Annotated in this window: 47 protein-coding genes, 1 tRNA gene, 1 other RNA gene and 1 riboswitch; of the genes, 13 read left to right on the top strand and 36 right to left on the bottom strand. The window is 46.5% G+C overall.

All coding sequences use genetic code 11. The features are described 5' to 3' along the window. Positions 1–324: hypothetical protein (locus CS562_RS33245; RefSeq protein WP_218966755.1), on the top strand; the 324-nt coding region annotated here is incomplete at its 5' end. Here CS562_RS33245 and CS562_RS31400 read toward each other — a convergent pair. The 14 genes from CS562_RS31400 to rpoE all read right to left on the bottom strand — a co-directional run bounded on the left by CS562_RS31400 (position 225) and on the right by rpoE (position 13,716). Next, positions 225–494 (bottom strand): pro-sigmaK processing inhibitor BofA family protein, encoded by a 270-nt coding sequence (locus tag CS562_RS31400; RefSeq protein WP_063567659.1) that lies wholly within the window; start codon positions 492–494, stop codon positions 225–227. The two genes, CS562_RS33245 and CS562_RS31400, sit on opposite strands and share 100 nt — an antisense overlap. 38 nt (positions 495–532) lie before the next feature. Next, positions 533–808 (bottom strand): DUF2508 family protein, encoded by a 276-nt coding sequence (locus tag CS562_RS31395; protein ID WP_076292182.1) that lies wholly within the window; start codon positions 806–808, stop codon positions 533–535. Between the two features lie 296 nt (positions 809–1,104). Beyond that, on the bottom strand, positions 1,105–1,704 hold the full coding sequence (gene recR, locus CS562_RS31390; protein WP_062329683.1) for a recombination mediator RecR: 600 nt from the start codon (positions 1,702–1,704) through the stop codon (positions 1,105–1,107). Positions 1,705–1,738: 34 nt separating this feature from the next. Further along, positions 1,739–2,050, bottom strand: a complete 312-nt coding sequence (locus tag CS562_RS31385) for a YbaB/EbfC family nucleoid-associated protein (RefSeq protein ID WP_024628773.1) — start codon at positions 2,048–2,050, stop codon at positions 1,739–1,741. A gap of 48 nt (positions 2,051–2,098) precedes the next feature. Beyond that, positions 2,099–3,859 (bottom strand): DNA polymerase III subunit gamma/tau, encoded by a 1,761-nt coding sequence (gene dnaX / locus CS562_RS31380; protein ID WP_099859285.1) that lies wholly within the window; start codon positions 3,857–3,859, stop codon positions 2,099–2,101. A 173-nt stretch (positions 3,860–4,032) separates the two neighbouring features. Further along, an RNA gene (gene ffs / locus CS562_RS31375) (signal recognition particle sRNA large type) lies at positions 4,033–4,300 on the bottom strand. A gap of 149 nt (positions 4,301–4,449) precedes the next feature. Continuing rightward, the gene (gene rpmE / locus CS562_RS31370) at positions 4,450–4,647 is read right to left on the bottom strand and encodes a 50S ribosomal protein L31 (protein WP_024628775.1); all 198 of its coding nucleotides are present in this window, start codon (positions 4,645–4,647) and stop codon (positions 4,450–4,452) included. 103 nt (positions 4,648–4,750) lie between these two features. Further along, the gene (locus CS562_RS31365) at positions 4,751–6,025 is read right to left on the bottom strand and encodes a radical SAM family protein (protein ID WP_076292184.1); all 1,275 of its coding nucleotides are present in this window, start codon (positions 6,023–6,025) and stop codon (positions 4,751–4,753) included. Between the two features lie 99 nt (positions 6,026–6,124). Further along, the gene (gene rho, locus CS562_RS31360; RefSeq protein WP_076292185.1) at positions 6,125–7,450 is read right to left on the bottom strand and encodes a transcription termination factor Rho; all 1,326 of its coding nucleotides are present in this window, start codon (positions 7,448–7,450) and stop codon (positions 6,125–6,127) included. A gap of 469 nt (positions 7,451–7,919) precedes the next feature. Continuing rightward, positions 7,920–9,173: a UDP-N-acetylglucosamine 1-carboxyvinyltransferase gene (locus CS562_RS31355; protein WP_063567653.1), complete on the bottom strand. Its 1,254-nt coding sequence runs from the start codon at positions 9,171–9,173 to the stop codon at positions 7,920–7,922. 149 nt (positions 9,174–9,322) lie between these two features. Continuing rightward, entirely contained in the window at positions 9,323–10,177 is an 855-nt protein-coding gene (gene fba, locus CS562_RS31350; protein ID WP_024628780.1) for a class II fructose-1,6-bisphosphate aldolase, read from the bottom strand. Between the two features lie 260 nt (positions 10,178–10,437). Next, positions 10,438–10,824, bottom strand: a complete 387-nt coding sequence (locus CS562_RS31345; protein WP_024628781.1) for a response regulator — start codon at positions 10,822–10,824, stop codon at positions 10,438–10,440. A gap of 219 nt (positions 10,825–11,043) precedes the next feature. Next, entirely contained in the window at positions 11,044–12,648 is a 1,605-nt protein-coding gene (locus CS562_RS31340) for a CTP synthase (protein WP_076292186.1), read from the bottom strand. 492 nt (positions 12,649–13,140) lie between these two features. Next, positions 13,141–13,716 (bottom strand): DNA-directed RNA polymerase subunit delta, encoded by a 576-nt coding sequence (gene rpoE, locus CS562_RS31335; protein WP_076292187.1) that lies wholly within the window; start codon positions 13,714–13,716, stop codon positions 13,141–13,143. A 463-nt stretch (positions 13,717–14,179) separates the two neighbouring features. Here rpoE and CS562_RS31325 point away from each other — a divergent pair, with 463 nt between their 5' ends. Beyond that, the gene (locus CS562_RS31325; protein ID WP_076292189.1) at positions 14,180–15,334 is read left to right on the top strand and encodes a S8 family peptidase; all 1,155 of its coding nucleotides are present in this window, start codon (positions 14,180–14,182) and stop codon (positions 15,332–15,334) included. A 246-nt stretch (positions 15,335–15,580) separates the two neighbouring features. On the opposite strand, the gene argS is transcribed toward CS562_RS31325, so the two are convergent. The 7 genes from argS to speE all read right to left on the bottom strand — a co-directional run bounded on the left by argS (position 15,581) and on the right by speE (position 23,680). After that, positions 15,581–17,260, bottom strand: a complete 1,680-nt coding sequence (gene argS, locus CS562_RS31320) for an arginine--tRNA ligase (protein ID WP_099859284.1) — start codon at positions 17,258–17,260, stop codon at positions 15,581–15,583. Continuing rightward, positions 17,257–17,682 carry a YwiB family protein gene (locus CS562_RS31315; protein ID WP_063567645.1) on the bottom strand — a complete coding sequence of 142 codons (426 nt, stop codon included), beginning with the start codon at positions 17,680–17,682 and terminating at the stop codon, positions 17,257–17,259. The genes argS and CS562_RS31315 overlap by 4 nt, the downstream gene beginning before the upstream one ends. A 265-nt stretch (positions 17,683–17,947) precedes the next feature. Then, positions 17,948–18,241 (bottom strand): DUF6171 family protein, encoded by a 294-nt coding sequence (locus CS562_RS31310; protein WP_099859283.1) that lies wholly within the window; start codon positions 18,239–18,241, stop codon positions 17,948–17,950. 4 nt (positions 18,242–18,245) lie between these two features. Next, entirely contained in the window at positions 18,246–19,727 is a 1,482-nt protein-coding gene (locus CS562_RS31305; RefSeq protein ID WP_099859282.1) for an alpha-N-arabinofuranosidase, read from the bottom strand. A 216-nt stretch (positions 19,728–19,943) separates the two neighbouring features. Beyond that, positions 19,944–21,131: a WD40/YVTN/BNR-like repeat-containing protein gene (locus CS562_RS31300; RefSeq protein ID WP_099859281.1), complete on the bottom strand. Its 1,188-nt coding sequence runs from the start codon at positions 21,129–21,131 to the stop codon at positions 19,944–19,946. A gap of 837 nt (positions 21,132–21,968) precedes the next feature. Beyond that, complete coding sequence (speB, locus tag CS562_RS31290) at positions 21,969–22,838, bottom strand: agmatinase (protein ID WP_024628791.1); 870 nt, start codon at positions 22,836–22,838, stop codon at positions 21,969–21,971. 14 nt (positions 22,839–22,852) lie between these two features. Further along, positions 22,853–23,680, bottom strand: a complete 828-nt coding sequence (gene speE, locus CS562_RS31285; protein WP_064641349.1) for a polyamine aminopropyltransferase — start codon at positions 23,678–23,680, stop codon at positions 22,853–22,855. 298 nt (positions 23,681–23,978) lie between these two features. Between speE and CS562_RS31280 the strand changes: the two genes are divergently transcribed. After that, positions 23,979–26,057 carry a transglycosylase domain-containing protein gene (locus tag CS562_RS31280; protein ID WP_099859279.1) on the top strand — a complete coding sequence of 693 codons (2,079 nt, stop codon included), beginning with the start codon at positions 23,979–23,981 and terminating at the stop codon, positions 26,055–26,057. Between the two features lie 144 nt (positions 26,058–26,201). Here CS562_RS31280 and CS562_RS31275 read toward each other — a convergent pair whose 3' ends face one another. Further along, on the bottom strand, positions 26,202–26,705 hold the full coding sequence (locus tag CS562_RS31275; RefSeq protein WP_076292196.1) for a YwhD family protein: 504 nt from the start codon (positions 26,703–26,705) through the stop codon (positions 26,202–26,204). 101 nt (positions 26,706–26,806) lie between these two features. Between CS562_RS31275 and CS562_RS31270 the strand changes: the two genes are divergently transcribed. The 5 genes from CS562_RS31270 to CS562_RS31250 all read left to right on the top strand — a co-directional run bounded on the left by CS562_RS31270 (position 26,807) and on the right by CS562_RS31250 (position 31,916). After that, positions 26,807–28,798: a M1 family metallopeptidase gene (locus CS562_RS31270; RefSeq protein ID WP_099859278.1), complete on the top strand. Its 1,992-nt coding sequence runs from the start codon at positions 26,807–26,809 to the stop codon at positions 28,796–28,798. Positions 28,799–28,808: 10 nt separating this feature from the next. Then, positions 28,809–29,651: a hypothetical protein gene (locus tag CS562_RS31265; RefSeq protein WP_076292198.1), complete on the top strand. Its 843-nt coding sequence runs from the start codon at positions 28,809–28,811 to the stop codon at positions 29,649–29,651. Positions 29,652–29,903: 252 nt separating this feature from the next. Beyond that, a riboswitch (cyclic di-AMP (ydaO/yuaA leader) is annotated at positions 29,904–30,041 on the top strand. 3 nt (positions 30,042–30,044) lie between these two features. Further along, complete coding sequence (locus CS562_RS31260; RefSeq protein WP_076292199.1) at positions 30,045–30,515, top strand: C40 family peptidase; 471 nt, start codon at positions 30,045–30,047, stop codon at positions 30,513–30,515. A 396-nt stretch (positions 30,516–30,911) separates the two neighbouring features. Beyond that, positions 30,912–31,406, top strand: a complete 495-nt coding sequence (locus tag CS562_RS31255) for a GNAT family N-acetyltransferase (protein WP_099859277.1) — start codon at positions 30,912–30,914, stop codon at positions 31,404–31,406. A gap of 150 nt (positions 31,407–31,556) precedes the next feature. After that, on the top strand, positions 31,557–31,916 hold the full coding sequence (locus CS562_RS31250) for a c-type cytochrome (RefSeq protein ID WP_063567633.1): 360 nt from the start codon (positions 31,557–31,559) through the stop codon (positions 31,914–31,916). A gap of 330 nt (positions 31,917–32,246) precedes the next feature. On the opposite strand, the gene rbsK is transcribed toward CS562_RS31250, so the two are convergent. The 3 genes from rbsK to CS562_RS31235 all read right to left on the bottom strand — a co-directional run bounded on the left by rbsK (position 32,247) and on the right by CS562_RS31235 (position 34,122). Next, positions 32,247–33,233: a ribokinase gene (gene rbsK / locus CS562_RS31245; RefSeq protein ID WP_099859276.1), complete on the bottom strand. Its 987-nt coding sequence runs from the start codon at positions 33,231–33,233 to the stop codon at positions 32,247–32,249. 45 nt (positions 33,234–33,278) lie between these two features. Continuing rightward, a complete protein-coding gene (locus tag CS562_RS31240) occupies positions 33,279–33,575 on the bottom strand; it encodes a 4a-hydroxytetrahydrobiopterin dehydratase (RefSeq protein WP_064641360.1) in 297 nt (98 codons plus the stop codon). Positions 33,576–33,828: 253 nt separating this feature from the next. After that, positions 33,829–34,122, bottom strand: a complete 294-nt coding sequence (locus CS562_RS31235) for a hypothetical protein (protein ID WP_063567630.1) — start codon at positions 34,120–34,122, stop codon at positions 33,829–33,831. Positions 34,123–34,356: 234 nt separating this feature from the next. Between CS562_RS31235 and motA the strand changes: the two genes are divergently transcribed. Both motA and motB read left to right on the top strand, forming a co-directional pair. Further along, positions 34,357–35,157 carry a flagellar motor stator protein MotA gene (motA, locus tag CS562_RS31230; RefSeq protein ID WP_024628803.1) on the top strand — a complete coding sequence of 267 codons (801 nt, stop codon included), beginning with the start codon at positions 34,357–34,359 and terminating at the stop codon, positions 35,155–35,157. After that, a complete protein-coding gene (motB, locus tag CS562_RS31225) occupies positions 35,144–35,959 on the top strand; it encodes a flagellar motor protein MotB (protein ID WP_099859275.1) in 816 nt (271 codons plus the stop codon). Before motA ends, motB begins: the two co-directional genes overlap by 14 nt. Before the next feature lie 131 nt (positions 35,960–36,090). On the opposite strand, the gene rluF is transcribed toward motB, so the two are convergent. After that, positions 36,091–36,792 (bottom strand): 23S rRNA pseudouridine(2604) synthase RluF, encoded by a 702-nt coding sequence (gene rluF / locus CS562_RS31220; RefSeq protein WP_099859274.1) that lies wholly within the window; start codon positions 36,790–36,792, stop codon positions 36,091–36,093. An 18-nt stretch (positions 36,793–36,810) separates the two neighbouring features. Then, a complete protein-coding gene (locus CS562_RS31215; protein ID WP_076292204.1) occupies positions 36,811–39,150 on the bottom strand; it encodes a PAS domain S-box protein in 2,340 nt (779 codons plus the stop codon). A 335-nt stretch (positions 39,151–39,485) separates the two neighbouring features. Here CS562_RS31215 and tadA point away from each other — a divergent pair, with 335 nt between their 5' ends. Both tadA and CS562_RS31205 read left to right on the top strand, forming a co-directional pair. Then, entirely contained in the window at positions 39,486–39,986 is a 501-nt protein-coding gene (tadA, locus tag CS562_RS31210) for a tRNA adenosine(34) deaminase TadA (RefSeq protein WP_076292205.1), read from the top strand. A 34-nt stretch (positions 39,987–40,020) separates the two neighbouring features. Further along, on the top strand, positions 40,021–40,590 hold the full coding sequence (locus CS562_RS31205) for a GNAT family N-acetyltransferase (RefSeq protein WP_076292206.1): 570 nt from the start codon (positions 40,021–40,023) through the stop codon (positions 40,588–40,590). Positions 40,591–40,674: 84 nt separating this feature from the next. Here the strand turns inward: CS562_RS31205 and CS562_RS31200 are convergent, their stop codons facing one another. From CS562_RS31200 to CS562_RS31185, 5 genes are all read right to left on the bottom strand, one after another. Next, positions 40,675–41,769: a hypothetical protein gene (locus CS562_RS31200; RefSeq protein ID WP_099859273.1), complete on the bottom strand. Its 1,095-nt coding sequence runs from the start codon at positions 41,767–41,769 to the stop codon at positions 40,675–40,677. A gap of 266 nt (positions 41,770–42,035) precedes the next feature. After that, complete coding sequence (locus tag CS562_RS31195; protein ID WP_063567623.1) at positions 42,036–42,188, bottom strand: small acid-soluble spore protein P; 153 nt, start codon at positions 42,186–42,188, stop codon at positions 42,036–42,038. A gap of 23 nt (positions 42,189–42,211) precedes the next feature. Continuing rightward, a complete protein-coding gene (locus CS562_RS33155) occupies positions 42,212–42,388 on the bottom strand; it encodes a hypothetical protein (RefSeq protein WP_180287252.1) in 177 nt (58 codons plus the stop codon). A gap of 25 nt (positions 42,389–42,413) precedes the next feature. After that, complete coding sequence (locus CS562_RS31190; RefSeq protein WP_064641367.1) at positions 42,414–42,755, bottom strand: hypothetical protein; 342 nt, start codon at positions 42,753–42,755, stop codon at positions 42,414–42,416. Positions 42,756–42,948: 193 nt separating this feature from the next. Continuing rightward, positions 42,949–43,037, bottom strand: a tRNA-Ser gene (locus tag CS562_RS31185). Between the two features lie 211 nt (positions 43,038–43,248). On the opposite strand from CS562_RS31185, the gene CS562_RS31180 reads away from it, so the two are divergent. Beyond that, positions 43,249–43,659 carry an S-layer homology domain-containing protein gene (locus tag CS562_RS31180; protein WP_099859272.1) on the top strand — a complete coding sequence of 137 codons (411 nt, stop codon included), beginning with the start codon at positions 43,249–43,251 and terminating at the stop codon, positions 43,657–43,659. 151 nt (positions 43,660–43,810) lie between these two features. Here the strand turns inward: CS562_RS31180 and serS are convergent, their stop codons facing one another. The 4 genes from serS to guaB form a co-directional block, all read right to left on the bottom strand. After that, positions 43,811–45,094 carry a serine--tRNA ligase gene (serS, locus tag CS562_RS31175; protein WP_076292209.1) on the bottom strand — a complete coding sequence of 428 codons (1,284 nt, stop codon included), beginning with the start codon at positions 45,092–45,094 and terminating at the stop codon, positions 43,811–43,813. Between the two features lie 264 nt (positions 45,095–45,358). Next, positions 45,359–45,949: a pyridoxal 5'-phosphate synthase glutaminase subunit PdxT gene (pdxT, locus tag CS562_RS31170; RefSeq protein ID WP_099859271.1), complete on the bottom strand. Its 591-nt coding sequence runs from the start codon at positions 45,947–45,949 to the stop codon at positions 45,359–45,361. A gap of 427 nt (positions 45,950–46,376) precedes the next feature. Further along, positions 46,377–47,765, bottom strand: coding sequence for a D-alanyl-D-alanine carboxypeptidase family protein (locus CS562_RS31165; protein WP_099859270.1), 1,389 nt, complete (start codon positions 47,763–47,765; stop codon positions 46,377–46,379). Positions 47,766–48,196: 431 nt separating this feature from the next. Further along, positions 48,197–49,654 (bottom strand): IMP dehydrogenase, encoded by a 1,458-nt coding sequence (guaB, locus tag CS562_RS31160; RefSeq protein ID WP_024628817.1) that lies wholly within the window; start codon positions 49,652–49,654, stop codon positions 48,197–48,199. Between the last annotated feature and the right edge of the window lie 323 nt (positions 49,655–49,977).

The following is a 49,977-nucleotide window of genomic DNA, read 5'->3' as shown; positions in this document are numbered from 1 at the left end:
GTTCAGTTTTCAAAGATCAAACTTGATAATTTTCTTGCTTTTTCGTCACCATTTTCTCTCAGCGGCGACTTTTATAATATACCATACTTCGTTTGTTTCAGTCAAGCTTTTTTTGAAATTCTTTTTTCGAGTTCTTATCGAACTCAATCATTTCGTCAAAAGCATTTAACCAAGCAAGCAAAGCAACGAGATATAATGTACCATATAAACATTGAAGGAGTCAACTACCCAAACAAAGAAATTTTCAAACCCAATAATAAACCAACACCCGGCAATCCCAGAATGCTTACAGTACCTATTGTGGCAGGGTTCAGCGGAATGTAAGTTCCGGTGATCCAACCTGAATAATTAACAACATATATCCCCACTGCAGCCAGTACGAGATGAATCCCGAATGATGTAAAAAAGGATAGCCCAATTCTTTTTCTAAATAAGATGATTATCAGTCCTAGTAACGACACAACAAGCACACTGCCTAATATAAGACTCTTCATACTCTCAACACCTCCATAATTGAATGTCACACCTCCACCTACATACTCACTCCCCGATCACCTATAACTGCCTTATTAATCCCTACACGTTTAGCGCGCTTCAAATGAATCTGATATTTACGCTCCGCGGCCTCCAGTACATAGATCGCATAATCGATCTCATCCTGCCCCTGTGCCTCTTCAAACTGTCTAACAGCCCGTTCCCACTCTGCCTTGGCTTTCTGTATATCTGAATAAATCTGGTCCTCTTCCATCTCCTTGAGCATTCTTTCACGTCTCTCCACCGATCTTCCTACATTTCGCCATGTAAACATAAGCCATCCCCTTCCTGATCAGCACAGCATATTCTCATACATATCAGGGAAAGGACAAACTTAGAACTGAGCTAAATAATTTATTGAATCGTTATTTTAATCACAACGGCATTCTATGAATTTATAACCATAGATCAGTAGAAACGAGAGACTTCACATTTAAGCAACGTTAGAAAGGGAATTAAAACAAAAAAAGAGAGCCTAGTAGGCTCTCTAAGTAATCCAAACTCATCTATTCTTTTCTTTTAGGAAAACAATCATTATAAACGCATGTTCTTATTAAGAAACACGCATTGCTATCTCATCTCCCTGCGCCCTTCCAGCGCCTTGGAAAGAGTCACTTCATCCGCATACTCTAGGTCGCCCCCAACAGGCAATCCATGGGCAATCCGAGTCACCGAGATCTCAAACGGACGGACCAGGCGGGAAATATACATTGCCGTGGCCTCACCTTCGATATTCGGATTTGTAGCCAGAATCAGTTCTTTAACGCGCTCATCGCTCAAACGGGTCAAAAGCTCCTTCAGACGGATATCATCCGGACCTATTCCCTCCATAGGAGAGATTGCACCCTGCAGCACATGATAGTATCCATCAAATTCCTTGGTACGCTCCATAGCCACCAAATCTTTGGAATCCTGAACTACACAGATTACCGAGACATCCCTGGATTTATCCTGACAGATCCGACACGGGTCAGTATCCGTAATATTACAACACACCGAACAGTAATGAAGATTCCGCTTCACACTGACAAGTGCTTTGGCAAAATCAATAACGTCATCTTCCTTCATGTTAAGCACATGAAAAGCTAGTCGCGCTGCAGTCTTGGGGCCAACACCCGGCAAACGGGTGAAGGCGTCAATCAGCTTCGCTATCGGTTCGGGATAATACAATCGATTGCGTCTCCTTTGATAGGATCAATTTTAATTAAAATAATCCCGGAATTTTCATGCCGCCTGTGAATTTACCCATATCCTGGTTCGCAATTTCATCAGCTTTGGTCATTGCGTCATTGACTGCTGTCATAACCAGATCCTGCAGCATTTCTACATCTTCTGGATCAACCGCTTCTGGCTTGATAGTGATAGCCAGCAATTTCTTATGTCCATTAACTTCAGCAGTTACAACACCGCCACCGGAAGTACCTTGGACTGTTTTGTCCGCCAGTTCCTCCTGTGCCTTCAGCATTTGCTCCTGCATTTTCTTCACTTGTTTCATCATTTGGTTCATGTTGTTCATGATTATTCATCTCCTTTGGTATAGTTATCGCGCCAAGCGCATGTATATCTATTCTTTGATCACTACAAGGTCCTCACCAAAGAGCTGGATGGCTTCATCAATCCAAGGCTGCTTGTTGCCTGAACCGCCGTCTTCATGCTCAGGTTCAAGCTTAAAGTCCTCCTTTGGCGTTTCAGTAACTCCTTCCATCGCTCCAGTCCAATCTTTGAGCATCATCGTCACAAGACGTGCTGAACGTCCAAGCTGTTCAGACAGCACCCGTTCAATTACTTCGCGATTAGCCTGCTTCTCCGTAGTTTCACGGTGAATATTGTTCTTAAACGCCACCAGAACATTGTCTTCCAGCAGCGATACGGGTTCACCATCCATAAACCAGGCGTGAACAGTTACTTTCTCTTCTTTGACGCGCTGCAGGATCTGCCCCCACTTCTTGCTAACCTCCGCAAACTCAGGAGATCCCTTACGTGCAACGTACTGATCAAGCTGTGCAGGTAGCTTCGCTGGCGAATTGCCTCTCGACACCGGAGCTCGTGTTGCCGGGCGTGAAGGAGCACTTGATGCAGCCTCCCCACCAGACAAACCACCCTTAAGCGCGCGATCCAGCTTTTTCTCCAGTTCAGCAAGCTGTTGCTTCAGTCGATTGATCTCCCCACCATCCGCTGGTGTGGTTACAGCAGGAGCCGCACCGACTGAACCCGCCATCTGACCCGATGACGCCCCTTGAGCAGGAATGCTGCACAGTTTAAGAAGAGCTACTTCAAAAAGCGTCTGAGGCTGAACTGCATATTTCATCTCACTCTGGTACCGGTTAAGGGTATCAATCATCTGGAACAGCTGTTCCTTGGTGAATGATTCTGCCATATCACGGAACGACTCTGGATTAAGCACCCGATCCGTCAGTTTATCTGCATCCGGCACCATCTTAATCATAAGCAAATCACGGAAATAATAAAGCAAATTTTCCATGCACTTGTCCGCACTCTTACCTTCATGCATGAACCCTTCGATCATTTGCAAAATATGACCTACATCCCCTTTGAGCAGAGAAGCAGCCAACTTTGCAAACTGTTCGGAAGGAATGCCTCCGGTCATATCCATAACCTGCTGATAGGTTACCCTTCCATCTGTAAAGGAAGAGATCTGATCCAAGACACTAAGTGCGTCCCTCATCCCTCCGTCAGACAGGCGAGCGATATACTGGAGCGCATCCTGATCAGCTTCCATGCCTTCCTGTTCACAAATCAGCGTAAGTCGTGCTGTCTGTTCTTCCAGGGACACCCGGCGAAAATCAAATCGCTGACAGCGAGAAATAATCGTTGCCGGAAGACGATGGGGTTCTGTTGTCGCTAAAATAAACATCACATGTGGCGGAGGCTCTTCCAATGTTTTGAGCAGCGCATTAAATGCCTCTGTCGTCAGCATGTGCACTTCGTCAATAATATACACTTTCTGCCGGACTTCAGTCGGGGCGTATTTCACCTTTTCCCGAAGATCGCGGATTTCTTCAACGCCACGGTTGGATGCGGCATCAATTTCCTGCACATCCATCACAGCACCAGTTGTAATCCTGCGGCAAGCTTCACATTCGTTACAAGGCTCAGGCGCAGGCCCACGCTCGCAGTTTACAGCTTTGGCCAAAATCTTGGCGGCACTCGTCTTCCCTGTTCCTCTGGGCCCGCTAAACAAGTAGGCATGGGAAGTCCGCTGTTCACGAATCGCGTTCTGCAAGGTCTGAATAATATGCTGTTGTCCCACCATATCTTGAAACGACTGGGGACGCCAAGCCCGGTATAACGCGATATGCTCCATGATGCGTTACCTTCCTTCCACTTCGCATTCGAGTCCTTTGTCGTTCCCCCATTATACTATATTCCGGGGTGAATCCAAACTTTATCTGACTCATCATACGTGGTTTTTTTAGACATATCAAAAAGACCTCTGCATACATACAACTGCAAAGGTCTCTACATTTAAATGGTAAGCCGTGCACCTGCTATCGATATTTGCGATCCAAGCGGCACCCCTTAACAACAGCTCGGGCTAGGCGACCCTCCGGCACAAGAGTGATCTCACTTATGGCTGCTTCCTTCCGGACCTGACCAGGTTCATGAGTACTCATTGCGGAGGACCCAACCGTCAACACCACGTTAAGGGACCAAACCTCACATCGACAAAACCTCTAGCAGGAATTCAACCTCGCTGTAGCGGATTGCGAGTTACAGGGCACCGCTACCTCCCCATCTAGCACGGTAAGAAATAGTATAACTTAAGGTTGTCTAAATTGCAACCAGAGCGAAAAGAGCAACAATATAATCATATAAAAACATATAAAAACCCCTGCCGGAACGGCAGAGGTGATTTGGATGTAATAGTCAGACAATCCCCAAGGAATTGCTGAATTAGATTCCGTATTTTTTCTTGAAACGATCAACACGGCCGCCAGCATCGATAAACTTCTGTTTACCTGTGAAGAACGGGTGGCACGCGGAGCAAATCTCTACACGAAGTCCGTCTTTAACCGAACCAGTTTCAAAAGTATTCCCGCAAGCGCAAGATACTTGACCAATCGTGTATTTAGGATGAATTGCTGCTTTCATTACCTTTCACCTCTTTCCGCCCTGAGCCTCAAGCGGACCCAGAGTAAATGGCACAACATCGAAGATTATAACACGGCCTAATGCCGGTTGCAATCCATTATTGTCATGAGGTGATCAGACGTTTGGGACGTGCCATTCCAGCTGGGGGAACGTGCGTATAGGAGCCTATAACGACATCTGGCAGCTCTTCCTCAAAGATCTCAATCATTTGCTTCATGCCCAAAATATCACCTTGTGCTGGAGGAATCAATTCCAGATAGCTCTCCGGGTCTATATTAAGGTTACGCATTTGAATAAGACGCAAATCGGTTCTCCGAGCAAACTCAATCATCGCTTCAATCTCTTCCTCACGATCCGTTACTCCTGGGAAGATCAAATAGTTAATTGATGTATACACACCCTGGGAAGCAGCGTATTTCATCGATTTTTCTACATTGGCCAGTGTATATCCGCGAGGTTTGTAGTATGCATTATAGTGGTCATCCAGTGCGCTGATTGTACTTACACGCATTAGATCAAGCCCTGCATCAACAATACCTCTCATGTGATCATTCAAACCGGCATTGGTATTAATATTGATATATCCCATGTCGGTAATAGAACGCACTTCACGGATAGCTTCAATAATCAATTTGGCCTGTGTGGAAGGCTCCCCTTCACAACCTTGGCCAAAGCTGATGATCGATTCCGGCGTTTTCAAGTGCTCCAGCATTACTTCAACGATTTCGTCCACACGTGGACGGAAATTCATCCGGGTCTGCGGGGAAACGAAGCCACTATCATCCGGTTGCTCGGAAATACATCCGAAACAGCCTGCGTTGCAGGAATAGGATACTGGAACCCCGCCTTCCCAACGATTCAGGAAGGTGTTGGATGAAGTCAGACATTCATATCCGAGCGCACAATTGGACAAATGGGTATAGAGACGATTTTCGGGATATTGCTTCGTTAAACGTTTAACACCCGCACGTACGTCATCCCGATCACAGTTCAGCGGATTCCATTGATCTGGATGATCCGACATCCGGGCAGTGACGTAAAACTGACCATCTTTCCACACAACAGCCGAGTAACCGAACAAAGGCAGTTTGTACTCCTTATCGGTTTTTACATACCCCGGCAGACACAACCGAGTGAATCCTTGCGGAAGCAAAGCCCCAACGGCCTGTGTATCACTAGGCATTGGCAGCATTTCGCCAGTATCCGGGTCCATACCAATCGGACGTGTACTCGGCAGTCCAACCAGCGTTGCACCTTCCGGTAAAGGAATCAGCTCATCCTCCATAATTTCAACGATCATATCTCCACTGCGGGCAAGCCCGTACAGGGATGGGTGATCAAATACATTACCTTTTTCATCTGCGTATACTAAATACATGATGTTCTCCTCACATCTAATGGGTTAAAGCCAAACGACGAGTATATTGTTAATCCAGCAGCAACGCTGCAAAATTCGAGTTAAATCAAAGACGTAAATCTAGGTGGTTGTACCGGACGCCGCAGTCTGTCTTGGCGAGCGCCGAGTCGTAGTCGATCCGGAGTTGCTGGTCGGACTGCTGCCAGCTGTATCAAACGCCGCTAGGAACTCAGCATTCGTTTTGCTATTACGCAGCTTCTTCAAGAAACCTTCGACAAAGTCGTGGGAATCGTTCATGTTTTTACGAATCGCCCAGATTGTATCAAGTTCTTCCTTGCTCAGCAACACTTCTTCGCGACGTGTACCGGAACGACGAATGTCGATAGCTGGGAAAATACGACGCTCTGCCAGCTTACGATCCAGATGAAGCTCCATATTGCCCGTACCTTTAAACTCTTCATAAATGATATCATCCATACGTGATCCCGTATCAATCAATGCTGTAGCCAGGATCGTCAGGCTTCCACCCTCTTCTACATTCCGTGCAGAACCGAAGAAACGTTTCGGACGATGGAATGCTGCCGGGTCAATACCACCACTAAGTGTCCGTCCGGACGGTGGGATGACCAGGTTGTATGCACGAGCAAGACGTGTAATGCTATCCAGCAAAATAACAACATCTTTTTTCGCCTCAACCAGACGGAGCGCACGTTCCAGCACCAATTCCGCAACTTTGATATGGTTTTCTGGCAGCTCATCGAACGTAGAAGCCACAACTTCCCCTTTAACCGAACGCGACATATCCGTAACTTCTTCCGGACGTTCATCAATCAACAGGACAAATAGTTCAATTTCTGGGTTGTTGGTTGAGATGCTGTTGGCGATTTCTTTGAGGAGAAGTGTTTTACCCGCTTTGGGAGGTGCTACGATCAATCCGCGCTGTCCCAGTCCTACCGGGGCGAGCACATCCATAATGCGTGTGGACAAATGGTTGGGGGATGTTTCGAGAACCAGTTTCTTCTGCGGGTACAATGGGGTTAATGCCGGGAAGTGAAGTCTTTCCGCAGCTGCCGATGGATTCTCACCATTTACAGCGTTGACTTGCAGCAAACCGAAGTATCGCTCGTTTTCTTTAGGTGTTCTACACTTACCTGATACGAGGTCACCTGTTCTTAGGTCAAACTTGCGAATCTGTGAGGCTGAGATGTAGATGTCTTCCGTACTTGGCAGGTAATTGATCGGACGAAGGAATCCGTAACCTTCAGGTAGAATTTCGAGCACACCCTGCATGAACATCAATCCACTCTGTTCAGCTTGTGCACGTAATATAGCGAAGATCAATTCTTTCTTTTTTAAAGTGCCGTAGTAGGGAATTTGATATTTTTTGGCCAGTTTGTAAAGGTCCGTTAGTTTCATTTCTTCCAAATCGGAAATTTGTAGATCCATATAATAACCACCTATTCAATTAATAAGTCCGTGAAATGGATAGTTTCGCTTGATGTTCCGGCTATAAGAGCAGCATCGTTCTGCATTTCTCTTCTGTCCATTGTACGGAATGTAACCGTTATAATGCAAATACTTGTCTTTGAGTGTAAGTTTCCGGGCGGGATAGCCAACTTTCGGCAAGATCCGCTAGTGAGTGAACACGAATACGTGAGGCGTTCGATCCGGGCAGACCGGCTATGGAGCGCAGTTCAAACAAAACCGGGGTTTGGGGAAAAGGAAATGATGTTCTTAAAGCCATATGAAGTCTGACTCAAAAAAAGACCCTCCGGTAAAGGAAACAGGAACATTTCGTCTTATCCCGGAGAGACTGAGAACTCTATTAAAACAGGTTTACCCAATTACTGAAAGGATATGCAGTTCTGTAAAAATAATCACTTGAATACCGTAAAACTCGTCATACAATACAGAATTAATCGGTTTCTCGCCACACATCTGCACCTAGCAAACGCAGATTGGTTACTAGATGATCGTACCCACGATCAATAAACTCCACGCCTGTCACTTCGGTCACACCTTCACTGACGGTGAGACCTGCGATCACCAGCGCTGCTCCAGCGCGAAGATCGGATGCTTTTACCTTGGCCGCATTCAATGCACTGCCTTCAATAATAGCTGAACGCCCTTCCACACGGATTTTCGCGCCCATGCGTACCAACTCAGGAACGTGCTTGAATCGATTGCTATATACAAAGTCGCTCAGGACACTCACACCCGTTGCCTGTGTCAACACACTGGTCATCGGGGACTGCAAATCCGTCGGAAAACCGGGATATACGAGTGCCTTAACGTCTACATGATTGTAGCTTGGCTTGCCAATGACACGAATACTTTCATCCAGTTCTTCAATGCCAACGCCCATCTCCAGTAACTTTGCCGTCAAAGCCTCCAGATGTTTGGGAATGACATTGTCAATCAGAACGTCGCCACGCGTCGCAGCCGCAGCGATCATATACGTACCTGCTTGTATACGGTCAGGAATGATAGAATGACGGCAACCCTTAAGCTCCGACACACCTTCAATACGGATCGTTTCGGTACCGGCACCTTTAATGCTGGCACCCATTGAGTTCAAAAGTGTTGCTACATCTATAATCTCAGGCTCTTTAGCCGCGTTTTCGATAATTGTAGAGCCTTTGGCACGAGTAGCCGCCAGCATGATGTTAATGGTTGCACCTACACTGCTTACATCAAGATAAATCTTTGCTCCGCGCAGCTCTTTGGCATGCAAATGAATGGAGCCATGTTCGTTCGTTACGGTTGCGCCAAGCGCTTCAAACCCTTTGATATGTTGATCAATCGGACGAGGCTCAAAGTTGCAGCCCCCGGGTAAACCAATGGTTGCTTCTTTAAAACGCCCAAGCAGTGCCCCCATCATATAATACGAAGCCCGAAGCTTCTTCACGGGACCATTCGGCATGGGAATGGATTTAATATCGGAAGGATCGATCTTCATCTGACTGCCTTCCCAGTGTACACGAGCTCCGAGTTCCTCCAAAATTTCTGCATAAACCGCCACATCACTCAAAAGCGGCAGGTTGTCCAGCACGACTTCTGACTCGGCAAGCAATGCTGCAGGAATAAGCGCGATGGCGCTGTTCTTGGCGCCGCTTATAGTTACAGTTCCCTGTAACGGACGTCCGCCACTAATCATCAATTTTTCCATAAAGCTTAATGTCCCCCTACGTGTTTTGCAGCCGGTTAACGGCAATACGTGCTGTTGGCTTTCGATGTAGAAATAAGGCGTGAAAATGGAAAGACACCGGCTAGGCGGTGTTCTTTCCACTTACACTGTATGGAACTGGTAAAGAAAAATTACGCTTTGTTGTTGGAACCAAACTCGCGAATTTTACCTTTAACGGTTTCTTTGATTGCATCACGACCTGGTACGATGAATGTACGTGGATCGTAAGCATCTGGTTTAGCTGCAAGCACTTCGCGAACCACTTTGGAGAACGAAATTTGGTTCTCAGTGTTCACGTTGATTTTGGAAGTTCCCAGGGAAATCGCTTTGTCGATATCATGTTTAGGGATACCTGTACCACCATGCAATACCAATGGAACGTTAACTGCATCGCGAACTTCTTCCATTTCTTTGAAGCCCAAGTTAGGCTCGCCATGGTAAGGACCATGTACAGAACCAAGAGCTGGAGCCAATGTGTCGATACCTGTTTCTTTAACGATACGTACACACTCGTTCAGGTCAGCGTACATGATACCACCGATAACGTCGTCTTCTTGTCCACCAACAGTACCTACTTCGGCTTCTACAGAAACGCCTTTAGCGTGTGCATATTCAACAACTTTTTTAGTCATTTCGATGTTTTCATCGATGGAGTGGTGGGAACCGTCGATCATTACGGATGTAAATCCAGCATCGATCGCTTCTTTACACTTATCAAAGCTGGAACCGTGATCCAGGTGAATAGCAACTGGAACAGTGATTTTCATGTCGTGAATGAGTCCTTCTACCATTTTAACTACTGTGTAGAAACCGCTCATGTGACGCGCTGCGCCTTCGGATACGCCCAAGATTACTGGGGATTTCTCTTCTTCAGCAGCAGCAAGAATCGCTTGAGTCCACTCAAGGTTATTGATGTTGTATTGACCAACTGCATATTTTCCTTCGAGTGCTTTGTTCAACATGTCTGTCATAGATACTAATGGCATGGTTTCAATCCTCCTAGGGGTGTTGGGTTGTGTCTATGGTTTTTAGCCGAAATCACATACGGGCTTATTATACCACATCCCATGTCAAATACTAAACAAGCATTTGCAAAAATGCTGTGCTTTGCAGCACAGTTTTCATAGACACAGCATGACGACGTCCCCATTTCCAATATTCCCCGGATGCTTGACCGAAATACCCTGCATACCCACCCGTTAACTCTCACAGCTTCACACGCAAAAAAATCCTGTATCTACAGGATTCAGCTGCACTTATTCGCGGTATCATTTCGAAGCTGCATATTGACTGCCACACGCATTTCATCGATATCAAACGGTTTCGTAAAGTGCATGAGCGCTCCAAGATCCGTAGCTTCTTTGATCATGTCCAGTTCACCATAGGCCGTCATCATGATGACTTTGATATCCGGATCAATTTCCTTAATATGTTTCAGAATTTCCAGGCCATCCATGCCAGGAATCTTCATATCAAGCAGCACAAGATCAGGTTTGTCATTATTTACTATCTCCAGGGCGATCTTCCCATTAGGCGCTTGGAACGTATTATATCCTTCGCTGCTGAACACTTCCATTAACAGGATTCGAATACCGTTTTGATCATCAACAATCAACACTTTTTTATTTTCCACTGAGTAACCTCCTAGAATTAGGAAAGCATGTACGTCTGAATCTGGATAACAATCCCATAGTCGTCATGATAAGTATTCTACCTTACCCATTGAAATCCTGCTTACATCCCAAAATGCCAAAAACCATTTTCGCTTAACTTTACCCACTAAAAAAGGATGCCCCCGGCACCCTTATCGGCTGCCAAGAACATCCATTTATTTATAACTTAATGATAATACTTATTTTCCAGCGCTCTCCAGAGAAGCTTTTACAAACTCACGGAACAACGGCTGCGGACGGTTCGGACGGGAAGTGAATTCCGGGTGGAATTGTACTGCCAAGAACCATGGGTGTCCTGGAAGCTCCACGATCTCAACCAGACGTCCATCCGGGGATGTACCCGAGATAACCAAACCGGCTTTTTCAATCGCTTCACGGTATTCATTGTTGAACTCGTACCGGTGACGGTGTCTCTCATAGACCAGTTCATCATCATAACAAGACATTGCCAGGGAACCTTCCTGAAGCTTACAAGGATACAGACCCAGACGCATTGTACCACCCAGGTTTTCAATATCTTTTTGTTCAGGCAACAGGTCGATTACCGGGAACTCTGTAGCTGGATTGATCTCGGAGCTGTTCGCTCCAGTCAAACCAACGATGGAACGTGCATATTCAATAACGGAAACCTGCATACCCAAGCAAATACCGAAGAACGGAATTTGTTTCTCACGGGCATAACGAATCGCCGATACTTTACCTTCAATACCCCGATCACCAAATCCGCCTGGTACGAGGATCCCGCCTACGCCGTTCAGCAGATCGCCCACATTCTCATCTGTGATATCTTCGGAATGAATCCAGCGGATCTTCACATCAGCATTGGATGCAAATCCTGCATGAGACAAGGATTCAACAACACTCAAATAAGCATCATGCAAAGCTACATATTTACCTACAATGGCAATCTCCACTGTATGCTTCAGCTTGTTGATACGGTCAACCAGCCCTTCCCACTCGCTCATATCCGGTGCAGGAGTAGTCAGCTTGAGGTGGTTTACCACGATCTCATCCAAACCTTCTTCACGCAGGTTCAAAGGCACTTGATACAATGTGTCTGCATCACGGCATTCCACCACGGCATTTTCATCAATGTCACAGAAGAGAGCGATTTTAGCTTTCATGTCTTTGGACAGCTCATACTCTGTACGGCATACAATGACGTTCGGTTGAATTCCAATACTGCGCAATTCCTTCACACTGTGCTGTGTTGGTTTAGTTTTCACTTCGCCGGCAGCCTTGATGTAAGGAATAAGTGTTACATGGATGTACATGACGTTGTCACGACCTACATCACTCTTGATTTGACGAATAGCTTCCAGGAACGGCAAGCTCTCGATGTCACCCACCGTACCGCCGATCTCCGTAATGACAACATCCGAACCCGCTTCACGTCCTGCGCGGAATACGCGCTCTTTGATCTCGTTCGTAATGTGTGGAATGACTTGTACCGTTCCGCCCAGATATTCCCCGCGCCGCTCTTTGCTGATGACGGAGGAGTATACTTTACCAGTCGTGACGTTGCTGTTCTTGGAGAGGTTGATGTCAATAAAACGTTCGTAGTGGCCAAGGTCAAGATCCGTTTCCGCGCCATCATCCGTTACAAAAACCTCACCATGCTGATAAGGACTCATTGTTCCCGGGTCGATATTGATGTATGGATCAAATTTTTGAATGGTTACCTTCAACCCTCTGTTTTTCAGCAATCTGCCCAGCGAGGCAGCCGTTATCCCTTTGCCCAGGGAGGACACAACTCCGCCCGTCACGAAAATATACTTTGTCACTATTATTACCCTCCTAATATAAGTACAGAAATTCAGGCGATATATGGTATTATCGTAACCCGTTTCCCAGGTAATCATCGTTAAAAAGAGCAATGGCAGAAATTCCCTGCATCTGCGAACTGCTCTTTCATGCGAAGACCGTGTGTAAACAACGTTGTTCTACAGCGTAGAATGGTGCAAACCTTCCGGAAGCCAACTACCGTGCCTGTCCCTAAATAGATATCATTGCATCGATCCATTTGGTGTTTTGGATATACAAAAATAGACCACGGATTGTTGGCCGGGAGCATGCGGAATTCAAATCATTTTGCAAAATTCTGCCTCTAAAAATACAAAAAAAGTACTCCCGCAGGACGGGGCACTTTTTATAAAAAACATAAATATTTTGTCGCTCATTCATAAGCCCATGCAATAGTTTACCCGTTACCCCGTCTGCTGTCAAGGCTGACTATGCGGGGAAAACGGGTAAACTATCGACATCAAAAATGACTGCTACTTATCGGAATCGTCGTCAAATTCACCCTCGTCTTCGGACTCTTCTTCATCGTCTTCATCGAGGTCTTCCTCTTCCAAATCGTCATCTTCAACTAGAACTTCTTCATCGCCATCTTCTTCGTCAAAGATGTCGTCTTCGTCATCATCATCGTCATCATCATCTTCGTCCTGATCATCGTCAGAATTATCGAAGTCTTCGTCGCTGTTATAGCTGTCTTCCTCTTCCCCGAAGTCCTCATCTTCCAGATCATCGTCTTCATCGTTGATGATGCGCGGACGCTTCGCACCCGTCATGGTATCTTCCGATCCAGCTACCGGATACCAGCGCTTCAAGCCCCACAGACTTGTACCGACGCAAGCAAAACGGCCATCGATATTAATCTCGGTATATAGCTGGGCGATAAACTCGTTGATTTCTTCATCAGTCATTCCGCGCTGTTTAGCTACCTCATTCATCAAATCACGGTAGTAATACGGCGTATTGGCCGCTTTCAGCACCATAAAGGCGAGGTCCACCAAAGGAATCTCTCTGACCTTTTCTTTATCAATTTTCAAATTGAGCGAGGTACTCACTGACAGACACTTCCTCTCACACAAAATTCACTTTATATCCCTACGAACTGGAACGTTACGTATAACATATCCATTAACAAACCTAAGTAAAACCTATTTAGCCTCAAAAAGCAAGTTTTTATGTATGGATGTCTCATAATTCCAAGAAGCAACTCCAAACGAGCAATGTACAGATCCGTAAGAGACATCTAACTCGCGGGCATATCGTCCTTTGTGCAAAAAAAGCATCATCATATAAAAAAGACGGAGTCCCCTCCGCCTTCTGACTGTATACCCTTGAAGGATCGCTCCTCACCAGGGTCCCCGCAAGAGCCCTCTAGCCCTCCATCCATCATATGTCCCTGCGCCCGTTTTGACACGAAGAGAATGTGTTTTTGTAAAAAAAGGGCAGGTTCCCCATGCGGCGGGATCAATGCATTCATAGAATACCTCAGCATGTTCATCCCGAAGGGGGCTGCCCATTATGGACTATACTGGTTTTCTACATCAATTGGTTGAAGGAATGCAACGTCCCGAACCAGAACAGGGGCGGCGGTACTTGATCCGGTTCGCCAAACCGAAGCAATATGAAGCCTGCCTCGTGGAACTGTCGCGGATGAGGAATGAATTTACGGATCTTGGTATGGTACGCTCCTCCCGGCTGGCGCGCTCCATTATCGCCCCGGTGCATGACCCAGAAGAATTATCTCGCTACAGCGATGAGATTACGGTAGAAGAAGATGTATCCATCTCACTGCATGCCACCGCGCTTCACAGTAAACCGAGCAGTGCTCAGGGCATACCTTGGGGCGTTAAACAGATTCATGCTCCCAAAGTATGGTCCGTATCCACAGGACATCGAATCAAAATCGGCGTGATCGACACAGGTGCCGATTATCAACACCCCGATCTTCGCTATTCGCTGGCACGCGGAATCAATCTGTTAAACCGCAGTCTGCTTCCTCATGATGATAACGGTCATGGCACTCATATTGCCGGAACCATTGCCGCTGCCAATAGTACGGCAGGTATGATTGGCGTAGCTCCTCGCTCCCTGATCTATCCGGTGAAGGCATTCGACCATAATGGTTCGGCTTTCGTGTCAGACATTGTGCTTGGCATCGATTGGTGTGTTCGCAATCGGGTCGATATTATCAATATGAGCTTTGGCATGAAAACGCGTAGCAAAGCATTGCTTGATGTCGTGAACCGTGCCTATCAGGCCGGGATTGTCATAGTTGCATCGTCAGGAAATGACGGCAAACGCCGCAGCATTGATTATCCGGCACGTTATCCGCAAACGATATCGGTTGGGGCAACTGACAAAAACCGGCGTATTGCCTCGTTCAGTAACCGAGGTGCATACGTCGATGTATATGCGCCAGGGGACAAAATTGTTTCATCCTGGGTGCACGGCAAGCACCATGAGATGAGCGGCACCTCCATGGCGACATCGCACGTCAGTGGCGCCATAGCGCTCTTGCTTGCAAAGCATCCCGGCCTGTCGCCAGCCGAGATCAAAACGCTCGTGAAGCGCGCAACCGTACCGCTGCGCGCACGCAAGACCACCACCGCGAAGAGCAAAATACGCGGTGGCGAGATTGACGCCCTCAAGCTAATGCAGGAGGGCGGAGGGTAAAGTGCGCCGCATGCCGGGGGAGCCGTTCCGTGAAGCATCGCTAAGCGCAGCACTGCTGCGAGGTGTGATGCTTCACGGTGGTTGCCCACGGCGGCAGGCGGCGCTGTCTCTAGGTGCCTCGGGGCCGTATGAACTCGGCCGCGGGCACAGCAAAAAGTCTCCATGTCCACGCTGCATTGCAAGCGTGGTGCATGGAGACTTTTTTTGTCAAAGCCACAGGGCGGTTGCACACCGCCAGGGCTTGAATTACATTTTGTCCGGTGCGGAAACGCCCACCAGACGAAGCGCTGTTGCGATGACGGTGCGTACAGTACCGATCAGCGCCAGACGCGCCTGGGTTTGTCCCGCGTCTTCCGTAATGACGCGCTCTGCACGATAGTAACTGTGGAACAGGGATGCCAGTTCATATACATAACGAACAATACGATGCGGCGCATATCCCGTAGCGGCAGTCGCGATTTCTTCAGGCAGTTCACCCATTTTGCGAAGAAGGTCATATTCATGTTCCGTGGTCAGCTTCGAAAGGTCGATCTGTGACAATGGCAACAGTTCAATGCCTTGTTCTTCTGCCTGACGGTATACGCTGCATACCCGAGCGTGAGCGTATTGTACATAGAATACAGGGTTTTCATTGGACGTCGAAATCGCAAGGTCCATGTCGAAGTCCAGATGAGAATCCATGCTGCGCATGGTAAAGAAGTAACGAATGGCGTCAATGCCTACTTCGTCCATCAGATCCTCCATCGTTACCGCCTTGCCGGTACGCTTGGACATTTTCACTTTCTCGCCGTTCTGGAACAAGCTCACCATCTGTGCAATCAGCACGACCAATTTCTCAGGATCGTTGCCCAGTGCTTGCATGGCCGCTTTCATCCGTGGAATGTAACCATGGTGGTCTGCTCCCCAGATGTTAATCATCGTGTCGTATCCACGCGCATATTTATCACGGTGATAAGCAATATCCGGCGTCAGGTACGTGTACGTTCCATCGTTCTTAATCAATACACGCTCTTTATCGTCACCATACTGCATCGTTTTCAACCAAGTTGCTCCGTCTTGCTCATAGATTTCATTACGATCACGCAATTCGTCAAGTACACGCAACACTTCTCCGTTATCATACAGTGAAGTTTCGCTGAACCAGATGTCGAAATTGACACGGAAGCGATTCAAGTCACGTTTGATCTTGTCCAGTTCTTTCTCCAAACCGAAGTCTCGGAAGTAAGCTGCACGGTCACCTGGATGCATGGACAGCAAAGAATCGCCTTTCTCAGCCACTAGCTCCTTGGCAAACCCTTTGATATCCTCACCGTGATAACCGTCTTCCGGCATCTCTGCGTCTTGGCCCAGTTCTTGCAAATAGCGAGCTTCAATGGAACGAGACAGATTAAATACCTGATTACCCGCGTCATTAATGTAGTATTCACGTGTTACATCATATCCGGCATAGTCGAGGATGTTGCAAAGCGCATCACCCACAGCCGCTCCACGCGCATGGCCCAGATGCAGACTGCCTGTCGGGTTGGCACTGACAAACTCCATCTCGACCTTGCGCCCTTCACCAACATTGATTCTTCCATAATTCTCACCCTGCTCATGCACAAGCCCCAGCACAGGATAGAGATAACTCTTGTCCAACTTAAAATTAATGAATCCCGGTCCAGCGATTTCCGCTTTCTCGATTCCAGCTTCAGCCAGGTTGAGATTGGCAATAATCTCTTCTGCAATCTGGCGTGGATTGCGCTTGGCAATCTTGGTCAGTTGCATAGCGGCATTGGTCGCCAAATCGCCGTGTGTTTTCTCGCGTGGTACTTCAAGGGTGATGGTTGGTAGATCCTCCTGCGCAACAATGCCAGCAGTCACAATGGCATTGCCGATGGCTGTACTTACCCGTTCGTTAATCGTATCTAATGGATTACGTGTCATGAAATTGGTTCCTCCTGTATATGCAAACTAATCGCGAAATGTCCGGATTCTTCGTCAAAGCGGTAAAAGTCGTAGCTCCACGCTGCGCGTGCGCTCAATCCCTGAATGGAAAGTTCCAGCTCCTGTGTATGCGTGGACAAGGCAAACGACATATACGGCGAGCGGTAAAAACCAGGGAGCTTGCGGTTTAACTCAAATGTTTGCTCCGATTCCACCTCACCGTGACGTATAATCTTGATGGATTGTCCGCCCAGCTTCAATGTTGTTCGGGTAATTCCGCCCTCGGGGCCAGCCTGTGGCTCTTCATAACGAACATAGAGCACAGATCCCTTCAATACGGCTTCACCCTGCATTTCCTGCAGTACATCTTCACCTTCATAACGGCTGTGCAGCCGGATCTGAACCGGTCGCATGTTCGACATGAATGTTAACCTCCATTATATTCGAGGCGACGCAAAATCAGGCACGGCCGGTGAGAACAGCCCTTCCTGTATTGTTGTGCCGCTATACGCGCTCATATTCCCGGATAGCTCGCTATCCTACACTCTACTGTATAACTATATCCAGTTCACCCGCTCAATTCAAATCCAAATTCAGAGTTTTTGCCCATCAGCACCAAAAAAAGCAGAGCTACACCTGTAAAGTGCAGCTCTGCCTTGCTTCATTAATAAAGAAATACATTCTGGATCAGGTCCATCGCGGCTCATACGGAAACGGACAGGTCGACTCTACCAGCTTGGCGCGCACCTGTACGAGACAACCACAATAACGGCAGGTTGTACCGTATTGTAACCCTGGACAATTAGAGCAGGTGGATAACCGACGATTATATTCAGCATCCTCAACGGCCGGACGTGAGCGTGAGGCCAGCTCCACGAGCCGGTCCATCTTGGCTTCACTAATCTTCACATCATATTGATCATTACATCCCTTGCATGGTTCCCGTTTCCCAGCACTTCTACTCTGCACAGATGAATCCATCTGATTATCCCTTTATAGCGACCACACCAACCGAGGCCGGAGGCAGTACAAAACGCAGATTGTTATTTTCGAGTGTAATACCCTTCCATTCCGCAGGTTGAACCTGATCCGGCTGTTCAAATGTGTTGAATGCACTATAATCTGCGTGATGCAGAATTCGTCCCGATACAGCAGAAGCGTCCGTTGATTCAATCTGACAAACCACTTCAAGCTCATCCGTATGACTAAGGTTACACGCCGTCACATGAATAACGCCTTCATTGCTGCGAGAAGCCGACAAACTCAGTTGAGGAATGGTCTCTTCTCCGAAAGTGTATCCAGGGCTCTCGTAATTCAGTTCCAACCTCTGCGCGTCCATGTGCACCTGATACATATCAAACACATGATATGTAGGCGTAAGCAGCATCTTCTCTCCTTCTGTCAAAACCAACGCCTGGAGAACATTGACGATCTGCGCAAGATTGGCCATATGCACTCTTTTATTATGTTGGTTAAAAATATTCAGATTGATCCCGGCAAGTACAGCATCACGCATCGTATTTTGTTGATACAGGAACCCTGGATTCGTACCTGGTTCAACGTTATACCACGTTCCCCACTCATCCACGATAATACCAACTCTGCCCTCAGGATCATATTTGTCCATAATCTCGGAGTGCTTCACAAGTAACTCTTCCATATATAGCGTCTTTTTCAAGGTGGTGAACCATTCAGCTTCTCCGAAACTTGTAGCCTGGCCTTTGTCTGCCCACTCACCTGTTGGAATGGTGTAATAATGCAGGCTGATTCCATCCATAAAACGACCGGCTTCCCGCATTAACACCTCCATCCAGTGATAGTTGTTGTCATTGGGCCCGCAGGCGATTTTATAAATTTCATTTCCAGAATAATTGCGTACATATGTAGCATAACGACGATATTCATCTGCGTAGTATTCCGGACGCATATTACCGCCGCAACCCCAGTTCTCGTTCCCCACACCAAAGTATTTCAGCTTCCATGGCTCTTCTCGGCCGTTGCTCTTCCGCCAGTTCGCCATCGGTGATTCCCCATCAAACGTGATGTACTCCACCCATTCCTGCATCTCCTGCACTGTACCGCTCCCCAGATTGCCACTTATATATGGCTGCGTATCAAGTAGCTCACATAGTCTCAAGAATTCATGGGTACCAAAATGATTGTTCTCTTCTACCCCGCCCCAGTGCGTATTGATCATCCGGGCGCGCTCACTTTTTGGACCTACACCATCTTTCCAGTGATATTCGTCGGCAAAACAACCTCCAGGCCAACGAAGTACGGGAATATGGAGTTTTTGCAGTGCAGTAAGCACATCATTTCGGATACCTTCCGTATTGGGGATAGGAGAGTCCTCTCCCACCCAAATGCCTTCATAGATACAGCGTCCCAGATGCTCTGAGAAATGACCGTATATATTGCAATTTATTAATCCTTGTTCTGAATTCGCCTTTAGAATAACATCAACCATTATTTCAACCTCCTCAAAAGTATTGTTACCGCTTACAATAACGTGTTTCCGAACAGGATTCAACCGTTTTTATTTAAACAAAAACAAGCCTATTCCAGCTTCATTTGTCCGGAAAAGGCTTGTTTGTATGCTCTGGCCTCATCAGGCCAAATTAGTTAAGATTTATACTCTTTGAGATTGAAATCGCCTTAAAATTATTCCATGGCATGACGCCATTTACTCGTTTTCAGCGGGCAACAACATTTTTTGCTTCCATGTTGTTCCACCATCTGTCGTCTCATAAATCGCAGGTGAATTGTCGCTTGTTACGACGAGCCAACCTATTTTGGCAGAAGGAAACGAAATGCGAGAGCTATAACCTGGATCTTTCAGGTCAATATTTTTCCACGTGGAACCTGCATCATAAGAACGCCCAATCCCCACTTTGCCTGCTGCAGGTGATCCTGCAGAGAGATAGGCCGTCTGATTACCGATCAACGACATGTTCCCTGGGTGACCCCCCGGGTCTGCGGGGCCTTTTCCATTCCCTGTGCTGCTTGCACCTGGAGCCGGGCCACCACCTGCTGTCGATTGAGCAAAGACCTGTCTCCAATTCTTGCCCTCATTTCCGCTCGCGTAGAGGGAATACGACTGCTGGGACATCCCTGCGTCGCCATACAGAAGAGCCCATACCTGGTTACCACTTGCGTATAAATCTCCACCGCTCCAAGTTGTTGAGGCTACCTTCAGCGATTGCGTCCAGTTCTTACCGCCGTTACTTGTCTGCATGATACGGTAACCCGCACCAGGAGCCACTATAATGGCATAACCTTGCTTCTCTGTCGTGAACACAGCTCCGCGTGTATTGGCTGGTGTGGAGATTCGATTCCATGTTTCACCGCCATCCTTCGTCAAATAAGCTCCGTTATAGGTGTATCCAAAGCCTTCGTTTTTATTGCGAAAATCAATACGATTAAATTGTACCCCTTTAGTATCCATCCGTGTCCAGTGCGCGCCACCATCCGTTGAGCGGATGAGATATGTCGTTGGAGTATCCTTTACCTGTGCCAAAGCAAATCCATTCACATTATTCGGGAAATCAAGTTGTGTGAACTGCCATTGGCCTGTATAGATGGACTGCCAAGTGCAACCTGAATTCGATGTACCAATGAGGAATCCCTCACCAGCAGCCCGTCCGGTTGTACTGTTTAGAAAATCGATATCCGTAAATTGCAGTCGTTGGTCTTCCACACCACTGCCTTTTTTCAACGTAGCTGTTAATCCGTGATCTCCACTTCCACATGTTGGGGAGGATGCAGCATTAGCGCCGGGTAGAGTATGTACCGGTCCCAGTCCCCAAGCCAATGTTACCGATAGTGCGAGTGCGCCAATCCGTTTCCATGTCGTTCTGCTCTTTGTTGTCATTGTGACACCTCCTTCTATGTTTTTACCCCATTTCGCAGGATTTAACGTAACAATTTGTTTATCGCGCATGACATTATTGCAATAAAAAAACCACTCATGCCCACATTTTTTATCTCATGGGCATGAGTGGTTCATCATTAATCTCTGATAAGAGCTGAATTAAATGGGATATGTCTTAAAAGCAATGATCACAAAAGTGATACTTAAAATAAGACACAGGACAAAATGCAATTTATTGTATTTAAGTGTTTTGATGCTAAAGGCAGCATATAACATGGCGAGATTAGCCAGTATGAACGTTAAATTGATGAACAAAGTCATTGTTATTATAAGATTGATGGTAAATATCATAAGTACCGCTATGAACCATTTGGGATACATGCTCAATTGAGCCCGGATTGCATGCATAACAAAAACCCCTTTCCTCTATTTCCATATTATACATAAATATTAAGATAGAGTCATCCCAAATACGTGTTTTCGCTTAACACCCGGACGGAATCATATAAACACAAATGGTAGAGAGACGGGAACGTACGTGCTATAATTAATATTATGGACTTTGAATTGCAAGCGAAAACCCACCTCATAAGGTCGGAAGCCTGACGTGGGTTTCACTTGGATATCAATATTTAATTCTTGCACGCCGGGGCAACCCACAGTCTTTCGCGGTCCCAAGAGTCTTTACCGTTGGCGCGGTGGAGGCTCTTTTTTAGTATATGGTCGAACCCAATCACCCTATACTTCACGAATGAGATCAGGAGGCAATCACAAAAAAACGCCCTCTCCTACGCAGGCTTCAACCTGACGCAGACAGAGGACGCTGTTATTTTGCGATTACTTCACGAATCCAAGCAGCATTTCACGGATCATCTTCGCAGCCACAATTTGTGTCTGTTCTGTAGGATCGTAAATCGGCGCTACTTCAACCAGGTCACAACCAACCACATTTACATCTGATCCTGCGATCATGTGAATCGCTTCAAGCAGTTCCTTGGACGTAATACCGCCCGCTTCTGCCGTTCCTGTACCCGGAGCCGCAGATGGATCAAGTACATCGATATCGATTGTAACGTACACCGGACGGTTACCCATTTTCGGAAGAGCTTCCTTCATCGGAGCTGCCACTTCAAACGGATAGAAGTTGATGTTCTCCCGTCCGAATTGGAACTCTTCACGGGAGCCGGAACGAATCCCAAACTGATAAATATTTTTGCCACCCATCAGTTCAGCTGCTTTACGCACTGGCGTTGAGTGAGACAATGGCTCGCCTTCATAGTTTTCACGAAGGTCGGCATGTGCATCAATATGGATCAGGATAAGGTCGGGATATTTTTTGTACATTTGCTGAATGACAGGCCAAGTGACGAGGTGTTCCCCGCCGAGACCAATCGGGAATTTATCGTCAGCCAGCAGGCCACCGATGTATTCTCCAATGACTTCGAGACTGCGTCCTGCGTTACCGAAAGGCAAAAGCAGATCCCCAGCGTCAAAGTAAGTCATATCCACAATGCTTTTATCCAGGTAAGGGCTGTACTCTTCAAGTCCAACCGACGCCTGACGGATATGAGAAGGACCAAAACGGGACCCTGGACGGAAGCTGACGGTGTAATCCATCGGCATACCATAAATGACCGCTTTGGAGTTCTCATAATCCTCTGAACTGCAAATAAACACGTTACCTGAATAAGCTTGATCCAATTTCATCTGATTATTCCTCCTTATTTCGTAAGGTCTTCCACGAATTTAGGAAGAACGAACGCCGCTTTGTGCAGACGTGGAGAGTAATATTTCGTATCCATCTCTGGAATCTGCGTCTCGTCCACCTCGAGCGGATTATGTTTTTTGCTACCCATTGTAAAAGTCCACAGACCACTTGGGTACGTAGGGATATTACAGCCGTACACATGTACGATCGGGAAGATTTCTTTAACGTCTTTGTTTACCTTTTGGATCAGATCCGCTTTAAACCACGGGTTGTCCGTTTGAGCAACGAAGATCCCGTCTTCTCTCAGCGCTTCATAGATACCTTGGTAGAAACCGCGTTCAAACAGCGGAGCAGCCGGACCTACAGGCTCTGTGGAGTCAACGATGATTACATCGTATTCATTTTTATGCTCTATAATATGCATGTAGCCGTCGTTCACCAGCACTTCAACGTTAGGCTCGTCCAACTTACCGGCGATTTCAGGCAGATACTTTTTGGAATATTCAATCACTTTCCCATCGATTTCGACGAGAACTGCTTTTTCTACAGCAGCATGCTTAATGACTTCACGGATAACTCCGCCGTCACCGCCACCGACAACCAGCACCTTTTTCGGGTTTGGATGTGTATTCAGCGCAGGGTGAGCCGCCATTTCGTGATAAACGAACTCGTCTTTCACCGTCGTCATCACCATGCCGTCAAGCAGCAACATATTGCCGAATTCTTCGGTCTCTACCATAGCCAGATCTTGAAAATCCGTCTTTTCGCTTACATAGGTCTGTTTAATCTTCGCGGTGATTCCGAATGCGGGGGTCTGTTTCTCCGTAAACCACAATTCCATAATCTCTACCTTCTTTCCGTAAAGTTTATATAGATTAAATTGACCAGAGCGTACATAGCGTCTGACTAATCAAAGAATCCAAGCGCTGACAAGGGGTACTGTTCGACCTTCCTTGCCTATTGTATGTTGTGCCGAACTGTTACTTTTCATTACCCTTTTGCATTATACGCGATTGACGTTTATACTGCAAAACGGTTTTTTTCTGCAAAAAAGCTATATTTTAAACCGTTGAACGGGCGAATTGAATATCCGTGTCACTGAATTCCCATACTGGAAAGAAAAGAAAGGAGCCCGTTCCATGACCCAATCAAGCCAAAAGACCCGCAAACGCGGGTTCCGCACATGGAAAGTCATCAAAAGCCTAGCTTTGCTCGCTATTCTCGGCCTAATCGCCACGGCAGCAGCATTGGTCTATCTATACGCCACCAGCCTGCCACTGGCCGACTCCGACCGCAATTCCAGGCTGCTGGACAGCCAGGGGGAAGTCATTGCCACTTTCTCGGCAGGCGGCAAAGACTCGGTACCCGTACAGTTGGGAGATATTTCACCTGATTTGGTTAACGCTACACTTGCTGTAGAGGACCGCAAGTTCTATGATCATATCGGCTTCGACATCCGAGGGATGGGACGGGCTGTACTCGTCAACCTGGAACATATGCAGATGTCCCAAGGAGCAAGCACACTGACCCAACAGCTCGCACGCAACTTGTATTTATCGCATGAAAAGACATGGACCCGCAAAGCCAAGGAAGCCATGTACACGGCACAATTGGAGATGAAATACAGCAAGGATGAAATTCTGCAGATGTACCTGAACGAAATTTATTACGGTCACGGCGCCTACGGGATCGAAGCAGCCTCACGGATGTACTTTGGCAAATCCGCCAAACAGTTGACGCTTGCCGAAAGTGCCATGCTTGCAGGGATTCCAAAGGGGCCGACCTACTATTCTCCATATAATCATATGAAGAACGCCAAGGACCGACAGAAGGTTGTATTGAATGCCATGGCTGACGTCGGCAAAATTACGCAAGCGGAAGCAGACAAGGCTTATGAGGAAATGCTTTCGTTTAAACCGGAAAGTGAACGCAAAACTGTGGAAAGTGCACCTTATTTCCGCGATTATATCCGTAATCTGGCCATCAAGGAGTTGGGAATCAGCGAAGCGATGCTGGACCATGGAGGATTGAATATATACACCACGCTGGATTTGCGTGTGCAAAAAGCGGCGGAAGACGCCGTAGCCAAAGGTATGGACGCCAAAAGCGAGCTCGAAACCGCGCTGGTATCAATCGATCCCCGAACCGGATATATCAAAGCGATGGTGGGCGGCAAAAACTACCGCACCAATCAGATTAACCATGTACTGGCGACTACACGCCAGCCGGGATCTGCTTTTAAACCAATTATGTATCTGGCTGCACTGGAATCGAAACAGCTCACCAGTGCGTCCATGTTTAAAAGCGAGCCGACCCTGTTTCATTATGACAATGATCGCAAGACCTATAAGCCTGGTAACTTCGGAGACAAGTATTTAGGTGAAATTGATCTGAGACAGGCTATCGCCGCTTCGGACAACATCTACGCGGTAAATACGATTATGCAGATCGGACCTGAACAAGTGGTGAAAATGGCCAAAAACCTAGGGATTACGAGCAACATGAGCCCGGTACCTTCCCTTGCACTTGGCACCTCACCCGTTAGTCCACTGGAGATGGCTTCAGCATTCTCCGCTATCGCCGCAGGTGGGCAAAGAACACCTCCTGTAGCCATTCTGCAAGTGACGGATGCCGCAGGACGAGTCATCTATGAAGCACCTCAGACCAAGGCCGAGAGGGTTGTTGAACCGGCTGCCGCTTATGTATTAACACGGTTGATGGAAAGTGTGTTCGAAAATGGTGGAACGGGTAATCGAGTATCAGCAACCATTAAGCGACCTGTCGCCGGCAAAACGGGGACAACCAATACGGATGCTTGGCTAGTCGGCTTTACTCCAGAGCTCTCAACGGCTGTCTGGGTCGGTTACGATCAAGGCAAAGCCATTTCCACATCTGACGGGCGTCGGGCGGCACCCATGTTCGCCCAGTTTACGGAACAGGCCCTCGCCAGTGTTCCACCGAAGATTTTCACCGTACCGGATAATGTCGTCAGTGTATATATCGATCCCGAATCCGGCAAACTGGCTGGCAATGGCTGCGCCGAGAAACGGCTGGAAGTTTTTATTGATGGCACGGAACCGACCGAGGTCTGTCGCAGCGCTTCAGACGACTCGAGCTCAGAGAATGATAAAGCCAGTCGCGAAGTGCAAAACCAGGAGGGAATACAGGAAGAGAAACATTCTTGGTGGAAGGATTTCAAACGCTGGTGGGTGGAGTAACCAAAGTGACGTAAATGCGTAATGACGTAATTGCGTCAGCTTCTGTAAAATTTAATTTTAGCATAGAAGCAAAAACCCCGAACCGATCATCTCGGTCCCGGGGCTTTTGCTTCTTTTTTTTGAACAACTTTGAACATTCATTAATTAGGCGAGCGCTTCTTTCAATTCATCCGGAGAAGCGTTCCACCATTCTTCGTTATGCGTAGTCAATAACGTCTTGAGTGCCGCGCGATCCTCAGGACCAAGGTCATCCAGCATGAACCGGCGCTTCATGGCATAATCCATGCGGTTCACATGTTCGGCCAGCAGTTTCCATCCACGACGCGCTTCTGTATCAATCCACATCTCACACGCTGTTGCTCCACCATAGAACTGCCCCTGCTCGTTACGGTCCACAGCTACCCATACCAGCCATACCTGGCGTCCATTGGGTACGTCCTCACGGTTGGTTGAGAACTTGATGTTGCGCTCCACTTTGCTCTTTGCATGCATCGCACCAATATCGATCTTGGCTTCTCCGTTATCAATAATAACTGGAGAAAGGTTGTTCAGATCTATGGAACCTGCACCGAAGCCTTTGTGTTTGCTCTTTGCACTAACGATATTCAAGGCAATCTGTTTTTTGCCGTTTTGCTCGTTTTGGTCCATGTTTATAGCCTCCAAGGGTTGATACAAATATTTTAACTAATAATCGCTCCAATGCAAACATATACATGCTGTAGATGCTTGTCAACGGGAGGTATTTAACGATGATTCCACGACGCGCCAAGAGCTGGCTCACCGCAATTATAGCCCTGTGTGTAGTTGCCGGGGGGATATGGCTTGGTCTAGGCTCCACACGTTCCATTCATTCTGACTTGCCTGCGCTCGCCCCGGAATCGGGCAAGCCTACGGCACCCGTCAAAACCCAAACATCTCCGGAAAGTATACAGACACCTACAGCTGAAGTGTTCAGCAACCGCGTAGTGGAATATCACATGGATGTGAAGCTGGTAGACGGGAATGTATTGCAAGGGACTCAGACGATAACCTGGACACATCCAGGTAAGAAAACCGTCAGCGAGCTTTATTTTCACATGTATCCCAATGCCTTCTCTTCTGCTGACACCACTTTTATGAAAGAATCCGGGGGGAAACTTCGCGGTGATGTCATGCCCACGAACGGTTATGGTTCTATGCATATTACAGAAATGAAAACAGAGGACGGGCTTTCTCTCTTGCATCGGATGCAATATGTGCAACCGGATGACGGAAACATGAAAGATACTACCCTCATTAAGGTACGGCTGCCCAAACCCGTTAAAGGCGGTGAAAGCATAACGCTTCACACCCAATTTGAGGTCAAGCTACCGAAGATTTTTGCCCGCATGGGAACGGCAGATCATTTTGTTATGGCAGGTCAATGGTTCCCTAAACTTAGCGTATATGAGCCAGTAGGCACACGAGGTCGGACGACCGAAGGCTGGAATCTGCATCAGTATCACGGCAATTCAGAGTTTTATGCCGATTTCGGTATCTATAGTGTGCGTATTCGGGTACCGGAAACATACAAAGTAGCTGCTACCGGATTCCCAACCCAACAAGCTGTTGTGAAGAACGGCGAAAAAGTATATCAGTTCTATGCCGATGATGTGCATGATTTTGCCTGGTCAGCCTCTCCTGATTTTGTTTATGCGGAAGAACCCTTCTCTGCTCCCAATGTGCCAGGCGTCCGAATCAAGCTGTATCTCGACCCTGCTCATGAGGACCTGAAGGAACGTTATTTCTACGCCGCCAAAGCAGCGCTATCCAATTATAGCAAGTGGTTTGGCCCTTATCCGTATTCCACACTGTCCATTGTTGTCCCGCCCAAATCGGGGAATGGCGCAGGAGGAATGGAATACCCTACCTTGGTCACCGCCTTCGGTGCGGATGATTCTACACCTGGTTACGATCTGGAACGCACGGTTGTGCACGAGATTGGGCATCAGTATTTTTACGGCATGGTCGCCAGTAATGAATTTGAGGAGGCTTGGCTGGACGAAGGGTTCACCTCCTATGCAGAAGACAAAGTGATGGAACAGGAATACGGACTTATCCCGAATCTGCCTGTACAGTCAGGTCTCATTACTTCTCCAGCCTCTCTGACACAGGACTCCTGGAAGTTCGATTCCCAGAATCAATATGCCGCCAACGTATACACACGAGGCAAGCTTGTATTACTCGGGATAGAACAACAAGTTGGTGCCAAAACGATGGAGCGTATTCTCTCGACCTATGTAAAGAAATACCGTTTCAAACACCCTACTTCGTCTGATTTTCAAAAGGTCGTGGAGCAAGTAACCCGTACCTCCTGGACCGATTATTTTAATCAATATGTATACGGTGACGGCATGGCTGACTTTGCAGTGGAGAAGATCACAATTAATCCTATCCTGAAAGACGGTCAAACGTTGTACGAGTCATCCATTACAGTCCAGAAAAAAGGCAGTGAATATAAGAAGGTGCCTGTTCGAATTATGTTCGAAGATGGGAAAACCATGACGAAAGAATGGGATGGCAGCGAGGAGCGCATTACCTACAAACTGACCTATACTTCCCCTGTTTCCTGGGCCATGACTGATCCGCTGTACACGATTGTGCTGGAGAACCATCATATGAACAATTTTCTGAAAGCCGGACTGGATGAGCCAACCAAATCCCGCTGGAGCATGAGTGCAACCAAACTTATAGAAGCCATATTCGGAAGTCTGTCATGGTGAGGTGGATACAGTGAAAGCGAAAATACGTGAAGGCTGGTTTCTCGTCCGTCAGCATATGTTCATTGCAGCACTCTTATTTCTCTATCAATTAGTATGGGGATACTTTCTTTATCGAATGGTTCAATCAGCTGTGGTTCCGCTACTCCTGCGTTATCCCGACCCTGATGCAGGGGAACTCAGTACAATTTTATTCAAAATGGAGAGCCAACTCGGCCTGACAATGAATCCAGAGGTCCATCGCTATTTATGGATTTTAGGGGCTATGCTGCTGCTACGGATGCTAATTAGCCCTCTCATTCAGGCAGGGCTGCTCTACTCGCTCCAACATTATAATCATTCGGAAGAGCGCATTCCATTCATTCGTGGCATCAAAAATTTGTGGAAACCAATGCTTCTGCTCCACACTATTCGCACCCTATTGCTGCTGCTACCGGCTTATTGGATCGCACCAAAACTTTATTCCATCCTTATGGAAGGTTTTCATTCCCTCCATCTGCTCCTGCCTGGTATTCCCTATGTTGCTGGTTGGATTGTATACGGGTGGGTTATCCATCATGTCCTGCTGTACATGCAGTTTGGTATCTCGGCTCCTGATGGGGAAGGCGGAGCACGTGGTACGTTTCAAGCTCTATGGATTGCACTACGCCAGGTCATCACTCTAATTGGCATTGCCGTACTGCTGGGTGGCCTTCATCTCCTGGTCTTTGGCGCCTTCACTTCAGCTTCATGGTTACTAACGGGCTTAACTGGTCTTATACTACAACAGACGTATCCACTTGCCCGGTGCTTGCTGAGCTTATGGAAGATATGCGCCCATTTCCGGTTATGGCAGTCCAACTCGGTCAAGGATTAACGTGCACAGTTAAAAATGGTTACCATCTATATGTAAAGTTGTTTTCATCAAACACCTTTAAACAAGCAAACCTCGACCTTTCCCCGTCAAAGGTCGAGGTTTTTTTTGCTAATTTTGCTGTTAAACGTTGCCAAAGTGATATACCTCTGTTACAATAATCGCAGTGAGTTTTTAGTAACAACTTTGTAATCTTTACCTTCATATTTGTAACTACTTAAAATTTAATCGTCATTTCTTGATTTCGCAGGTGCATAACTAGCATAGCCAAATTCCTAGCACCTGGGAAGCGGGGGAACCAGTTATGGGTGAATTGATCTTGCAACAGAGGGATCATAGGGGACCTTCAACCGAATCCTTAAGCTAACCTCGCAGGCATTGGAAGGGGTATATCTCTTGTTTAAGAAGAAATTAACCGCAGCTGTACTCAGCATCACATTCGCATTATCGCTTGGAGCAGGCAGCGCATTCGCAGATTCAAAAATGGACCAAGTCATTGATTCAGCAATGGGAACTACATACAAAAGCGGAGGAACAACGCTTAACGGCTTTGACTGCTCTGGGTTCACAAGTTATGTATTCGACAAGCTGGGTATTGATCTGGCTCGCCAATCGAGCTCGCAATTCGACATGGGTGATTCAGTATCCCGTATGGAAATGAGACCAGGTGATCTGGTATTCTTCAATACAACGGGCAAAGGGGTCTCACACGTAGGGATCTTTGTAGGGGATGGAAAGTTTGCACACTCATCTTCTTCCAAAGGAGTTACAATCAGTGCATTAAGCGAAAGCTACTGGGCTAACCGCTATGTTGGCGCTAAACGCATTATGAGCACGGACGCATATGAGACATTGGCCATCGACTAGGGACAAGCTGAGCAACGTCATGCTGTAACAATAAAAATACTGTAACGAAGCATAATAGAACCGTCTGGTACATTCTCCGCAGGAATGTATCCGGCGGTTTTTTTGTGCTTCGTTTCCTTTAACGTATTCGGGACAGCTATCAAACCTAATTTTAACTTTTTTTAAAAAGCTAATTTTCGTTGCTTTGTCCGTGCTCTTATAATGTTTTTACCCATCCCACTATAATATAAACGAAATTACCGGAACTTTTGTTTCACTTTTTTTTCAAAAACGAGGACTTGCCAAATGAACGCCTCTTTTGTAGAGTGGAAACAAGCTTAGATATGGAATGACATATGTATATGGACAAATCAGAATCATTATAGCTTGTTCACAATGAGAGGAGCGTGCAGTTGTATGGATGAAGCCTCTGTGACGTTTCACGTTGTGCCCATGCAAGAAGAACATGCGGAGCTCATCTGCAATTGGCAGTATGACCCGCCTTATAATATTTATAGCTGGCTACCCTGGGAGCAGATGAAAGCACTCGAAGTAGAATTCGGCGATCCCCAGCTACGGAAGGAACAATATGTGGTGGTGCTGGGAGAGAATCAACAAATTTGCGGCTTCGCTCAATACTTCCCACTTGAAGGTGTCACCCGCATTGGGCTTGGCATGCATCCGGAACGATGTGGTCATGGTCAAGGAACGGCTTTTGTCTCCGCCATTGTGCAGGAAGCCATTCGCCGGAACCCTGCAAACGAAATCGATCTGGAAGTTCTGACCTGGAATGACCGGGCCATTCGCGTCTATCTCAAAGCCGGATTTGTTACGCAGGATACATACGAACGACAGACACCAAGCGGTTTGAAGCCCTTCTACTGTATGGTCTATGAAGGTCCACGCGGATAAAAAGAGCTTAAAATCACCCTAGAAAGTCCCCGGTTATGTGATTAGTTCAAAAAATTACCACAAAATGCTATGATGTCACTACAGGTTCCGTTATAATGATATGGATAGTTTCAAGTTAGATGATCTTTCATTCTGGAGGGGACATAAGGGATGCACAAATGGATCATGAGCGGGGTATTTTTTGCAGCGTGCGCTTTAGCTATTGTACTAATGTTTACGCTTCCAGGGAAAGAGGAAGTTGCAGAAGAAGCGAAACCGACGATGCCGCAAGTTACAATGGATGCAGGACAGGCTGAGGCACTGGTCAAAGCCAACTGTATTACCTGCCACGGTGATCAGCTTCAAGGGGGTATGGGCCCTAGTCTGCAGAAGATTGGTAGCCAGGACGATGTGGAGAAGATTTATACCACGATTGTCAAAGGTAAAAGTGGCGGTATGCCTTCGTTCAAAGACAAGCTGAAGGATGAAGAAATCGCGAATATTGCGATGTGGCTGGCGGAGAAGAAGTAATCGAAGAAGTCTTTCAAGGCGATTAGTTTGTGGCGGTTCATGTATATTGAGTGTGGGTGGCCTTAGTCACCTCTTGCTCTTTATGCATGCTCTAAACCATGCTGACGCTAGACGCACAACGTAGGCAACCCGTATTCGTATTGCAGGGTTGCTGGATTTATCAATGGTTATACAGAGAAGAGGCTCTTACTCTCCCGTACAGGGAAGTAAGAGCCTCTTGCTCATTTCAGGGATGCTCCGATGATAATATCCACCATGCTGTGACTATCTAGATACATTAGCGTATCCTGCCTGCCCTCCGGCCTCTGATTCAGCTAAAGCAAGCATCGATTACTGGCTCTTTGCCTTCTGCTCGGCAAGGAAAGCCTGCACTTCACGTGCGGACGGCATCCCGGACTGGGCGCCGAGCTTCGTCACGGACAACGCGGCTGCGCCCATGGCGAAGCTTACCGCCGCGTCCAGCGTCTCTCCGCGCGCGAGGGCTACTGCCAGCGCGCCGTTGAAGCAATCGCCAGCGCCGGTCGTGTCGACGGCGCTTACGGCGTAGCCGGGCGCACGGCACGCGCCGGCACGCCCTGCCTGTACGCGGCCGCCAGGCGCTGCCGCGTACACAGCCCCCTCGGGGCCGAGCGTCGTGACGACAGCGGCCCCGAGGGATGCGGCGAGCTCTGCGACCGCCGCATCCACGTCTTCCGGCCGGAGATCATCCCGGCCGGTGAGCACGGCGAGCTCGCTGCGGTTCGGCGTGACAACGTCGACGCACCGCAGCAGCTCCTGGGGCAGACCCGGCACCGCAGGCGCCGGGTTGAGCACCACCAATGCGCTGCCTTCAGCCGCCAGTTGGGCGGCGCGGGTGACCGCGGGCAGCGGGATCTCTAGCTGCAGCAGCACCGCTGCGGCTGCAGTCAGGCTTTTTAACGTATCCGCCTCTTCCAGCATCGCAGGCACAACCTGCCCATTTGCTCCAGGAATGACAATAATCCGGTTATCTCCTTTGGAGAGCCAGATGGAGGCCGTACCTGTAACGGTATCATCCAGAATGCGAACTTGCGAGGCATCCGCCCCGCTTTCCATTAGACTGTGCAGCAGGCGTTCACCAAAACCATCCGAACCTACCGCACCAATCATCGTTGTCTGTCCGCCCAGTCGTGCAGCAGCAACCGCCTGATTGGCGCCTTTGCCTCCGGCCAAATAGTGCAGTTCCTCCCCGCTCACCGTCTCGCCTTCCTCAGGAATGATGTCCGTCTTTACCACCAGATCCATATTAAGGCTGCCTACGACAGCAATAAGAGGTTTGTTCTGATTATCGTCTGACATGTATGTTTCACTCATTTCCGGTAGTGCGATAATAACCGACCCAGGTTATTCCGACCTCATTTTCTCAAAAGCCTCATTATATTGTTGCGCTTCTTTAATATCTACAGATGTGATGCCACCTTCATCCCATGACGTGAGACGCAGTGTGACCGTTGTATAGTCAATTGTAATGAAAGGATGATGATTGAATGCTTCCGAAATCGCTGCGACCTCATCCACAAATGCAATCCCTTTCATGTAGTTGGAAAATACGAACTTGCGGACAATCCATCGTCCCTCTTCCAGTTCCCAGCCTTCCAGCCTTCCCAGATGAGCTTCGACTTCCTCTTGCGTAAAAACCATACGTTATCTTCCTCCCCATATGATGGCTCATCATAGACAACTGTCCATACTGCCACCGAAACCTTTGGTGCTACCCATAGCAACCCAAACGCATAGGTCCACCGCCCTGCGGTTCGCCCGTTTCATGACTATCATCTTACCACGGACAAGCCTCAAATTCCAATAGTACAAATGGCGCTAGATCCACTAACCATAAGGCTTTAGGGAGATTCTCCAACTCAGGTTTCCATGCCAAATATCTTATGGGTACATACTAAATGAGCGGTACAAAAGTCAGCTCTTCTTCCCCAATTAAGATATGAATTCGGTGCTGATCCTTGTCATGAATGACCACTCCACTTCCTACCGGAATGACCGACTCCTCACCCAGTGCATAGAACAGATCTTCAGCGAGCGCCTCATCTACTTCAAGTTGCTCTGTTACACCAAGGCGTGACCATTCTTCCTCATCCATCTCAAAGAAAACATAGCGGTCCGGTATTCGTCCTATAGCCTCTGTCAAATCTGTCAATATTCCTTCATAATCTCGTCCATGCTTTACGCCCATTGGCTTTTCACTCCTATTTAGCCCCTAAGGAGCAGATTTGATCTTATTATACCTGAAAATAACCCTTAAAAAAAAAGGCCATCTGGTCGATAAATACTATACATGACCGTTTTAACTGTTTCTGCAACCCTAAAGGATGCCTAACATTAAACGGATTGCGGTGTAACGTTCGTCCGGAAGCCCGAATAAAGCCGCTTGAAAGGATTCAATTTTATCTCATGGATGAGGTGTATGATGGAAATTTCAACGATTATCGGACTAGTTTTAGGGCTGGTTTCACTTGTAGTGGGTATGTTCCTGAAGGGTGCGCCCCTTATCAACCTGGTTAACAACCCGGCAGCCTACGTTATTATTTTTGTTGGTACGGCAGCAACTATTTTCATGGCATTTCCCATGTCTGAAGTTAAAAAAATCCCCAAGCTATTTGGGGTACTGTTCAAAAAGCAACAACTGATTGACCGTGTTTCTCTAATCGGCACATTTATGGACTGGGCTTCCACCACCCGTCGTGAAGGTTTGCTTGCACTTGAATCGAAAGTCGAAGATATTGATGATCAGTTCCTGCGCGGCGGTATGCGTATGATTATTGACGGAAATGATCAGGAATTTGTAAGTGATGTACTCATGGAAGATATTCATGCTACAGAAGAGCGCCATCGTGGCGGTGCCTTGATCTTCGCCCAAGCGGGGATGTATGCACCAACGCTCGGGGTACTCGGGGCCGTTGTAGGTCTCATTGCAGCGCTTGCCGATCTCAGTGATATGGAAAAGCTCTCGCATGCGATTGCAGCGGCGTTTATCGCGACACTTCTCGGTATCTTTAGTGGTTACGTGTTGTGGCATCCAATGTCCAATAAACTGAAGCGGATGTCCAAAAAAGAGATGGAAATCAAGCTGATGATGGTTGAAGGCTTGTTATCCATACAATCTGGTGTATCCACCATTGCCATTAATCAAAAATTATCTGTATTCCTGACACCTTCCGAACGTAGACAGTTGGAAGAGAAGGAGGGCTCATCAGGTGAAAAAGGCTAAAAAACACGAACCGCATGAAGAACATATAGACGAGAGTTGGTTGCTTCCCTACTCTGACTTGATGACGTTGCTGCTCGCTCTGTTTATCACATTATTCTCTATGAGCTCTATAGATGCAACGAAGTTTGAACAGATGGCTTCCGCACTGAGCAGCGCATTGAATGGTGGTTCGGGTGTACTGGATCATACCTCCATGAACCCTACAGAATCTACTATAGATTTGGGTAAGAACAAACAGCAGCCTGAAGATATCAAGAAGACAGCCGCTCAGATTACAGATGCGCAGATGGCTCAGAAAGAACAGGAAGATCTGGAGAAACTCAAGAAACGGCTTGATCAATATATTCAGAAAAACGGTCTCTCCGATCAGCTGAATACGAAGCTGAATCAGTCTGAACTCAAAATCACGATCAGTGATAACGCCCTGTTCTCCTCAGGCCGGGCTGATGTTAAACCAGAGTCACGCTCGCTGGCCAAAGCCATCTCAAGCATGCTGCAGGAGTTTCCGGAATATGAAGTCGTAGTGTCTGGCCATACTGATAATGTTCCCATTTCGAACAGCCAATATAAGGATAACTGGGATTTGAGTGCCGATCGAGCACTGAATTTCCTCAAAATTCTGTTATTGAATGAGGCGCTGGACCCTTCGAAGTTTACACCTAGCGGTTATGGAGAGTATCACCCAGTCGCTAGCAACCAAACAGATGCTGGACGAGCTCAAAACCGTCGGGTAGAAGTTTCGATTATCCGGAAATATCAGAGTAACAACACGGACGTGAAAGCAGTCGGAAAAGATAACTAAAGAGTTGTTCGTTGTAGCAAAGTAATGCTTAAGTCACTCTCCTTCATTACAGGGGAGTGACTTTTTTCTATCCACTGATATGAAAAAGCGCTGCTTCCCTTGAGGGAAAGCAGCGCTTTGGATATCATCATTTATTCCATATTATAATCTAGCAAACTGCTTAGTTCCGACTTTTCAGCGGGCGTTAGTTCTCTCCAGGTCCCTGTGGCCTGTTCACCGAGATGAATGTTCATAATACGAATCCGCTTCAACTTCCGAACCTCATAGCCAAATGCACTGCACATCCGGCGAATTTGACGGTTTTTTCCCTCTGTCAGAATAATGCGGAACACCCGCTCTGATATACGAGTCACCGTACAAGGCAGCGTCATTTCGCCAAGGATCTTGACTCCTGTGCTCATGCCTCTTAAGAAACTCGGCGTTACCGCACGATCCACGGTGACAATATATTCTTTCTCATGACGTCCTTCTGCCCTCAAAATTCGATTGACGATATCACCGTCATTGGTCATCAGAATCAAACCTTCCGAATCCTTATCCAGGCGTCCAATGGGGAAAATACGCTCTTTGTGCCCTACAAAATCAACGATATTCCCTTGAATGTGCTGTTCGGTTGTACTCGTTATTCCGACAGGTTTATTGAGTGCAATATATACGTGTTTCCGTTTTTCCTTAATAGGTTGACCATTAATTCTTACATCATCGCCATCTTCTGCTTGACTGCCCAGCTCGGCCTTGACTCCATTAATCGTTACTTTCCCGCTTTCCACCAATCTGTCGGCTTCTCGACGGGAACAAAAACCCGTTTCACTGATAAATTTATTAATACGCAAAAGGTAATCTCACCTCATCTAGTTCTCTTCGTCTGTAGGTTCATTGTCCGTCTTATGCTCTTCCTCCATACTCTCCGGTTGCTGTTGGGAAGCAGGTAGCTCGATAATGACGGTCGTTCCCTTGTTCATGACGCTTTTGATATCCATCATGCCCTTATGTGATTGAATAATGCGCTGGCTGACCATCAGGCCTAGCCCTGTTCCCGATTCCTTGCTTGTAAAGAATGGTTCCCCCAGCTTAGGCATCAATTCTTCTGGAATTCCAGTGCCTTCATCCTTAATTTCAATCCGAACCCGACTATTCTCTTCGTCATGATTGAGTTTAATTCGAATATTACCTCCGTCTGGCATGGCCTCCATGCCGTTCTTCAGCAAGTTAATGAAGACCTGCTTCAACTGGTTCTCTTCACAGTGTACCATAGCTGAATCGGATGAAGCATTCAATACAAATTCAACACCATGCAGATGCGCCTGACTGTCCAGTAATGATATAACATCTCCCAGAATGAAGCGAATATCCCGTTCTTGAAAATGAACCGCCTGTGGTTTGGCCAGTATCAGAAACTCACCCACAATAAGATTAATTCGATCCAACTCGGACAGCATCAAGTCCAAGTGCCGGTGGTTAAGCTTGTTCGTCTCTTGTTGGAGCTGAAGAAAACCACGTAGGGTCGTAAGCGGATTACGTATCTCATGCGCAACCCCTGCTGCCAGCTGACCAACCGTCGTCAGTTTCTCGGAACGTCTGAGCAGTTCCTCCATACGGTTACGGCTGGTAATATCTCTTGATACGCTGATTAGTGCTGTGATCTCGCCTGCTTCATCCCGGACTGGTGCTGTACTCACGCTGACTTCGACACGGCTACCATCCTTCTTCATCCATGTCGTTTCATTGGACGTAATTGACATACCCTCAATCAACTGGGCATGCTGCTCTTCCATCTCCTCTTCAGTACCAGGAGGGATAATTTTCAACTTACGGCCTTCTACTTCACGACTGCGCCAGCCGTACAACTGCTCAAAGGCACGGTTTACCCGCAGAACATTTCCATCCAGATCCGTAATATGAATCGCATCTGCGGTTTGGTTAATGATCGATTCCAAATGCTCTTTTACCGCACGATTTTCTTCATACATCTGTTTCAGACGATTCGTATAATGGCCCAAATTACGAATCATGGCATTAATGCGATTCGCTAATTGGCCCAGTTCGTCTTTCCTTCTCACTTTTAGACGGAAATCAAAATGGCCATCTGCCACATCATTCACTTTGCCCAGAATAGATTGAATTGGACGTGTAATGTAACCTGCGAGCAAATAGCTGCCAAAGATCACAATCTCCAGCAACACAAGTGAAATGGAGGCATGGCTAACCAGTTGTTCCGATACCATGGAGGATATTTGCTTATAGTCCATGACAATACTAATCACATAAGATGATTCATTGGGGGTGAATATCGGAATGAAACTTTTGAGCACCTTCTGTTCATGAGTTTCACTGACAAAGGATACATTCTGCCCAGTACGAATGGCCCGTACGACTGCCTTGTGATCCTCTTCTGCGGCACCATATTGATAGGTACCGAAACGAATTGGCCTGTTATTCAACTTGTTGTGGTTCGTATCCCTTCCGTCATTGCTCATGCTCGAGCTACCGAAGGTCAATGGATTGATGCCTGTAATCTCCAGAATTGAAGGATTCACTTCACGAATCTTATTCAAAATCTCGTCTGGACCAGAGATCTTCACATAGTCGTCAACAGCGGCATTATTATAGAAGGGATTGATTATGTAATTCCTCTTCCCATCATGATAGTAACCCCAGATATCAACATCTGACGGATTGGATGTAGAATATTCGAATCCATCCGACCAAAAATGGTCTAATTTCTGTCCCTGTGAAATCGTAACCTGATGGTTTTCGAATAGCTGTTTAAATGCCTGATACCAGTACGTCATGGATTTGGTAGATAATCCAATCTCCTTTGGATCGGAAGATCGGGTAACCACAATATCATCAGCCGTTTGCTCCATCAATGAAATGTGGGAAACACCGACTTTTTCGCTCATGCGAACCAGGTCTTCATTTGTGATATTATTAATATTCGGGTCTAGTTCTTCCGCTGCCATTACTGAGGCCAGCCATAGATTGTTCCCAATTTGTCGTTTTACATATTCTGAACTGGACTGACTCTGTTCGACAGCGATTGCAATCTGTTTGGCAGTAAGCACCATCTTGGTTTCGCTGTCCTGCCTTAGATTCTCTTCTGTAGTATAATAACTCAGTGCTATATTTAAAACTAAAATGACGAGCACTGAGCACGACATAATCATGGATAATTTCGTTTTAATAGACAACTTTTTCGTTCACCTCTCGGCTTGTACCCTCTGGCGATATATGGCAAAACCTATATCCATCATAACTGTTGTATGTCTATTTGAAAAGGATAATTGACCCTTGTCCAAAAGTTACCGCTTGGCTGAAAAACGCGAAATCAATTGTATTTTGTCATTTCCATGCCTACAATGGGAATAACCACTAAAAATTATACACAAATCCACAGGCATGTGGATAGTATGTTCATAACTATGTGAGCAACTCGTTGGTTATCCACAGACTTATACACAACATGTTAACAAACGAATGTTTGTTCGCCGCACAAAATGCTCTTTGGAAGGAGTTTTACATTTTAATGAAGGATGACGTTCTCCAATCTGATCTTACACATCTCTCGGAGGAGGCTCAGCATGAGCACTGGATGCGTGAAGCCATCGCTGAAGCGTACAAAGCAGAAGCACTCGGGGAAGTACCGATCGGAGCTGTAATTGTTCAACATAATCGCATTATCGGTCGTGGATATAACTTGCGTGAGACGACACTTGATTCCACAGCACATGCGGAGATGGTAGCCATCCGGCAGGCCAGTGAAGCCATCGGTGCATGGCGACTGCTGGATTGCAGTCTGTACGTCACACTGGAGCCATGCCCCATGTGTGCAGGTGCCATTGTGCAATCCAGGGTGCCTCGAGTGATATATGGTACCGCAGACCCCAAGGCCGGATGCGCAGGAACGCTGATGAATCTGCTGCAGGAACCTCGTTTTAATCATCGAACTGAAGTAGTAGCTGACATCTTGCAACCAGAGTGTTCCACCATGCTGACTCAATTTTTCCGGCGTTTACGCAAAAAATAGAATCTTACATCCATCTGGAAAGGAAGTGCATTCCATGCCGCTTACACTATACGACACACCAAAGGGAATAAGTCTCCGTTTACTTACTCCACAAGATACAGAGGCGTATCTTGCTCTTATTCAAATCACACGTCTACCCTACCAAGCTGTAGAGCCTATCCGGGATGATGAGTTCTATACGCTGCATGCACAAACCAGACGCATTCAGGACAGAATGCAGGCGGCTGAGGAAGGAACAGGTTATCAATTCGGAATTTTTACAATCGACGATGGTATTCTGATCGGTCAGGTTAGCTTGAACAATGTCGTTCAGGGCGTTGCCAATTATGCAGACATGGGATACTTCATCCATCCAGATTACCAAGGCGGAGGACGAATGACCGCAGCCGTGAAACTCGCTGTATCCTATGCTTTCCGTGCTCTGAAGTTAAATCGTGTTCAAGCGGCCATTCTATTATCCAATACGGGTTCAAAACGTGTTTTGGAGAAGAATGGCTTTCAAGCTGAGGGCATTGCTCGTAAATATCTCAAAATTAACGGAGAGTATCAGGATCATCAGATCTATGCTGTGCTGGCCGAGGACTTGGGTGAATCTTTACAGTAATTGAACAAACATGGAACAACATACAAAGAGCCGCTCGACCCTAAGGTCGAGCGGCTCTTTGCTTTAACTAATGGATCTAAGAACTTAGTATCCGTAAGATGCGTTCATTAGTTCTTCAAACTGATCCATTGTAATGACGTCTTCGCCAGTAGGAATATTGATTTTGAATGCTGGCTTCTCGTTAATTTTGGTGTACGTGTTCGAACCCGTGAAAGCAAGTTTAACTTCATCCTTGGTATCAGGTTGTTTAATCAACAGATCAGCAACCAATTTTTGATATACCGGGAAATCTTTTTTGTCCAAAGCAAAATCAATGTGGAACTGGTTAATGGTCAGTGTATCTTTCAACTGATCCAGATCTTTAGCCATTTCAGCTTGATCTGCTTCAGTAATTTTCAGATCCTCTTTAGCTTTGTTAATATCTTCCTGACTCATTTGCAACATGTCACGATACTCTTCTTTAGAAATGATATCCAATACTTTTGGCAATGCTTTGGTGACCAGAACAGTAACAGCTTCCTTCACATTGTCATTGTTGACTGAAAATTGAACGACTTGCTTGGCATCCAAACCTTCTGGAAGCTGCGCATCCTTCACGTCCAGGTTTTTAAAGAATTTATCCTGATCGTACTCGCTCAGGACCGCATCCATAACTTCATTGCTCAGCTTTTGTGTTTTCGCTGCATCCATAGCATTTGGATTCCATTCCGTTCCTTCTTGCTCAGCCAGTTCTTTCAGATCCAGCTCCAGGAATTTACCAACAACCGTTTCCGGAATCGGGAAGAACGGAATACTTGGTACCTTAACATATAACTTCTCAGCGGTCATAACCATTGGAATGGTAAATGTCATACCCATATCGCCTTTAAGCTCAATACCTACCGTCATTTCGGTCTGCATTGGCTCGCTTTGGTATACGCCAGTTACATTCAACTGAGCATCCTTCAGCATACTCATAAACTGAGACATCGTTGGATCCTGTTGTGACTCGTCTGCAGCTTTATAGCTCAATTCATTAATAGTGAAGTTAGAACTCATCTCATACGAAGTCAATTTGGAAGCATTGGCTGCCGCCGTCTTCAATGCCTCTTTTGGCTCTTGCTTGCTACTACATGCTGTCAGTGCCATGGATACGGTTAACAGCAACGTAAGAAGAAGCGCCCCCATACGTTTAGTCATTTGTTTCTCTCCTCTCGTGATAACCCCAAAAAAAATAATTCAATATCAATGATATACCATTTATTCTGAAACGGAAACACGATTTGGGAAATTTGTGAGCTTTACTCTCTAAATTGGCTACAAAGACCTATGTAAGCTTTAGATATCAATGATGTCCTCCTCTAAATCATGTATGAACGCGCAAAAACCCCGGTTTGTTAACCGGAGTTATAGGTTATAGTTATGCATTGATATGTGCTATAGAAAGGAATGAATGTTCCTTTACCTTAGCCTTGGGGATTGTGATGATCTACATGATTCTGGTTTTTCACTTTTTTGGAGCCTGACAACGGTTCCTGCATGGAAGAATGCTTTTCAGGTTTTCGGTGCTGCACATTAGCCTGAGCTTCGGGCACAGGTGTTGTTTTGGGTTTACTCATGTTGTTCCCCCCTCTTCATTGGATTAGGAATGGGATGGGTCCATATCTTCCGTTTTGTCATAATTCATGGAATCCTGATGCCGACGGTCATTCGAGTCCTGTTGAATTTGTTGGGCATGGTGACTATTCACAGGTGTCTGATCCAGATCTGCGACTACATTTTGCAGGTTTTTATCTGTTCCAGCTTTGGCTTTGCTCACGTATTACCACTCCTTTGACGTCTGCCTAATGTCTGGTTTTGGGTTGCAACGACTGGGCACATTCATGAATATGACGCGTGTAATCCTGAGCCAATTCCTGAATGGGTTCTGTACGCTCATCCGTCGTCCTTCCATCGCGCTCCACATCAATTAGCTGCACACTGACTTCACGAGAATCCACATAGGCACACTTGAAATCAAAAGAGTACATCTGGTGTCCCGCTGTTGCGATGTGAATTCGAATAGCCTGTTGATCAGCCTCGTCAGCCATAACCTGAGCGCGATCTCCGACATTTAGGACCTCAGGCAATCTTTCCTGCCAAGCACCTACAAGCTCCGTCTGATCTATGTTTAATTCGCGGTTCATCTAACCACCTCCACTCTTATATAAAGTGCGGCGATTCGGATGTTTTTATGCATCACACAGATATTGAAACATACTGATTTCTTGTCGTAAAAATTCTTTATACATACAGCATGTAAGCGGCTGCGCTAAATGTATAAATAAATGCAAAAAAGGACCTGAGCTTATCGCTCAAATCCTTATCATAATTGTAGTATGGCGGAGAGGGTGGGATTCGAACCCACGTGGAGTTGCCCCCTAACGGTTTTCAAGACCGCCCCGTTATGACCGCTTCGGTACCTCTCCAGGACATTAACTTTTATAAACTTGCCACGAAATAGATCATACCATAATTGTATAGCAGAAAGCAACCTTTTTATAAGATTTATTATTTGATGCATCAAAAAGGAAAATTCCACCTACTAAGTAACCGTAACCAGCGCTACCTAACGATTGATATGATTGTTCAGAATCGGTTCCGCCCTGCTCTGTATAATCGAATTTAGACTTTTTCATTATGGGGTGGTTGATTGTTATAGGTGTGTATCGTAAAAATGACCCTTTGAACACGTTGCCTGAGGAACAATCGTATGCGGCAACAGCTGCACACCTTGGACTTGTTAAAGGCTATGCTGATGGAACATTTCGTGCCGATCGCCAGGTCACCCGGGAAGAGTTGGCAAACATGGTTTATCGGGCAATTCAGTATGCAGGAGGAGATTCTGTCGCTAATAGATCAGCTGTGAAATCCTATCCGGACCAAGACTCTATCTCTCCTTGGGCCACAGCCCAAGTCCAGGCCCTGACATCACTCAATTTGCTTCAAGATACATTCGGGACATCCTTTGAGCCGAAAAAAGCAGCAACCACAGACGAATCACTTATGATCTTGGTGCGCACCCTGCGCTCCATTGGGTATGTGAACTAATATTACGCTTTCGCTTAGGCGATAATCATAGCTAACGTATCGTCTTCTTAAACAATAAACTACAAAAAACCGTCGCCCTGTGAAAATGGAACATTCTAAACTTCCATTTGTCAGGAGACGGTTTTTTATTTCATTCATTTAGTTGAACATCCTAGGAACGACGAGCAATTACGCTGACTCCGCCCATATAAGAACGCAGTGCTTCAGGAATAACTACTGTTCCATCTTCTTGTTGGTAGTTCTCCAGAATAGCAGCTACAGTACGCCCCACTGCCAGTCCTGAACCATTTAAAGTATGGACAAATTCCGGTTTCGCTTTTGGCTCTCTGCGGAAACGGATATTGGCTCGACGTGCTTGGAAGTCTTCACAGTTGGAGCAAGACGAGATTTCACGATACGTATTGCTTTCCGGTAACCAAACCTCAATGTCATATGTTTTGGCAGACGTAAAGCCCATATCTGCTGTACACAACGTCAGAACACGGTAAGGCAGCCCCAATAATTGAAGCACACGTTCCGCATTTAGAGTCATGTTCTCCAATTCCTCATAAGAGGTCTCAGGAGAAGACAGTTTCAACAACTCAACTTTATTGAACTGATGCTGACGAATCAAGCCACGTGTATCCCGTCCAGCAGAACCTGCTTCAGATCGGAAACACGAACTGTATGCTACAAAGTGTTTAGGCAACTGGTCAGCATTCAAAATCTCTTCGCGATGATAGTTCGTTACCGGAACTTCAGCAGTAGGGATCAAATAATACTCGGTATCTTTCAGCTTAAACAGGTCTTCCTCGAATTTCGGCAGTTGGCCAGTTCCAAACAAGCTGTCACGGTTAACGATGTATGGAGGCAGAATCTCTTCATACCCATGCTGATCGCTGTGCAGATCCATCATGAAGTTGATCAAAGCACGTTCCAAACGTGCACCCAATCCTTTATAAAAGGTAAAACGGGAGCCTGTTACTTTGGCAGCAGCTTCAAAATCAAGAATGTCGAGATCCTGAGCAATTTCCCAGTGTGCTTTTGGTGTAAATGAAAAGGACTTAGGCTCTTCCCAACGACGAATCTCCACATTATCATCTTCGGACGCACCAACAGGTACACTCTCGTTAGGGATGTTTGGAATCGCCATAGTCAGATCGTTGATTTTCACTTCCAACTCACGCACTTCTTCATCCATTGCTTTGATTCGATCGGAGACTTCGCGCATCTCAAGGATCAACTCATCCGCATTTTCGCCACTCTTTTTAAGCTTGGCAACTTCTCCGGATACCGTATTCCGGCGACTTTTCAGGTTTTCACTCTCTTGCAGCAACTCACGACGCTTGGCATCCATGTCCGTAAACCCGGCGATTAGATCCAGTGATTTGCCACGTTTCGTCAATGCTTCTTCAACACGTGCATACTCATTCCGCAATATTTTCACATCAAGCACTAAATACCCCTCCTAAATAACACCACAAAGTAGAAACCTTCCTCATTAACTCCTGCCAAAACTTTGCAGCCTTATAACTTCATCATTTCTTAATGGTAAAAAACAACCTATGGCCTCCGGTGCTGCCCTACGCTGCGATTCCCGCTTTGAAAGCAGATACGGGCAACATCAGGCATCTGACCAGACAGCACCTTGCCAGCAAGCCTTGTGAGCCTCTGGAGGACTGATCCGGTTCACCGGCAGTCATAGGTTGTATATCAATCACTATTGGTTCTGTACAGGCTGTTTATACGACCTAGCCATGTCCACAAAGTAAGCATGCAGTCGATAATCATCTGTCAGCTCAGGGTGATAGGAGCAAGCCAGCAGATGCCCCTGGCGGGCAGTAACAATCTCATCCTTGTAAGTGGAGAGAACTTCTACCTCTTCCCCCACACTCTCAATTAGAGGTGCCCGTATAAACACAGCTCTTACCGTCTCCTCAATGCCTTTTACCGGGAGATCCGTTTCGAAGCTTTCCCTCTGCCGTCCAAATGCATTTCTCGAAACGGTCATATCCATTAGCTCCAGATGAGCTTCCTCTTGTCCTTCAATATGTTTGGCCATAACAATCAAACCAGCACAGGTGCCGAACACCGGTTTACCCTCAGCAGCGAATGCCCGAATGGCCTCCATGAAACCATATTTGCGCATCAGTTTGCCAATCGTGGTACTCTCACCGCCAGGAAGAATCAACCCATCCAGCTCCTCGAGTTGCTGAACCTGTTTGATTGCCAATCCTTCTGCTCCGGCACGTTCAACACTACGAATATGTTCGGTGACTGCCCCTTGAAGTGCTAAAACGCCGATCTTCATTTAAAATCCACCTTTCTCTTACCAGCCGCTATCCTGCATGGGCTCGGAAGGTGCAAGTTTGGAATTGGTACCGATCATAGAAGCACCTTCGCCAATCCGGCGAACGCTTCACCCAAGTCCTTGGCGCCATAATGTCCGATCCGCGCTTTGGTCCCTCTTTTAAAGCGTGCTATTCCCGTTTCCATACCCCAACCCTACCATTATGGATGTATCGTTCTTGTCCATGAAAAGGATGTGGAATATGCAGTGTCAGTTAGAAGAACAATAGACTTTTCAACTGAATTATACGTAGAATTCTAACTTGATATTTTACCGGAAAAATTGTAAATATACAATCCATCCAGTCGGAATTAATTGTATTTTGTCAATGGTCTAACGACACTATATTGAAAATGTCATATTATCCCGTCTTCCTTCACCATGTCTATTAGAACAGGTTTTTGATGCCATCAAACAGATCAACGAAGAAATCTTTCACTGCACGGAAGAAGAGACGGAACCAACCCCCTTTTTCCGCTTCTTCTGCGGTGATGAGGTTAACTGTCTTCTCTTGAGGTTCAATTCCCTCTGCTTTGTACGTATAAGTAACCGTACCAACCTTGGTTCCGGCCTTAATTGGAGCAACCAGCTTATCAGCTTCAGTTACATTCGCTTTAAATGTCACGTCCAGGTTTTGAGTACCTTTAGGTACAACGAAACTTACTGCATTATCTGTCACAACAGGTACAGTTGTTTCCTTCCCTTTTTTCAAAGGTACAGCTTCCCAGCCTGTGACTTTAGTTTTGGCAGCAACCGCCTGTTTCACTTCAAAATTGTTGAATCCGAAGTCCAATACTTTCTTCGTTTCTCTGAAACGCGCTGGCTCCGAATCGGTACCCATAACCACACTGATCAGACGCATGCCATTACGCTCAGCCGTACCGGTAAAATTATTCCCGGCGTTCGTGGTATGGCCCGTTTTCATCCCGTCCAGACCCTCATAGGCATAGCTTTTGAAGTTGGTTATATTTTTATTCGCTTCCAGCATCCAGTTATAGTTAATAATTGGATCTTTGTCGTTGGGGCGGAATTTATAGGATTGAATTGTTGTAAAATCTTTGTAGTCCGGGTGATCCATGATGATATATCTGCACAAAATGGCTGCATCCCGTGCCGACATGACGATTTCCTTATCTTCAGTTGGGCGGAAATCCGCAGGCATATCTGCACGATCCAGTCCTGTGGAGTTGATGAAGTAGCTATCTTTCATTCCCATACGCTTCGCTTCATCATTCATCATTTTCACAAAAGCTTGCTCGGAGCCTGCAACATATTCAGCCAGAGCAACCGTGGCATCATTGGCTGAGCCTACAGCCATAGCAATGTACAGCTCCTTAACTGTATGTTGGTCACCTTTTGCAAGGAAAATGCGGGAACCTGTACTCTTGGCTGCATTTTCACCTACAGTTACAATATCATCCCAACTAAACTTTCCTTGCTTAACCTGTTCAGCCACAATGTACTCTGTCATCATTTTAGTCATACTAGCAGGCGGCATAGCTTTATCCGCATTAACATTGAGTAGAATTTGACCCGTTGAAGCCTCCATCAGTACGGCTGATTTAACATCGAGTCCCAGGGAGTCTGCCGAAGGAATGTCCACGGCTTTTTCGGTCTTCGTTGTTGTAGCTGCCGCGGTCAAGACCTGCCCTGAATCGTTTGCAGCAGCCATAACAGGCATTACCGCAGACATGCAGAGCATATTAATCAGCATAACCGAGGCTACGCTTTTTTTGAGCATTTGACGTTTTTTCTTATTCATTTGTTTGGCTTTCAATGATGAATACTCCCTTCGGTCCGAAGCTTTCTATTGTTTGCTTCAGTACAGCTTGAGCTGCAATATTTTCTTAGTCCCTAACAGGTGAAGATGATGTGTGAGATGTGTGTTGTATATGCGCTGTATCGAAAGAGCAATGTCATTGCTCCTAAAGTTCGAATCGATTGTCACTTAGTTAGCATTAAATGAAATGCTTATGTAAAAGGACGTCCGCGCTTCTTTTTCGCTGGGCAACCTTCAACCTTTTTTATCACTTAAAATTCATTGTCGGAAACAGTTTCATAGACTCACGTCAAAAAACCGCCGCAACGCCCTAATCCATTAAAGGATCATCACCGCTTGTTCTATTCTATCACAGGGGTATCCGCAAAAAAAGACAGGCCCGGCGAAAATCGCCAAGCCTGTCCTGGAAATAATTAACACAATTCAGATTACAACGAGTAGTTAGGAGCTTCTTTCGTAATCTGTACATCATGCGGATGGCTTTCACGAAGCCCCGCGCCTGTAATACGAATAAACTGAGTGTTGTTACGAAGCTGCTCCAAACTGCTTGTACCACAGTATCCCATACCTGAGCGTAGACCACCAATCAACTGATGAATCGTATCAGACAAAGGACCTTTGTAAGCAACACGTCCCTCAATTCCTTCCGGAACCAGTTTCTTGTCATCATCCTGGAAGTAACGATCTTTACTTCCTTGTTTCATCGCAGCCATTGAACCCATACCGCGGTAAACTTTGTAGCTACGTCCTTGGAAGATTTCCGTTTCTCCCGGGCTTTCTGCCGTACCTGCAAACAAGCTTCCCAGCATGACTGCATGAGCACCTGCAGCAAGAGCCTTAGTAATCTCACCAGAGTACTTGATACCACCGTCAGCAATGATTGGTACGCCATATTCACGTGCTACATTTGCACAATCGTATACTGCTGTAACTTGAGGAACACCAATACCAGCAATTACACGAGTTGTACAGATGGAACCTGGTCCAATTCCCACTTTGACAACGGACGCCCCAGCTTCGATCAATTCACGGGTCGCATCGCCAGTAGCAACGTTACCTGCAACAATGGTCAGGTTCGGGAAACGCTCGCGCAGCTGACGAACCGCATCAATGATGTTAATGTGATGTCCGTGTGCCGAGTCTACCGTAATCAGATCCACACCAGCTTGAACCAATGCATCAGCACGTTCAAAGGTGTCTTTGGAAATCCCGATCGCTGCTCCAACCAGCAAACGTCCTTGTGCATCTTTAGCTGCGTTAGGGAATTGGATTGCTTTTTCGATATCTTTAATAGTAATGAGACCTTTCAGTGTGTTGGACTCATCTACTAATGGAAGTTTCTCAATTTTATGCTTCTGGAGAATGCCTTCTGCTTCTTGCAGTGTAGTACCTACAGGCGCAGTAACCAAATTCTCACGAGTCATAACTTCGCTAATTTTAATGGAGAAGTCGTGGATGAAACGCAAGTCACGGTTTGTCAGAATACCAACAAGCTTTTGATCTCCTTCAACAATCGGTACACCGGAAATGCGATATTTCGCCATAACCGACTCTGCATCAGAAACCAGATGTTCCGCTGTAAGTGAGAACGGGTTGGTAATAACACCACTCTCCGAGCGCTTAACCCGATCTACTTCCTCCGCTTGCTGCTCAACAGACATATTTTTATGGATGATACCAATACCGCCTTCACGGGCAATGGCAATAGCCAATGTCGCTTCAGTAACAGTATCCATACCAGCACTAATCAAAGGAATATTCAGTTTTACGCTGTCACTCAAACGAACAGATACGTCCACTTCTTTAGGCAGTGTCTCGGATTTCCGTGGCACCAGCAGTACATCGTCGAAGGTGAAACCTTCCTTACCAAATTTATCTTCCCACACGCGGGCGTTCCTCCTTATGTTTGCTCAGCTTTACGGTCCAAAACCCGAAGATCTCAGGCTGTATTTAATGCCGAAAATATGTTTTCTGAAAAATTTATTATTGCCATCTTAGCAAAGCGTTATTTAGACTGTCAAGGGAAACTCCCTGGTTATATTAGGTGTATTGCCTGATGCATACAACTGTATTTGTCATACGGACAGGTTCATTTTATTTATATAAAACGCCACTCATATCAAGTGGCGCTTATCTATGTTAAATCATTTAGTGCAATGTCTCTAAACTAATAGCTAATCCTGCATTTTTGCTTATAAACAAATAAAAA

This window comes from Paenibacillus sp. LK1, from assembly GCF_002750415.1.
Classification (GTDB): Bacteria; Bacillota; Bacilli; order Paenibacillales; family Paenibacillaceae; genus Paenibacillus; species Paenibacillus taichungensis.
This window is presented reverse-complemented; position numbering and strand designations above follow the sequence as displayed.

Coding starts and splice junctions, on each gene's coding strand:
- CS562_RS31400 (WP_063567659.1), bottom strand. CDS start 494: ATGAAGAGTCTTATATTAGGCAGTGTGCTTGTTGTGTCGTTACTAGGA.
- CS562_RS31355 (WP_063567653.1), bottom strand. CDS start 9,173: ATGGAAAAATTGATGATTAGTGGCGGACGTCCGTTACAGGGAACTGTA.
- CS562_RS31280 (WP_099859279.1), top strand. CDS start 23,979: ATGACCCAATCAAGCCAAAAGACCCGCAAACGCGGGTTCCGCACATGG.
- CS562_RS31240 (WP_064641360.1), bottom strand. CDS start 33,575: ATGGTTTTTACGCAAGAGGAAGTCGAAGCTCATCTGGGAAGGCTGGAA.
- CS562_RS31395 (WP_076292182.1), bottom strand. CDS start 808: ATGTTTACATGGCGAAATGTAGGAAGATCGGTGGAGAGACGTGAAAGA.
- dnaX (WP_099859285.1), bottom strand. CDS start 3,859: ATGGAGCATATCGCGTTATACCGGGCTTGGCGTCCCCAGTCGTTTCAA.
- CS562_RS31270 (WP_099859278.1), top strand. CDS start 26,807: ATGATTCCACGACGCGCCAAGAGCTGGCTCACCGCAATTATAGCCCTG.
- CS562_RS31205 (WP_076292206.1), top strand. CDS start 40,021: ATGCCGCTTACACTATACGACACACCAAAGGGAATAAGTCTCCGTTTA.
- CS562_RS31250 (WP_063567633.1), top strand. CDS start 31,557: ATGCACAAATGGATCATGAGCGGGGTATTTTTTGCAGCGTGCGCTTTA.
- CS562_RS31180 (WP_099859272.1), top strand. CDS start 43,249: ATGGGGTGGTTGATTGTTATAGGTGTGTATCGTAAAAATGACCCTTTG.
- rpmE (WP_024628775.1), bottom strand. CDS start 4,647: ATGAAAGCAGCAATTCATCCTAAATACACGATTGGTCAAGTATCTTGC.
- tadA (WP_076292205.1), top strand. CDS start 39,486: ATGAAGGATGACGTTCTCCAATCTGATCTTACACATCTCTCGGAGGAG.
- CS562_RS31310 (WP_099859283.1), bottom strand. CDS start 18,241: ATGGATTCATCTGTGCAGAGTAGAAGTGCTGGGAAACGGGAACCATGC.
- rho (WP_076292185.1), bottom strand. CDS start 7,450: ATGGATCTACAAATTTCCGATTTGGAAGAAATGAAACTAACGGACCTT.
- CS562_RS31325 (WP_076292189.1), top strand. CDS start 14,180: ATGGACTATACTGGTTTTCTACATCAATTGGTTGAAGGAATGCAACGT.
- CS562_RS31315 (WP_063567645.1), bottom strand. CDS start 17,682: ATGTCGAACATGCGACCGGTTCAGATCCGGCTGCACAGCCGTTATGAA.
- CS562_RS31255 (WP_099859277.1), top strand. CDS start 30,912: ATGGATGAAGCCTCTGTGACGTTTCACGTTGTGCCCATGCAAGAAGAA.
- CS562_RS31365 (WP_076292184.1), bottom strand. CDS start 6,025: ATGTATTTAGTATACGCAGATGAAAAAGGTAATGTATTTGATCACCCA.
- CS562_RS31385 (WP_024628773.1), bottom strand. CDS start 2,050: ATGAACAACATGAACCAAATGATGAAACAAGTGAAGAAAATGCAGGAG.
- pdxT (WP_099859271.1), bottom strand. CDS start 45,949: ATGAAGATCGGCGTTTTAGCACTTCAAGGGGCAGTCACCGAACATATT.
- CS562_RS31190 (WP_064641367.1), bottom strand. CDS start 42,755: ATGAACCGCGAATTAAACATAGATCAGACGGAGCTTGTAGGTGCTTGG.
- CS562_RS31235 (WP_063567630.1), bottom strand. CDS start 34,122: ATGGGCGTAAAGCATGGACGAGATTATGAAGGAATATTGACAGATTTG.
- CS562_RS31275 (WP_076292196.1), bottom strand. CDS start 26,705: ATGGACCAAAACGAGCAAAACGGCAAAAAACAGATTGCCTTGAATATC.
- CS562_RS31195 (WP_063567623.1), bottom strand. CDS start 42,188: ATGAGTAAACCCAAAACAACACCTGTGCCCGAAGCTCAGGCTAATGTG.
- motA (WP_024628803.1), top strand. CDS start 34,357: ATGGAAATTTCAACGATTATCGGACTAGTTTTAGGGCTGGTTTCACTT.
- CS562_RS31305 (WP_099859282.1), bottom strand. CDS start 19,727: ATGGTTGATGTTATTCTAAAGGCGAATTCAGAACAAGGATTAATAAAT.
- fba (WP_024628780.1), bottom strand. CDS start 10,177: ATGCCATTAGTATCTATGACAGACATGTTGAACAAAGCACTCGAAGGA.
- CS562_RS31300 (WP_099859281.1), bottom strand. CDS start 21,131: ATGACAACAAAGAGCAGAACGACATGGAAACGGATTGGCGCACTCGCA.
- CS562_RS31200 (WP_099859273.1), bottom strand. CDS start 41,769: ATGACTAAACGTATGGGGGCGCTTCTTCTTACGTTGCTGTTAACCGTA.
- speE (WP_064641349.1), bottom strand. CDS start 23,680: ATGGAATTGTGGTTTACGGAGAAACAGACCCCCGCATTCGGAATCACC.
- argS (WP_099859284.1), bottom strand. CDS start 17,260: ATGACACGTAATCCATTAGATACGATTAACGAACGGGTAAGTACAGCC.
- speB (WP_024628791.1), bottom strand. CDS start 22,838: ATGAAATTGGATCAAGCTTATTCAGGTAACGTGTTTATTTGCAGTTCA.
- rbsK (WP_099859276.1), bottom strand. CDS start 33,233: ATGTCAGACGATAATCAGAACAAACCTCTTATTGCTGTCGTAGGCAGC.